General features: G+C 69.7%; 56 protein-coding genes, 1 tRNA gene and 2 pseudogenes (1 of these 59 only partly in view). 35 read left to right on the forward strand and 24 right to left on the reverse strand.

Translation table 11 applies throughout. From position 1 onward, the window contains the following. The 4 genes from ACO057_RS04375 to ACO057_RS04390 all read left to right on the forward strand — a co-directional run. On the forward strand, positions 1-373 hold a 373-nt coding region (locus tag ACO057_RS04375), incomplete at its 5' end, for a Crp/Fnr family transcriptional regulator (RefSeq protein ID WP_421989136.1). 624 nt (positions 374-997) lie between these two features. Continuing rightward, a complete protein-coding gene (locus ACO057_RS04380) occupies positions 998-1,150 on the forward strand; it encodes a hypothetical protein (protein WP_421989137.1) in 153 nt (50 codons plus the stop codon). A 15-nt stretch (positions 1,151-1,165) separates the two neighbouring features. After that, positions 1,166-1,240, forward strand: a tRNA-Gly gene (locus tag ACO057_RS04385). Positions 1,241-1,306: 66 nt separating this feature from the next. Further along, entirely contained in the window at positions 1,307-2,089 is a 783-nt protein-coding gene (locus ACO057_RS04390) for a YoaK family protein (protein ID WP_421989138.1), read from the forward strand. Between the two features lie 43 nt (positions 2,090-2,132). Here the strand turns inward: ACO057_RS04390 and ACO057_RS04395 are convergent, their stop codons facing one another. From ACO057_RS04395 to ACO057_RS04405, 3 genes are all read right to left on the reverse strand, one after another. After that, on the reverse strand, positions 2,133-3,101 hold the full coding sequence (locus ACO057_RS04395) for a Bug family tripartite tricarboxylate transporter substrate binding protein (RefSeq protein ID WP_421989139.1): 969 nt from the start codon (positions 3,099-3,101) through the stop codon (positions 2,133-2,135). 83 nt (positions 3,102-3,184) lie between these two features. Further along, positions 3,185-3,538 carry a Rieske (2Fe-2S) protein gene (locus tag ACO057_RS04400; protein WP_421989140.1) on the reverse strand — a complete coding sequence of 118 codons (354 nt, stop codon included), beginning with the start codon at positions 3,536-3,538 and terminating at the stop codon, positions 3,185-3,187. Continuing rightward, positions 3,535-3,963: an EVE domain-containing protein gene (locus ACO057_RS04405; RefSeq protein ID WP_421989141.1), complete on the reverse strand. Its 429-nt coding sequence runs from the start codon at positions 3,961-3,963 to the stop codon at positions 3,535-3,537. Before ACO057_RS04405 ends, ACO057_RS04400 begins: the two co-directional genes overlap by 4 nt. Positions 3,964-4,059: 96 nt before the next feature. Between ACO057_RS04405 and ACO057_RS04410 the strand changes: the two genes are divergently transcribed. The 7 genes from ACO057_RS04410 to ccmI all read left to right on the forward strand — a co-directional run bounded on the left by ACO057_RS04410 (position 4,060) and on the right by ccmI (position 9,389). Next, positions 4,060-4,854 carry a heme ABC transporter permease gene (locus ACO057_RS04410; protein WP_421989142.1) on the forward strand — a complete coding sequence of 265 codons (795 nt, stop codon included), beginning with the start codon at positions 4,060-4,062 and terminating at the stop codon, positions 4,852-4,854. Between the two features lie 121 nt (positions 4,855-4,975). Further along, a complete protein-coding gene (gene ccmD / locus ACO057_RS04415) occupies positions 4,976-5,110 on the forward strand; it encodes a heme exporter protein CcmD (RefSeq protein WP_421989143.1) in 135 nt (44 codons plus the stop codon). Continuing rightward, positions 5,107-5,601, forward strand: coding sequence for a cytochrome c maturation protein CcmE (gene ccmE / locus ACO057_RS04420; protein ID WP_421989144.1), 495 nt, complete (start codon positions 5,107-5,109; stop codon positions 5,599-5,601). The genes ccmD and ccmE overlap by 4 nt, the downstream gene beginning before the upstream one ends. Continuing rightward, positions 5,598-7,565 carry a heme lyase CcmF/NrfE family subunit gene (locus tag ACO057_RS04425; RefSeq protein WP_421989145.1) on the forward strand — a complete coding sequence of 656 codons (1,968 nt, stop codon included), beginning with the start codon at positions 5,598-5,600 and terminating at the stop codon, positions 7,563-7,565. The genes ccmE and ACO057_RS04425 overlap by 4 nt, the downstream gene beginning before the upstream one ends. Beyond that, the gene (locus tag ACO057_RS04430; protein WP_421989146.1) at positions 7,562-8,137 is read left to right on the forward strand and encodes a DsbE family thiol:disulfide interchange protein; all 576 of its coding nucleotides are present in this window, start codon (positions 7,562-7,564) and stop codon (positions 8,135-8,137) included. Before ACO057_RS04425 ends, ACO057_RS04430 begins: the two co-directional genes overlap by 4 nt. Further along, entirely contained in the window at positions 8,137-8,601 is a 465-nt protein-coding gene (locus ACO057_RS04435; RefSeq protein WP_421989147.1) for a cytochrome c-type biogenesis protein, read from the forward strand. Before ACO057_RS04430 ends, ACO057_RS04435 begins: the two co-directional genes overlap by 1 nt. Then, entirely contained in the window at positions 8,598-9,389 is a 792-nt protein-coding gene (gene ccmI, locus ACO057_RS04440) for a c-type cytochrome biogenesis protein CcmI (RefSeq protein WP_421989148.1), read from the forward strand. The genes ACO057_RS04435 and ccmI overlap by 4 nt, the downstream gene beginning before the upstream one ends. 9 nt (positions 9,390-9,398) lie before the next feature. On the opposite strand, the gene ACO057_RS04445 is transcribed toward ccmI, so the two are convergent. Genes ACO057_RS04445 through ACO057_RS04455 form a run of 3 tightly spaced genes read right to left on the reverse strand, consistent with a single transcriptional unit; the run spans position 9,399 to position 10,673 of the window. Next, the gene (locus ACO057_RS04445; protein ID WP_421989149.1) at positions 9,399-9,590 is read right to left on the reverse strand and encodes a hypothetical protein; all 192 of its coding nucleotides are present in this window, start codon (positions 9,588-9,590) and stop codon (positions 9,399-9,401) included. A 37-nt stretch (positions 9,591-9,627) separates the two neighbouring features. Continuing rightward, on the reverse strand, positions 9,628-10,215 hold the full coding sequence (mobA, locus tag ACO057_RS04450) for a molybdenum cofactor guanylyltransferase MobA (RefSeq protein ID WP_421989150.1): 588 nt from the start codon (positions 10,213-10,215) through the stop codon (positions 9,628-9,630). Beyond that, on the reverse strand, positions 10,212-10,673 hold the full coding sequence (locus ACO057_RS04455; protein WP_421989151.1) for a hypothetical protein: 462 nt from the start codon (positions 10,671-10,673) through the stop codon (positions 10,212-10,214). Before ACO057_RS04455 ends, mobA begins: the two co-directional genes overlap by 4 nt. Before the next feature lie 109 nt (positions 10,674-10,782). Between ACO057_RS04455 and ACO057_RS04460 the strand changes: the two genes are divergently transcribed. The 4 genes and pseudogenes from ACO057_RS04460 (at position 10,783) to ACO057_RS04475 (ending at position 14,415) form a co-directional block, all read left to right on the forward strand. After that, positions 10,783-12,324 (forward strand): acetolactate synthase large subunit, encoded by a 1,542-nt coding sequence (locus ACO057_RS04460; RefSeq protein WP_421989152.1) that lies wholly within the window; start codon positions 10,783-10,785, stop codon positions 12,322-12,324. Beyond that, positions 12,321-12,884 carry a DUF2585 domain-containing protein gene (locus ACO057_RS04465; RefSeq protein ID WP_421989210.1) on the forward strand — a complete coding sequence of 188 codons (564 nt, stop codon included), beginning with the start codon at positions 12,321-12,323 and terminating at the stop codon, positions 12,882-12,884. Before ACO057_RS04460 ends, ACO057_RS04465 begins: the two co-directional genes overlap by 4 nt. A 93-nt stretch (positions 12,885-12,977) precedes the next feature. Continuing rightward, positions 12,978-13,664 (forward strand): annotated as a pseudogene (locus ACO057_RS04470) (amidase); the annotation flags it as partial. Beyond that, a complete protein-coding gene (locus ACO057_RS04475; RefSeq protein ID WP_421989153.1) occupies positions 13,654-14,415 on the forward strand; it encodes an amidase family protein in 762 nt (253 codons plus the stop codon). The pseudogene ACO057_RS04470 and the gene ACO057_RS04475, both read left to right, overlap by 11 nt. On the opposite strand, the gene ACO057_RS04480 is transcribed toward ACO057_RS04475, so the two are convergent. After that, positions 14,402-15,289 (reverse strand): alpha/beta fold hydrolase, encoded by an 888-nt coding sequence (locus ACO057_RS04480; RefSeq protein ID WP_421989154.1) that lies wholly within the window; start codon positions 15,287-15,289, stop codon positions 14,402-14,404. The two genes, ACO057_RS04475 and ACO057_RS04480, sit on opposite strands and share 14 nt — an antisense overlap. Positions 15,290-15,408: 119 nt before the next feature. On the opposite strand from ACO057_RS04480, the gene ACO057_RS04485 reads away from it, so the two are divergent. Together ACO057_RS04485 and ACO057_RS04490 are read left to right on the forward strand one after the other, a co-directional pair. Further along, positions 15,409-15,861 carry a carboxymuconolactone decarboxylase family protein gene (locus tag ACO057_RS04485; RefSeq protein WP_421989155.1) on the forward strand — a complete coding sequence of 151 codons (453 nt, stop codon included), beginning with the start codon at positions 15,409-15,411 and terminating at the stop codon, positions 15,859-15,861. Positions 15,862-15,865: 4 nt separating this feature from the next. Further along, positions 15,866-16,759 carry an NAD(P)-dependent oxidoreductase gene (locus ACO057_RS04490; RefSeq protein ID WP_421989156.1) on the forward strand — a complete coding sequence of 298 codons (894 nt, stop codon included), beginning with the start codon at positions 15,866-15,868 and terminating at the stop codon, positions 16,757-16,759. A gap of 50 nt (positions 16,760-16,809) precedes the next feature. Here the strand turns inward: ACO057_RS04490 and ACO057_RS04495 are convergent, their stop codons facing one another. The 4 genes and pseudogenes from ACO057_RS04495 to ACO057_RS04510 form a co-directional block, all read right to left on the reverse strand. Further along, positions 16,810-18,114 (reverse strand): eCIS core domain-containing protein, encoded by a 1,305-nt coding sequence (locus ACO057_RS04495; RefSeq protein ID WP_421989157.1) that lies wholly within the window; start codon positions 18,112-18,114, stop codon positions 16,810-16,812. Between the two features lie 87 nt (positions 18,115-18,201). Further along, positions 18,202-19,053, reverse strand: coding sequence for a lysophospholipid acyltransferase family protein (locus tag ACO057_RS04500; RefSeq protein ID WP_421989158.1), 852 nt, complete (start codon positions 19,051-19,053; stop codon positions 18,202-18,204). Then, the gene (locus ACO057_RS04505) at positions 19,050-20,402 is read right to left on the reverse strand and encodes a cytochrome P450 (RefSeq protein ID WP_421989159.1); all 1,353 of its coding nucleotides are present in this window, start codon (positions 20,400-20,402) and stop codon (positions 19,050-19,052) included. The genes ACO057_RS04500 and ACO057_RS04505 overlap by 4 nt, the downstream gene beginning before the upstream one ends. Next, positions 20,402-21,146: pseudogene (locus tag ACO057_RS04510) on the reverse strand (SDR family NAD(P)-dependent oxidoreductase). The gene ACO057_RS04505 and the pseudogene ACO057_RS04510 overlap by 1 nt, the downstream one beginning before the upstream one ends. 230 nt (positions 21,147-21,376) lie before the next feature. On the opposite strand from ACO057_RS04510, the gene ACO057_RS04515 reads away from it, so the two are divergent. The 5 genes from ACO057_RS04515 to ACO057_RS04535 are packed head-to-tail and all read left to right on the forward strand — an operon-like array spanning position 21,377 to position 28,932. Further along, positions 21,377-22,498 (forward strand): efflux RND transporter periplasmic adaptor subunit, encoded by a 1,122-nt coding sequence (locus tag ACO057_RS04515; RefSeq protein WP_421989160.1) that lies wholly within the window; start codon positions 21,377-21,379, stop codon positions 22,496-22,498. 5 nt (positions 22,499-22,503) lie between these two features. Beyond that, the gene (locus tag ACO057_RS04520) at positions 22,504-25,623 is read left to right on the forward strand and encodes an efflux RND transporter permease subunit (RefSeq protein ID WP_421989161.1); all 3,120 of its coding nucleotides are present in this window, start codon (positions 22,504-22,506) and stop codon (positions 25,621-25,623) included. Positions 25,624-25,628: 5 nt separating this feature from the next. Then, a complete protein-coding gene (locus ACO057_RS04525) occupies positions 25,629-26,852 on the forward strand; it encodes a TolC family protein (protein ID WP_421989162.1) in 1,224 nt (407 codons plus the stop codon). Positions 26,853-26,902: 50 nt separating this feature from the next. Continuing rightward, positions 26,903-27,652, forward strand: coding sequence for a response regulator (locus ACO057_RS04530; protein ID WP_421989163.1), 750 nt, complete (start codon positions 26,903-26,905; stop codon positions 27,650-27,652). Beyond that, the gene (locus ACO057_RS04535) at positions 27,649-28,932 is read left to right on the forward strand and encodes an ATP-binding protein (protein WP_421989164.1); all 1,284 of its coding nucleotides are present in this window, start codon (positions 27,649-27,651) and stop codon (positions 28,930-28,932) included. Before ACO057_RS04530 ends, ACO057_RS04535 begins: the two co-directional genes overlap by 4 nt. A 6-nt stretch (positions 28,933-28,938) precedes the next feature. On the opposite strand, the gene ACO057_RS04540 is transcribed toward ACO057_RS04535, so the two are convergent. The 3 genes from ACO057_RS04540 to typA all read right to left on the reverse strand — a co-directional run bounded on the left by ACO057_RS04540 (position 28,939) and on the right by typA (position 32,132). Then, a complete protein-coding gene (locus tag ACO057_RS04540) occupies positions 28,939-29,535 on the reverse strand; it encodes a hypothetical protein (RefSeq protein WP_421989165.1) in 597 nt (198 codons plus the stop codon). 65 nt (positions 29,536-29,600) lie between these two features. Beyond that, on the reverse strand, positions 29,601-29,924 hold the full coding sequence (locus ACO057_RS04545) for a hypothetical protein (protein WP_421989166.1): 324 nt from the start codon (positions 29,922-29,924) through the stop codon (positions 29,601-29,603). A 363-nt stretch (positions 29,925-30,287) separates the two neighbouring features. Next, a complete protein-coding gene (gene typA, locus ACO057_RS04550) occupies positions 30,288-32,132 on the reverse strand; it encodes a translational GTPase TypA (protein ID WP_421989167.1) in 1,845 nt (614 codons plus the stop codon). A 234-nt stretch (positions 32,133-32,366) separates the two neighbouring features. On the opposite strand from typA, the gene ACO057_RS04555 reads away from it, so the two are divergent. Beyond that, entirely contained in the window at positions 32,367-32,744 is a 378-nt protein-coding gene (locus tag ACO057_RS04555; protein ID WP_421989168.1) for a hypothetical protein, read from the forward strand. 110 nt (positions 32,745-32,854) lie between these two features. Here the strand turns inward: ACO057_RS04555 and ACO057_RS04560 are convergent, their stop codons facing one another. From ACO057_RS04560 to ACO057_RS04570, 3 genes are read right to left on the reverse strand one after another with little or no spacing between them, the layout of a single operon-like run. Continuing rightward, positions 32,855-33,319, reverse strand: coding sequence for a YybH family protein (locus ACO057_RS04560; RefSeq protein ID WP_421989169.1), 465 nt, complete (start codon positions 33,317-33,319; stop codon positions 32,855-32,857). A gap of 7 nt (positions 33,320-33,326) precedes the next feature. Next, on the reverse strand, positions 33,327-33,797 hold the full coding sequence (locus ACO057_RS04565) for a hypothetical protein (protein ID WP_421989170.1): 471 nt from the start codon (positions 33,795-33,797) through the stop codon (positions 33,327-33,329). Beyond that, a complete protein-coding gene (locus ACO057_RS04570) occupies positions 33,794-34,771 on the reverse strand; it encodes an adenosine kinase (protein WP_421989171.1) in 978 nt (325 codons plus the stop codon). The genes ACO057_RS04565 and ACO057_RS04570 overlap by 4 nt, the downstream gene beginning before the upstream one ends. A 166-nt stretch (positions 34,772-34,937) precedes the next feature. Between ACO057_RS04570 and ACO057_RS04575 the strand changes: the two genes are divergently transcribed. From ACO057_RS04575 to ACO057_RS04605, 7 genes are all read left to right on the forward strand, one after another. Further along, complete coding sequence (locus ACO057_RS04575) at positions 34,938-35,501, forward strand: bactofilin family protein (RefSeq protein WP_421989172.1); 564 nt, start codon at positions 34,938-34,940, stop codon at positions 35,499-35,501. A 65-nt stretch (positions 35,502-35,566) separates the two neighbouring features. Next, positions 35,567-36,085, forward strand: a complete 519-nt coding sequence (locus ACO057_RS04580) for a hypothetical protein (RefSeq protein ID WP_421989173.1) — start codon at positions 35,567-35,569, stop codon at positions 36,083-36,085. Positions 36,086-36,147: 62 nt separating this feature from the next. Next, positions 36,148-37,068 carry an AEC family transporter gene (locus ACO057_RS04585; protein ID WP_421989174.1) on the forward strand — a complete coding sequence of 307 codons (921 nt, stop codon included), beginning with the start codon at positions 36,148-36,150 and terminating at the stop codon, positions 37,066-37,068. Between the two features lie 76 nt (positions 37,069-37,144). Next, entirely contained in the window at positions 37,145-38,212 is a 1,068-nt protein-coding gene (locus tag ACO057_RS04590; RefSeq protein WP_421989175.1) for a GGDEF domain-containing protein, read from the forward strand. Between the two features lie 69 nt (positions 38,213-38,281). Further along, positions 38,282-39,253: a Bug family tripartite tricarboxylate transporter substrate binding protein gene (locus ACO057_RS04595; RefSeq protein ID WP_421989176.1), complete on the forward strand. Its 972-nt coding sequence runs from the start codon at positions 38,282-38,284 to the stop codon at positions 39,251-39,253. Between the two features lie 2 nt (positions 39,254-39,255). After that, positions 39,256-40,593: a hydrolase gene (locus ACO057_RS04600; protein WP_421989177.1), complete on the forward strand. Its 1,338-nt coding sequence runs from the start codon at positions 39,256-39,258 to the stop codon at positions 40,591-40,593. After that, positions 40,590-41,207: an HAD family hydrolase gene (locus ACO057_RS04605; protein ID WP_421989178.1), complete on the forward strand. Its 618-nt coding sequence runs from the start codon at positions 40,590-40,592 to the stop codon at positions 41,205-41,207. Before ACO057_RS04600 ends, ACO057_RS04605 begins: the two co-directional genes overlap by 4 nt. Here the strand turns inward: ACO057_RS04605 and ACO057_RS04610 are convergent. Together ACO057_RS04610 and ACO057_RS04615 are read right to left on the reverse strand one after the other, a co-directional pair. Next, positions 41,192-41,893 (reverse strand): response regulator transcription factor, encoded by a 702-nt coding sequence (locus tag ACO057_RS04610; protein ID WP_421989179.1) that lies wholly within the window; start codon positions 41,891-41,893, stop codon positions 41,192-41,194. The two genes, ACO057_RS04605 and ACO057_RS04610, sit on opposite strands and share 16 nt — an antisense overlap. Before the next feature lie 71 nt (positions 41,894-41,964). Next, positions 41,965-42,807: an AraC family transcriptional regulator gene (locus ACO057_RS04615; protein ID WP_421989180.1), complete on the reverse strand. Its 843-nt coding sequence runs from the start codon at positions 42,805-42,807 to the stop codon at positions 41,965-41,967. A gap of 224 nt (positions 42,808-43,031) precedes the next feature. Here ACO057_RS04615 and ACO057_RS04620 point away from each other — a divergent pair, with 224 nt between their 5' ends. The 3 genes from ACO057_RS04620 (at position 43,032) to ACO057_RS04630 (ending at position 45,970) form a co-directional block, all read left to right on the forward strand. Continuing rightward, positions 43,032-43,754, forward strand: a complete 723-nt coding sequence (locus tag ACO057_RS04620; RefSeq protein WP_421989181.1) for a HugZ family protein — start codon at positions 43,032-43,034, stop codon at positions 43,752-43,754. A 162-nt stretch (positions 43,755-43,916) separates the two neighbouring features. Further along, positions 43,917-45,506, forward strand: a complete 1,590-nt coding sequence (pckA, locus tag ACO057_RS04625) for a phosphoenolpyruvate carboxykinase (ATP) (RefSeq protein WP_421989182.1) — start codon at positions 43,917-43,919, stop codon at positions 45,504-45,506. Between the two features lie 59 nt (positions 45,507-45,565). Beyond that, a complete protein-coding gene (locus tag ACO057_RS04630) occupies positions 45,566-45,970 on the forward strand; it encodes a DUF2237 family protein (protein WP_421989183.1) in 405 nt (134 codons plus the stop codon). 19 nt (positions 45,971-45,989) lie between these two features. On the opposite strand, the gene bcsD is transcribed toward ACO057_RS04630, so the two are convergent. Next, on the reverse strand, positions 45,990-46,460 hold the full coding sequence (bcsD, locus tag ACO057_RS04635; RefSeq protein ID WP_421989184.1) for a cellulose biosynthesis protein BcsD: 471 nt from the start codon (positions 46,458-46,460) through the stop codon (positions 45,990-45,992). A 281-nt stretch (positions 46,461-46,741) separates the two neighbouring features. Between bcsD and ACO057_RS04640 the strand changes: the two genes are divergently transcribed. Beyond that, entirely contained in the window at positions 46,742-48,160 is a 1,419-nt protein-coding gene (locus ACO057_RS04640; RefSeq protein WP_421989185.1) for an MBOAT family O-acyltransferase, read from the forward strand. A 13-nt stretch (positions 48,161-48,173) separates the two neighbouring features. Then, on the forward strand, positions 48,174-49,277 hold the full coding sequence (locus ACO057_RS04645; RefSeq protein WP_421989186.1) for an alginate O-acetyltransferase AlgX-related protein: 1,104 nt from the start codon (positions 48,174-48,176) through the stop codon (positions 49,275-49,277). Between the two features lie 7 nt (positions 49,278-49,284). Here the strand turns inward: ACO057_RS04645 and ACO057_RS04650 are convergent, their stop codons facing one another. The 4 genes from ACO057_RS04650 to ACO057_RS04665 form a co-directional block, all read right to left on the reverse strand. Continuing rightward, positions 49,285-50,019: a GDSL-type esterase/lipase family protein gene (locus tag ACO057_RS04650; RefSeq protein ID WP_421989187.1), complete on the reverse strand. Its 735-nt coding sequence runs from the start codon at positions 50,017-50,019 to the stop codon at positions 49,285-49,287. Between the two features lie 7 nt (positions 50,020-50,026). Then, positions 50,027-53,938: a cellulose synthase subunit BcsC-related outer membrane protein gene (locus tag ACO057_RS04655; protein WP_421989188.1), complete on the reverse strand. Its 3,912-nt coding sequence runs from the start codon at positions 53,936-53,938 to the stop codon at positions 50,027-50,029. A 240-nt stretch (positions 53,939-54,178) separates the two neighbouring features. After that, complete coding sequence (locus ACO057_RS04660; protein WP_421989189.1) at positions 54,179-54,865, reverse strand: ABC transporter permease; 687 nt, start codon at positions 54,863-54,865, stop codon at positions 54,179-54,181. Further along, positions 54,865-55,182: the end of an alginate O-acetyltransferase AlgX-related protein gene (locus ACO057_RS04665; RefSeq protein ID WP_421989190.1), read on the reverse strand. The gene runs 657 nt beyond the window's last position; 318 of the gene's 975 nt are visible here — the last part of the coding sequence; its start codon lies off the right edge, out of view; it ends in the stop codon at positions 54,865-54,867. The genes ACO057_RS04660 and ACO057_RS04665 overlap by 1 nt, the downstream gene beginning before the upstream one ends.

A 55,182-nucleotide genomic window follows, 5' to 3' on the forward strand; every position in this document is an offset into this window, starting at 1 on the left:
TCGCGGGGTGGCCCGCGCCATGTATACGGCCCAGCTTGTAGATGCGGGCACGATGCGGGCCTGGATTACAAGTATGGGGCGGCGAACCAGCGCCGAGCGCGTCGCACATCTGATGTGCGATCTCTATCTCAGAGCCAATAATATATGTCAGACGAATAATTCGGAGATTTCACTTCCACTGTCGCAGATATTGCTGGCAGATGCGTTAGGAATGACACCGGTTCATCTTAATCGAATTCTAAAAGAATTTCGCCAACAGGAGATAATGAGGCTGGAGCGTGGGCAACTCATTATCATGGACCCGATAAATTTAGCGAAAATAGCTGGATTTGATGAGAATTATTTACATCGAAGAATGCGTCGCCCACATTAATTTTCGAGCGCACCCACTGTCGCGCATTATACGGGGCTCGATGCCTCTCCCGACGTAGGTTCCATTTCGTAGGTCATGAACGCCGCCTCGGGGGTAAGGCGCTCGCCGGGCCTGAGATCGTCGGTTCTAATCTCATAAACGAGGGGCCGCAGCCGATCAGCAGACCGTTCGGCTGCGCCGAGAAACGCCAGGCGCTTCTTTGCCCAGGCCCTCGCCTCGATTAGCTCCCCGCTCCAATGAACGTCAGGGATGCTAAGATCTCCGGGCACCCGAAGAAAAAAAGAGAGAATGTAAATTTTATCCCGAATCATCGGGGCCTCCCGAGAAAACCGAATTTTATCAATTCATTATAGGAACAGAACGACGTTATCCGGCTGGGAAGCAGTATCACGATCTGTGCCGGCGTATTTTGCTCTACATCAAGATCGAAGCACAAAATTCTATTTTTACATGAATAATCTTAATGCAGATTAAAGATTTATTGTAAAATATTGCGAAGTTAAGAAATTTATAAAAATTGGCATATGCGCCGCGATTTCGCTGGAACCTGACGGAAACGCGACGCCGCATGTAGGACCGCCGAAGCCACCAAGGTCATCAGGGATCGCTATCTCGGCACGATCGATGCAGATCCGCGAGCAGCTGATCGTCGAGAATTGGGACCCGGACCGGACGGTGCGCCTCTATACGGAGGGGGCGGATCAGGAGAAGATGGCGAGAGCAGCGATTGACCGGGCGGAAAAAGTCCTGTCAAAAGCTGGCAAAACCCACCGATAAGTGGCGGGAAACCGCGCGGGCGTAGTTCAGAGGTAGAACGTCAGCTTCCCAAGCTGAATGTCGGGGGTTCGATTCCCCCCGCCCGCTCCATCCCCCAGCCCAGGCGAAGAATCCCGTGGCGGCATATCCTCCAGCAGGCCCGGGCCGCGGCCTCTGATGCCCACCGCGCAGCACCGCCTCCTCGCCAGGGCCGTCACCCCGCTGCACGAGGCCGTCGCCCCTCAGCGGAGCGAGGGCACGGACCGCCAACTCGCCCTGGTGCTCAGCTTCGTCGCCGGGGCCGTGAATGCCGGCGCGCTCGTCGCCGTCGGGCAATACACCTCACACATGTCCGGGATCGTGTCGGCCCTGGCCGATCATCTCGCCATCGGCGCCTGGCTGCTGATCGCGGGCGGAATCGCGGCGCTGGTCGCCTTCACCGCGGGGGCGGCGGCCTCGGCCTGGCTGATCAACTGGGCCCGCCGCCACCATGGAGGCGCGCAATACGCGCTGCCCCTGCTGCTGGAATCCGCCCTGCTGGCCGGGTTCGGCCTGGCCGGCCTCGCCTTCCAGGGCGCCCACGGCTTCGCTTTGGCCGCCGTGCCGCTGCTCTGCTTCATCATGGGCCTGCAGAACGCGACCATCACCAAGGTCTCCGGCGCGCGGATGCGCACCACCCATGTGACCGGCATCGTGACCGATATCGGCATCGAGCTCGGCAAGTTCGCCTATTGGAACCGGAGCGAGCTTCCGCCCGTCCTGGCCGACCGGAGGAAGCTCCGATTGCTGACGTCCCTGCTCGCGGCCTTCTTCCTCGGCGGGGTGACCGGCGCGCTGGGCTTCGCGCGCCTCGGCTTCGCGGCGACGCTGCCGCTCGCCTTGATCCTCGCGCTCTATGGGAGCGCCCCGGCGGCCTCGGCCGCGCTGGGCCGGGCCGCCGTCCGACGACCCTCGCCCTGACGCCTTGGCGCCCTGAACCTTGGCGCCGTGACGCCGTGACGCCCTACTGGATATAGGCGCCCGTCGCGCGCACCACCTCGCCCCAGGCCGCCCGCTCGCGCGCCTGCATCGCGGCCAGCTCCTCCGGCGTGGAGGGCTCGGGCACTGCGCCCTGGGTGCGCAGCACCTCGATGAAGTTGGGCTGGCGCATCGCCTCGCGCACCGCCTGGTTGAGCCGCACGATGATCGGCGCCGGCGTGCGGGCCGGCGCGTAGATCGCCTTCCACAGCCCGCTGTCCAACGTGCCGCCCAGTTCCAGGATCGTCGGCGTGTCGGGGAAGAGCGCGATGCGCTGCTTGGCCGCCACGGCCACTGCCCGCGTGCCGGCGTCGCGCGTCATCGTCTCCGCGCCGCCGGCGGGCAGCGACATGCAGTCCACCTGGCTCGCCATGATGGCCTGCATGCCCGGCGCCTGGCCGGTGAAGGGCACGTGCAGCATCTCGACATTCTGCTCGCGGATCACGCGCTCCATCGCCAGATGCGCGGTGGAGGCGACGCCCCAGCTCGCGAAGGTGACCGCGCCGGGCTGCGCCTTGGCGGCGTCCATCAGGCCCCGGAAGTCGCGGATGCCCGGCCTGGACGGGCCGACGACAAAGGCGAAGGGCACGTTCGCCACGAAGCTGATGGGCGCGAAATCGCGCTCGGCGTCGTATTGCAGGTTGCGATAGGCGGTCATGTTGATCGCCTGGGTGTCGACGATACCCATCCACAGCGTGTGGCCGTCCGGCGCGGCGCGGGCCGCGGCCGTGGCGCCCACGCCGCCGCCCGCGCCTGCGCGGTTCTCGACGACCACGGAGACGCCCAGGATCGGCGTCAGCGCCTGAGCCATCGCCCGCGAGACGATGTCGTTGAGGCCGCCGGGCGGAAAGCCGGAGATGATGCGCAAGGTGCGGTCGGGATAGGCCAGCGCCGGCGACGCCAAGACGGCAGCCGCGCTCGCGCCGAGCAAGGCCCGGCGGGTGATCGAATTCATTGGAACGTCCCTATTTTATGGGACTGGACCTCTCCTCCGCGCAATTATCAAGCCGGTCGATCAGGAAATCGTCAACCGCCCCGCTACTGCCCGGCCTTGGCCGGCACGCGGACCTCGCCCTCGACGATCTCCACCGGCACGGCCTCCAGCAGGTCGCCGATGCAGGGGCCGGAGACGCAAAGCCCGTCGCCGATGCGGAAGCGCGCGCCATGGGCCGCGCAGACGATCATCTCGCGCTTGCGGTCGAGGAAGCGGTGCGGAACCAGCTCCAGCGGTACGCCGACATGCGGGCAGGAATTGACATAGACCAGCACCTCCGCCCCGCGGCGGATGGCGAAGAGGCCGGTGAAGCCGCCCGGAGCCGCGTCGAAACCGCGGGATTCGCCCTCGGGCAGTTCGTCCAGCCGGCAGAGGCTGCGCCAGGCTTGCTCGCTCACCCCCGCGCCATCTCCAGGAGGATGGCGGCATGCCCGGGCGCGATGGGCATCACCGAAAGGCGCGACTGGCGGATGAGCGAGATTCCCTCCAGCCGGGGCTCGGCCTTGATGGCGGCCAGGGTCACCGCGTGCTTCACCGGCTCGATCGCCTTCATGTCCACGCAGATCCAGCGACCGGTCTCGTCCGTCGGGTCGGGATAGGCCTCGCGCGCGACCTCGACGATGCCGACGATCTCCTTGCCGATATTGGAGTGGTAGAAGAAGACCCGGTCGCCCTTCTTCATGGCCTTCAGGAAGGCCTGGGCCTGATGGTTGCGCACGCCGCTCCAGGGCTCGACGCCATTGGCCACCTGCTGGTCCCAGCTGAAGGCATCGGGCTCGGATTTCACGAGCCAGGCGGGGGTCTTCTTGGGTCGGGCGGCCATCACGGGAATCCTGCAGCGGGGCCAGCGAACCTAGCCGCACTCCCTTGCATGCCGCCAGCGACCCGGGCCGGCTTTGATCGGGCGGCGTGAAGCCTTATGTTGGGCCGCGTGAATACCGCCTCATCCTCGCCCGGCCTGCCCCGCCAGGGTGGCTCGCTGCACCGCTTCGCCAATCCCGGCCGCTTCCTGCGGCTGACGGAGAGCTGGCTGCCCGTCCTGTCGATCGCGGCCGTGCTGGTGCTCGGCTGGGGCGCGGCCTGGGGCCTCGCCTATGCGCCGCCGGACTGGCAGCAGGGCGAGACGGTGCGGATCATGTTCGTGCATGTCCCGATGGCCTGGCTCTCCATGGGCAGCTATGCCGGCCTCGCTTTGCTCTCGGTGATGTCGCTGATCTGGCGCCATCCTCTGGCGGACCTGACGGCGCGCGAGCTCTCGCCCATCGGTGCCGCCGTGACCGCGCTGTGCCTGATCACCGGCAGCCTCTGGGGCCGGCCGATGTGGGGCACCTGGTGGGTCTGGGATGCGCGGCTGACCTCGGTGCTGGTGCTGTTCTTCCTCTGGCTGGGCCATGCCGCTTTGGTCCGCGCCTTCGACGATCCCGAGCGCGGGGCGCGCATGGGCGCGATCCTCGCCCTGGTGGGCGTGGTGAACCTTCCCATCGTGAAATTCTCGGTCGACTGGTGGAACACGCTGCACCAGCCGGCGAGCTTGACCCGGATCAATGCGCCGGGGATGCACGTCGATATCCTCTACCCCCTGCTGGTCTGCGCGGCCGGCTTCTCGCTGGCCTTCGCCGCCCTGGTGCTGGCGGCGACGCGGGCGGCCGTGATGGAGCGGCGGGTGCGCGCGCTCCAGATGGCGGCGGCGCGACGGGCGGAGGTCGTTGGATGATGCGCATGAACTCGAAGACACCGGCCGCACGGCGGCCGGCGCCGCCCCAGCGACAGCCCAGCCGGGGTGCCCGTGGCGCGGCGAAGCCAAGCGAGCGCCCGGCGTCTGAGGGCGCAAAACGATGACCACTCATTGGCTCTACGTGACGATCTCCTGGGGCATCGCGGCCGCCGTCTTCGGCACGCTGGCGCTGATGACCGTCTCGCGCACCCGGACCGCCAGGCGCCAGCTCGCCCGGCTGGAGCCGCGGCGATGACGCGCAAGAAGCGGCGCCTCTATATCCTGCTGCTCTGCGCGATCGGGGTCGGCTCGGCGACGGCGCTGACGCTCACCGCCTTCCAGGACAACCTCGTCTTCTTCCGCTCGCCCAGCGACATCGCGCGCGAGGCCCCGCCCCCCGGCCGCGCCTTCCGTCTCGGCGGCCTGGTCGAGGCCGGCAGCGTCGAGCGCGGCGGCACCACCATCCGCTTCCGCGTGACGGACGGCCCCAGCACCATCGCCGTGACCTTCACCGGCGTCCTCCCCGACCTGTTCCGCGAGGGTCAGGGCGTCGTGGCGCAGGGCGTCATGCTGGCCGACGGCACTTTTTCCGCCCGCGAAGTTCTCGCGCGACATGACGAGACCTATATGCCGCCCGAGGTCGCCGATGCGCTGAAGCGCTCGGGCCATTGGAACCCCGCCCAAGGGGCCGCGCCGCCGGCCGCGACCTGGAACACCCTCACCCCGGAACGGCGCAGCGGTTCATGATCCCAGAGCTCGGTCACTTCGCGCTGATCCTGGCGACGCTGCTCGCCCTCGCGCAATCGGTGCTGCCGCTGGTCGGCGCACAGCGCGGCGATGCCCGGCTGATGGGCGCGGCCGCGCCGCTGGCCTTCGCCGGATTTCTCGCCATCGCCATCGGCTTCGGCGCCCTGATCTGGAGCTATGCGACCAACGACACCACCGTCGCGAACGTCGTCGCCAACAGTCATTCCGCCAAGCCGATGATCTACAAGATCAGCGGCACCTGGGGGAATCACGAGGGCTCGATGGTGCTCTGGGTCCTGGTGCTGGCCATCTGCGCCGCCGCCGTCGCGGTCTTCGGCCGCGGGCTGCCCTCGGCCCTGCAGGCGCGGGTGATCGCGGTGCTGGGGACCATCTCGCTCGGCTTCCTCGCCTTCATCCTCTTCACCTCGAACCCCTTCGAGCGCGTCTGGCCGCCGGCGCTGGACGGCAACGGGCTCAACCCGTTGCTGCAGGATTTCGGCCTCGCCGTGCATCCGCCGCTGCTCTATGCGGGCTATGTCGGCTTCGCCGTGACCTTCGCCTTCGCCGTCGCCGCGCTCATCGAGGGGCGTGTGGATGCGGCCTGGGGACGCTGGGTGCGGCCCTGGGCGCTGGCCGCCTGGAGCTTCCTGACCTGCGGCATCGCGCTGGGCTCCTGGTGGGCCTATTACGAGCTCGGCTGGGGCGGCTACTGGTTCTGGGATCCGGTGGAGAACGCCTCGCTGCTGCCCTGGCTCGCGGGCACGGCGCTGGTGCATTCGGCGATCGTGGTCGAGAAGCGCGAGGCGCTGAAGATCTGGACCGTGCTGCTGGCGCTGCTGGCCTTCGCCCTCTCGCTGCTGGGCACCTTCCTCGTGCGCTCGGGCATCCTGAACAGCGTGCACTCCTTCGCCTCCGATCCCTCGCGCGGCGTGTTCATCCTGGCCCTGCTCGCGATCTACATCGCCGGCGCCTTCCTGCTCTTCGCCTGGCGCGCGCCGGCCATGACGCCGACCGGCGTCTTCGCCCCCGTCTCGCGCGAGGGCTCGCTGGTGCTGAACAACCTGCTGCTCTGCTCGATCTGCGCGGTGGTGCTGGTGGGCACGCTCTACCCGCTCTTCCTGGATCTGCTGGCGGGCCAGATGATCTCGGTCGGCCCGCCCTTCTTCAACTCGGCCGTCGGGCCGCTGGCCGTGCCGCTCATGGCCGCGATGGCCATCGGGCCGATGATGCCCTGGAAGCGCGCGGCTCTCTGGCCCGTACTCCAGCGGCTGTGGTGGGTCGCCTGCCTCGGCCTCGCGGGCTTCGTGCTGACGCTGGCCATCGCCGGATGGCACGTGCTGCCCGCCTTCGGCTTCGCCTGCGCCTTCTGGCTGATCGGCGGCGCGGTGGCCGATATCGCCGATCGCTCCGGCCTCGGCCGCACGCGCCTCGCCAATATGCTCAACCGGGCGCGCGGATTGCCGCGCTCTGCCTGGGGCGCGGCCGTCGCGCATGCGGGGGTGGGCGTCATGCTGCTGGGCATTTCGGGCATGGGCCTGGCCTCCGAGCACATCGCGGCCCTGCCGCCCGGCGGCTCGACGACCTTCGCCGGCTATGAATGGCGGCTGGAGGGCGTGCGCGACGTGACCGGCCCCAATTTCACCGCGCGCCGCGCCAGCGTCAGCGTGATGCGCGACGGGCATGTCCAGCGCGTCATGGAGCCCTCGCGCCGCTTCTTCCCGCAGGGCCGCACCACCACCACCGAGGCCGCCATCCACACCAACCTCGCCCGCGACCTCTATGTCGTGCTCGGCGAGGAGCATGACGGCCAGGCCGTGATCCGCCTGCACAACAATCCCCTGGCGCCCTGGATCTGGCTCGGCTCCTTCATCATGGCGCTGGGCGGCGCGCTCTCGCTGAGCGACCGGCGTCTGCGCGTCGCGGCCCCCGCGCCGAAGCGGCGGGACGCGGAGGCCGTAGCATGAGCCAGGCCACGTCGCGCCGGAAACTGATGGTCTATGCCCCGCTCGCCGTCGCGGGCGCGGCGGGCGTCGGCTTCTGGGCCATGCTGCGCGGCCTGGGCGACGGCAGCTTCAATCCGCGCGGCGTGCCCTCCGCACTGCTCGGGAAGAATCCGCCGGAATTCTCCCTGCCCGGCCTCGACGGCCTCGACCTGCCGCCGCTCTCCTCGCCGGACCTGCGGTTGTTCCGCAAGCCGGTCGTCGTGAACTTCTGGGCGAGCTGGTGCGTGCCCTGCATCGTCGAGCATCCGCAGCTGATGGCGATGCAGCGCCGGGGCGTGCCCATCCTCGGCATCAACTACAAGGACCGCGAGGCCGATGCGCGCACCTTCCTCACGCGGCACGGCAATCCCTTCGCGCGGCTCGGCGTGGACGCGCCCGGGCGCATCGCCATCGACTGGGGCGTCTATGGCGTGCCCGAGAGCTATGTGCTCGACCGCCACGGCGTGATCCGCTGGCGCTGGGCCGGCCCCATCACCCCCGAGGTGATGAGCGAGAGCGTGATGCCGCTGCTGCGCTCGCTCGAGAACGCGTGATGGTCCGGCCGCTTCTGCTGGCCGCGCTGCTGCTGGCGGTTCCGCTGCCCCTGATGGCGGAGACTGTCACCATCGGCGACCGCCTGGCCGACCCCGTTGCCGAAGCCCGCGCGCGCGAGATCGGCCGCGAGCTGCGCTGCCTCGTCTGCCAGAACCAGTCCATCGAGGACAGCGAGGCCGAGCTCGCGCGCGACCTGCGCCGCATCGTGCGCGAGCAGGTCGTGCGCGGCGCCTCGCATGACGAGGTGATCCGCTTCGTGCACGACCGCTACGGCGATTTCGTGCTGCTGCGCCCGCCGCTGCGCCTCGCGACGCTGCTGCTTTGGGCCACGCCGGCCCTGGCACTGCTCGGCGGGCTCTTCGCCATCTGGCGGCTGCGACGGCGCCAGCCGGGCGCGGTCACGGAACTCACCGCGGAGGAGCGCGCGCGATTGTCCAAACTTCAAGGCGAACCGCGCGCGTGACCTGGCTGGCCTTGGCCCTCGTGGCCGCCCTCATTCTCTCGCCGCTCGCCTGGGCCGCGCTGCGCCCACCCCACGCGCGCGGACGCGGCGAGGCCGATCTCGCGCTCTTCCGCGGCCAGATCGCGGAGCTCGACGCGCAACGCGCGGAAGGGCGGCTCGACGAGGCCGCGCACCGGGCCGCGACGCTGGAAGTGCAGCGCCGCCTGCTCGCCGCGCCCAGCCCCGACGCGCCGGTGTCGGCCGGCAAGCCCTCGCTGCTGTTGCTGGGCGCGCTGATCCTGGTGCCGGTCCTGGGCGTGATCTTCTATGTCGAGCGCGGCTTTCCCGAGATGCCCTCGGCCACGCTGAGCGAGCGCCGCGCGGCCGGGGCGGCCGAGGACGCCATCATTGCCCAGCTCCGCGAGCGCCTGCGCAACGCCGATGCCACGACCGAGTCCGGGCGGCAGGGCTTCATCCTGCTGGGCAATGCCGAGCGTGGACGCGGCCGGCCGGCCGAGGCCGCCGCCGCCTATCGGCGCGCCCTGGATGCGCGGTTCGACCTCGGCCTCGCGATTCGCTTCGTGGAGGTGGAGATCGAGCGGGGAGAGGCGGACAGCGCGCTCGCCTGGATCGACCGCACCCTCATGACCCAGCCTGATCCCCGGCTGCGCTTCCTGAAGGGCCTGGCTCTCGTGCGCGCGGGGCGGCCGGAGGAGGCCAGGGCCATCTGGCAGGCGCTGCTCGCCGATGCGCCGGCGGATGCGCCGTGGCGGGCAGCGGTCCAGCAGAGCCTCGACGGCCTCCCGTAGCCCGGTGCCTCAGGGCCTTCGGATGCGCGAGAAGCCGAAGGTGATGATGCCGCACATGGCGAGCAGCGCGCTCACCACCCCGGCCGCGAAGGGAACCGCCTCGTCGAGGCGCCGGGTCCCGTCGGGCGTGGACATGCCCCACCAGGCGAAGCCCCCGAGTGCCGCGGCGAGGAAAAGGCAGATCATCGCAGCGCGCCGCATGGGCCATCCTCGTTCCGGTCAGTGAGGAGCCAACGCCTCAGGACCGATCGGGATGCGCCAGCAGCCGCTCCGCCGCGGCAAGTTCCTCGGGTGTGTTCACGTTGAGGAAGGGATCGCCCTCCCATTCGACGGTCGCCACGTCATGCGCCGCGGCCCAGACGCCGACCCTGCGCTCGCCCGCCTCGATCGCCGCGCGCAGCTCGCCGGCCAGGCGCCGCGGCCAGAGCGCCACCGGCGGATGCACCCGTCCCGCCGAGGCCGCGCAGGCCAGGCCGGCGCGCGCCCCGTGCAGGCGCTCCACGAGGTCCGCCGGGAGGAAGGGCGTGTCGCCCGTCACCGTCACGACCCAGGGCAGCGGCGAGGATTCCAGCGCCGCGAGGATCCCCGCCAGAGGCCCGGGATTGCCGGGAACGGTGTCCGCCCAGACCGGCAGGCCGAAGGCGGCGAAGCGCGCGGGATCGCCATTCGCATTGATCGCGAGGCCCGCACATTGGGGCGCCAGCCGCTCGAGGACATGCGCCAGCATCGGCCTTCCACCGAGGTCGCGGAGTGGTTTGTCGCCGCCGCCCATCCGCCGCGAGAGCCCCCCGGCGAGGACGACGCCGAAGGTATCGCCGCGACTCATCCCCGGACCTGGAAGGGTCGCAGGAAGAAGACCGTCCCGAAGCCCAGCGCCCCATCGACCAGGATGGTCCGTGCCAGGAGCTGCGTACCGGGATTCAGGTTGGGTCCGCGCCCCATCAGCGCCGGTATCGCCAGCAGGTCGAAGGCGGCGATGACCACCGCGCCGAAGAGGAAGCCGAAGAGCAGGTCCGGCAGCGAGGTCGCGCGCAGCAGCGCGGCGATCACGATGCCCCAGAGCCCGCCCTGGATCAGCAGGAAGGCCAGCCAGGGCATACCGAAGGGCCCGGTGGCCGAGAGGAGATAGGCGCGCGGAAAGGGTCCGAAGAAGGCGGCGACGCTGGGGATCTTCGCGGCGTTGAAGTGCATCATGTGGATCGTTCCCTGGTGGAACGCGGCCATGCCGAGCATCCCGGCAACAAAACCATAAAGCAGGATCTTGCGCCGCAGCGACTGCGCCATGAACGCCCCCCCGTATTGCCGATTCGGCATCTTCGGCCCAGGCTACGGGCAACGTCCATAGGGACAATCGCGACGGGGCTCGAGCCCCGAGCAATGAGGAGTGCTATGCGTGAACGGTGCTGAAAGTCTGGTGCACAGCCTGCTGAAGAGCGGTGTGGACGTCTGTTTCGCGAACCCCGGCACCAGCGAGATGCACTTCGTCGCCGCGCTCGACCGGGTGCCCGGCATGCGCTGCGTGCTCGGCCTGCAGGAGAACGTCGTCACCGGTGCGGCGGACGGCTATTGGCGCATCAAGGGCAAGCCCGCCGTCACGCTGCTGCATTGCGGCCCCGGCCTCGCCAATGGCCTCGCCGGTTTGCACGACGCGCGCCGCGCGCATTCGGGCGTGGTCAACTGCGTGGGCGACCAGGCGACGTATCACCGCGTCTATGACGCCCCGCTGACGGCCGATACCGAAGGCTTCGCGCGCGGCGTCTCCTCCTGGGTGCGCACGAGCAGCAAGGCCAGCGAAGTGGGCTCCGACGTCGCCTGCGCCGTGCAGGCCGCCAAGACCTCGCCCGGCCAGGTGGCGACGCTGATCCTCCCCTCCGACACCTGCTGGGACGACACCGGTGTGATCGCCGAGGCCCTGCCCATTCCGGCCGTGCCCCAGGCCGATGGCCATGCCATCCAGAGCGCCGCCACCGTGCTGCGCAACAAGAAGAACGTGCTGATCCTGCTCGGCGGCCCGACGGCGCTGACCGAGGCCGGACAGGTCGCGGCCCAGCGCATCGTCGCGCACACCGGCGCGCATATCCTGGCCGAGACCTCCAACGCCAAGATCGCGCGCGGCCAGGGCCGCATGCAGCTCGACCGCGTGCCCTATCCGCCGGATCAGGCCGTCGCGCGGCTGAAGAGCTACGAGCAGATCATCCTGGTCGGCTCTAAGGCGCCGACCGGCTTCTTCGGCTATCCGAACCACCCCTCGCTCCACTACCCGCCGAACGCCATCCTCACGGTGCTCACGCGCCAGGAGCAGGACGCGGTGTCCGCGCTGACGGCGCTGGCCGAGGAGCTCGGCGCGCCGAAGGTGGCGATGCCCGATAACGGCCCGAAGCCCGAGCTGCCGCGCGGCGCGCCCTCGCCCGAGGGCCTCGCCCGCGTCATCGCGGCGCTGATGCCCGAGAACGCGATCATCGTCGATGAATCCGTGACCTATGGTCGCGGCCTCTCGCCGCTGACGCATTGCGCGCCGAAGCACGACTGGCTGCAGAATCGCGGCGGCGCGATCGGCTACGGCTTCCCCGTCGCGACGGGTGCGGCGGTGGCCGGCGGCGACCGGCGCGTGATCTCGCTCCAGGCCGACGGCTCGGGCATGTACACGGTGCAGGCGCTCTGGACGCAGGCCCGCGAGAAGCTGCCGATCACCACGATCGTGCTGTCCAACCGCAAGTACCAGATCCTGATCGGCGAGTATCAGAACGTGGGCGCCAATCCCGGCCCGACGGCGATGCAGATGCTGGACCTCGGCAATCCCGACCTCGACTGGGTGAAGCTGGCGAACGGCATGGGCGTGGGCGCGGCGAAGGCCTCCACGCTGGAGGAGCTGGCCGACCTCGTCGCCCAGAGCCTCTCGCAGGATGCGCCCTTCCTGATCGAGTTCCTGATCTGAGACTTTCGCGCCCCGCCTGGGTCGCGATTCTAATTGGGATGGTCGCCGTCACGGCGGCCATCCTGCTCTGGATGGGCCGCGTGCCCATCTGCGCCTGCGGCAGCGTGAAGCTGTGGCACGGGGCGGTGAACAGCTCCGAGAATTCGCAGCACATCACCGACTGGTACACGCCCTCGCACATCATCCACGGCGTGCTGTTCTACGGCGCGCTGCATCTGGTCGCGCGGCGGCTCGGCCTGCTGCCGAGGCTCGCCATCGCCACGCTGGTCGAGGCCGCGTGGGAGATCACCGAAAACACCAATGCGGTCATCAACCGCTACCGCGAAGCGACCATCGCCCTCGATTATTTCGGCGACAGCGTCCTCAATTCCGTCAGCGATATCCTGGCGATGTGGCTCGGCTTCTTCCTCGCCTCGCGGCTGCCGGTCTGGACCTCCGTCGTGCTGGTGCTGGTCTTCGAGATCGGCGTGGGCTGGATGATCCGCGATAACCTCACGCTCAACGTGCTCATGCTCCTCTGGCCGCTCGACAGCGTGAAGACCTGGCAGGGCGGCGCCTGAGCCGGCCTCTGGCCATGCTGGCGCCGACAGGGCAATGGCATCTCAAAGCCCCTGGCACGGCCCGGAGGCGCCCTGACGCAAAGGCGGATTGAGATGAGCTACGACCGTTCCCTGATCGACCTGACGGCCCGCGAGGCGGTCGCCCTGCTGCGCGCGAAAAAGGTCTCGCCGCTGGAGCTGGTGGAGGCCGCCGCCGGCCGCATCGCCGAGGTCGAGCCCGCGGTGAACGCGCTGCCCATCCTGTGCCTGGATCGCGCGCGGGACCAGGCGCGCGCCGTCGCCGGCACCGCCGCGCGGGCGGGCGATCCGAACTGGCTGGCCGGCCTGCCCCTCACCGTCAAGGATCTCGACGAGGTCGCGGGGGTGCGCCACACGGCCGGCGGCTCGGTGCTCTACGAGAACTACGTCTCCGAGAAATCGAGCCCCTCCGTCGAACTGCTGGAAGGCAATGACGGCGTCACCCTCGGCAAGTCCAACTCGCCGGAATTCGGCTTCAACGCGAGCACGATCAACGCGCTCTTCGGGCCGACGCGCAATCCCTTCGACACGCGTCTGACGGTGGGCGGCTCCTCCGGCGGCGCGGCGGCGGCCGTGGCCACGGGCGAGGGCTGGTTGGCCCTGGGCTCGGACCTCGGCTCCTCCATCCGCCTGCCGGCGGCCTTCTGCTCGGTGGTGGGGCTGCGGCCCTCGCCCGGACGCGTGCCGCGCGCACGGCGTGGCATGAGCTTCTCGATGCTGCCCGTGGTCGGGCCGATCACCCGCACGGTGGGTGACTGCGGCCTCATGCTCGACGCCATGGCCGGCGAGGTCTGGACTGATCCGCTCAGCCTGCCCAGCGCCGCGCCCCGGCACCTTCGGCGAGGCCGCCATCACGCCGCGCAAGCCCGGCCGCGTCGGCTTCTCCATGGATCTCGGCGTGACGCCGGTCGATCCCGAGGTGGCGAAGGTGGTCGAGGCCGCCATCGCCAGGCTCGCCGATGCCGGAGCGGGGATCGAGGCCTCCGCGCCCGATCTCTCGCAGGGGCGCGACGTCTTCCACGCCATTCGCGGCGTGAACCATCTGGCCGCCTTCGCGCCGCTCATCGCGCAGCATGGCGAGCGCGTGATTCCGGAAATCCATGCGAGCACGGAACGCGCGGCCGCCCTGCCCATCGCCGATTACGCGAAGGGCGAGAACGGCCGCGTGGCGATGTTCCAGCGCCTGATGGACTTCCTCGTGACCCACGACTTCCTGATCTGCCCGACGGCGATCATGACGCCCTTCCCGGCCGAATGGCGCCGCGTGGACAAGCTCGGCAATCACGATTTCGATTCCTATATCGACTGGATCGCGATCACCTTCACCTTGTCGCTCACCGGCTGCCCGGTCATCTCCGTGCCCTGCGGCTTCACCGCCTCAGGCATGCCCGTCGGGCTGCAGATCCTCGGCCGCCCGCGCGGCGAGGCGGCGCTGCTGCGCATGGCCGCCTGGTGCGAGGAGGTGCTGGGCGCCTATGGCAAGACGCCCAGGGATCCCGTCATCCGGCACTGAGGAAGGCATTGAGCGCCGCGAGCACTTCCTCCGGCGCTTCCTCGGCCAGATAGTGGCCGCTGTTCACCGCATGACCGCTGACGGGGCCGGAGGCATATTGGCCCCAGACCTCCAGCGGCTTGTACCACTGCCCGATCTTGCCCTTCGCCCCCCAGAGCGCGAGCAGCGGGCAGGTGATCCTCTCGCCCGCCACGCGGCTCGCGCGGTCGTGCTCCAGGTCGATGCTGGTGGCGGCGCGATAATCCTCGCAGATCGCGCGCACGGTGCCGGGCAGCTTCAGCGCGGCGAGGTAGTCGGCGCGCGCCTCGGGGTGGAAGAAGCTCTTGTCCTTGGGCTCGCGCGAGGTGTGAATGTCGAACCAGACCTCGGTGTCCTGCTCGATGATCGTCTCCGGTCCCGGATGCGGCTGGGCCAGCCAGAACCAATGATAGTAGCCGAGCCCGAAGGCCATATCGACGTGCTCGAAGTGATGCAGCGTCGGCACGATATCCATGGTGCAGAGGCGCTCGACGCTCGCCGCGTGGTCCAGCGTCAGGCGATGCGCCAGCCGCGCCCCGCGATCGTGGCTGACCACCTGGAAGCGCGGAAAGCCGAGCTCATGCATCAGCCCGACCACGTCCTTCGCCATCTCGCGCTTGGAATAGGGGCTGTGGTCGGCGGTGGCCGGCGGCTTCTCGGAGAAGCCGTAGCCGCGGATGTCGGCCGCCACCACGGTGAAGCGCTTCGCCAGTTCGGGCGCGACCCTGTGCCACATCGCATGGGTCTGCGGATTGCCATGCAGCAGCAGCAGCGGCGGCCCGCTGCCGCCCTTGCGGAACCGGACCGCGTGGCCCCCGATCTGCCGCGTCTCCAGCGTGAATCCCTCGAAGAACATGCGCCCCTCCCGTCGAAATTTCACGCGAGGCTAGCCCCCTTCGCAGGCCCTGCCCATTGACCGGCCGCAGGCCCTGCGCGAGCGTGCGCGCATCCGTTTGGCGATCCAGGAGAGATACGATGCCCGCAGACGACGAAGCCCTGTTCAAGAAGGGCATGCCCATCCGCCGTGCCGTGCTCGGCGCCGAATATGTCGATGCCAGCATGGCCAAGGCCGACGACTTCATGATGTCGTTCCAGCGCGCCACGACGACCTGGGCCTGGGGCTGGGCCTGGGGCGACGACACGCTGCCGCGCAAGACCCGCAGCCTGCTGAACCTCGCGATGCTGACGGCCCTCGGCCGCACGCCCGAGATCAAGCTGCACGTGAAGGGCGCGCTGAACAACGGCATCAGCGTCGAAGAGATCAAGGCCACGCTGCTGCACGCCACGGCCTATTGCGGCATCCCCGCCGGGCTCGACGCCTTCAAGGCCGCGCATGAGGTCCTGCTGGCCGAAGGCGCGATCAAGCCCAAGGAAGCCGCCGCCGAAAAGGCCCCCAAGGCGCCGAAGAAGCCCAAGGCGAAGAAGTAAGCCCATGGCACGCGTCGCCTTCGCCGGTATCGGCAATATGGGCTGGCCGATGGCCGCCAACCTGGTCAAGGCCGGCTTCGACGTCGTGGTCACGGACATCTCGGCCGAGCGCACGGCGAAGTTCGCCAGCGAGGTCGGCGGCCACGCCGCCGCTTCGCCGGCGGAGGCCGTGAAGGGCTGCGACGCCTTCATCTGCATCCTGCCCACCAGCAAGGAAGTCGCGATCGTCGCCGAGGCGGTGGCCGCGGCGCTGCCCGAAGGCGCGCTCTTCATCGACATGACCTCGGGCAATCCCACGCGCACGCGTGAGATCGCCGAGAAGCTGTCGGGCAAGAAGATCCGCATGGTGGACTGCCCGGTCTCGGGCGGCGTGCCGCGCGCGAAATCGGGCGAGCTGGCCATCATGGCCGGCGGCTCGGAGGCCGATCTCGACGCGGCGGAGCCCTATCTGAAGGCCGTGGGCACCTCCATCCATCGCTGCGGGCCGATCGGCGCGGGGCAGGCGATGAAGGCGCTCAACAACCTGGTCAGCGCGGGCGGTTTCCTGATGGGGATCGAGGCGCTGCTCGTCGGCCAGAAGTTCGGCCTCGAGCCGGGGCTGATGGTGGATGTGCTGAACGCTTCGACGGGGATGACCAATTCCTCGCAGAAGAAGTTCAAGCAGTTCGTGCTCTCGCGCCGCTTCGATTCCGGCTTCGGGCTCGACCTGATGGTGAAGGACCTCTCCATCGCGCTGGAGGTCGCCAAGGAGACGGGGGTGCCGACGCCCTTCTCCGCGCTGTGCCGCGAGATGTGGGCCAGCGCGGCCTCCATGCTCGGCAAGGGCGAGGATCACACGGCCGTCGCCAAGCTCTCCGAGCATCTGGCGCAGCAGACTCTCACCGGCGGCAACCGGTAGGCTCGATATCCGGATCATGATCCACGCGCGGGATCGTGATCCGGAGACCGTCAGTCCGGCGCCCATTGGCGCGCGAGAAGAAGCCCGCGATCCACGTGATACCGGCTGGCCGCGACCGGCTTAGGCTTGTCGAAGAAGTCCTTGAAAAAGACCTTGTCCTGCACTTCGGGACGGTAGTTGTTCATCGCCACACCCAGCACGGTCGACGCCGAGTGACGGATCTGCGCGATCTGGTTGTTGGGATTCGCGCCCCGGGCCACCACCGCGCCCAGCGCGCCCGCTGTCGCCTCCGGCGCGGCCCGGCGTGGGATCTGGGGGAAGCGTCGGATCAGCACACTATAGAGGCGCGCGATATACTCGCGGTATTCCGTCGCGCGTGCGGGAGTGAGGGCATCGGGATGATGCTGATGGGCGATCCGCGACACCTCGTCCCCAGCGAGCTCGACGAATTTCGTCTCCGGACCGTGGCCCAGGAAGGGCGGATACATGCGCCCGGTGTCATGGTCCCGATGGGCATAGCTGTCGCCGAGCGGATGCAGGGAAAAGCCGAACTCGAAAAATCCACCCGACAGATCGGCCGCGAGGCTGATCTTCTCGCGGCGTGCCGTCTCCACGTTCCAGTTGGCGCCGGTCAGGCAATGCAGGCCCCGCTGAACGTCGAGATTGGCGTCGAGATTCTTGCTCGGTTCGCGATTGGGGATGCGGTTCATGCGGCCGTAGCCGGAAAAGGGCGAGCCTTCGCCGAAGGCACGGCTCATGATCCAATTATTCGCTTCAATATAGGCATTGTTGAAGGCATTGGGGATGGCCTCGAATCCTGCCACCACCTTGTCCGCCAGATCGCCCACGGCCGAGCCAGGCGCGTCAAACCCGGCCCGGACGGCGTCGAGTTCCGAGACCTCATCGGGGAACTGGGCCCAGAAGGCGATCCGCATCGCATCGTCATCGGCCAGGCCGCAGGCCAGGGCCGTGTAATAGATCGTGTAGTAATGGCCCGCCTCCTCCCAGCAGAGCGGCTGGGATCCGTCGGCGGCAACCGTGATCCGGCAGGGCAGCCCGGCCAAGGCGCGTGGACCGAGGTGCCGCGCCTCGCGCTCCGCCTCGGCGATCGGCGCGGCGCCGCGCAGGCGAGCCTGCAGAAGATGCACGACCTCATGCGCCAGCACCTCCGCCGGTGCCTCGCCATCCAGGAGGATCGCGCCGTCCACGGCGCAGGCGCGCGTGCCGAGAGCCTCGGTGATGCGCCGCGCGGAGGCGCAGCGATGCACGCGCACGCCGGAGAGGTCCGCGCCGAAGCTGCGTTCCAGCCGCAGGCGCAGGGCATCCGGCAAAGAGTGTCCGCCGCGGACAGGCATGAGCCCCTCCCGTTCCTCAAATATATCGCCGCATGAAATCACGAATTCCGACGCCTCGCGAGGGCGGGATTTGTCGCGTCGCGCGCGTCAGCCTTCCGGCTTCCAGTCCGGCAGCATCAGCCATTGCGGCAGGTTGGCGAGGACGATCGGCTCGATCCGCGCGTCCAGCGCCGCCGTTCCCGCGCGTACATCCGCCTCGCGATCGTCCGTGCGCGGCACCTCCATCGGCGCGAGATACTCCACGCGGAAGCGCGTGCCGGGCAGGCGCCGGCAATACCCCACCACGATGGCGGCGCCCGTCGCCCGCGCCAGCCGGACGGCATATTCGATATTTCCGCCCTGACGCGGCCCACGGCCCAGGCTCGGCGCGGCCACCCGGCCATGCTGATGCTCGTCGGGAAAGACCAGCAGCACGTCGCGATCGCGCAGCAGCGCGTTCATCGCCGGGCGCGCCGCATCGCGCCCCAGCGGCAGAAGTCGCCCTCCGCCCTTGATCCGCTCGGCGACCACGGTGCGCGTGCGCAGGTCGCTGCTCGGCGGCTGGTAGAAGGCGACGGGCGGTGCGCCGGCGCGCACCATGGCGAGGCCGACCATCTCCCAATTGCCCAGATGCAGCGCGGCCACGATCAGCGGGCGATCGGCGAGGTGCCCGGCGCCCTGCACCTCCACCCTGCCCTCGTCGAAGAGCCGGATCGCGCGCGGCACCTCCAGGAAGCTGCGGGCCGTGTTGTCCCACATCTGCGTCAGCGCCGCCTCGGCATCGAGATCGGGCCGCAGCCGCGCGATGTTCGCGCGCGCGCGCTGCGTCGCCGCCGTGTAGAGCTTCGGCGCGACCCGGCGCGCCACGAAGCCCGCATAGGCCTCGGCGAGCGGCCAGGGCGCGTGGCGCATCCACGCGATCGAAAGACGGTCGAAGACGTCGAGCAGCCGCTTCTTCAACCACGCCGCTCCATCACCATCGGCAGCGTATCGCCCGGCCTGAGCGTCAGGCGGCAGACCGGATTGGCACGATGTCCGGGCACGCCGCGCAACCGGAAGCGCTGCCCCAGCGTGGCCAGGCAGAGCATCGCCTCGTAGAGCCCGAAATGCTGGCCCGTGCAGACCCGCGGCCCCAGGCTGAAGGGCAGATAGGTGTATTTCGCCGGCGGCGGCGCGTCGGGCAGGAAGCGTTCCGGGCGGAACTCGTCGGGCGCGTCCCAATGCCGCTCGTGGCGGTGCACGAGCCAGGGCGAGGCGCCGACCACCGCGCCCTTGGGCACCTCGATGTCGCCGACCATCACCGTCTCGGAAGCGCGGCGCACCAGCATGGGCACGGGCGGGTAGAGGCGCAGCGTCTCCTCCACCACGGCGCGCGTATAGGGCAGCTTGCCCAGATCCTCGAAGACCGGCGCGCGGCCACCGAGCACCGTGTCGATCTCCTCGTGGAAGCGCGCCTCCGCCCATCCCGCCTCGGAGAGCAGGAACCAGGCCCAGGCGAGGGTGTTCGCCGTCGTCTCGTGCCCCGCCATGAAGAGCGTGATGGCCTCGTTGCGGAAGGCGCGCGCATCCATGCCCGAGCCCTGCGCCATGCTGGCGATGAGCGAGCTCTGCCCGGCACGCCCGTTCAGGATGTCGCCGATCAGCTTGTCGACCACGGCGTGGATCGCCTTCACGTCGCTGCCGACGCGGAAGAACGGCAGGCGCGGGATGAAGTCCGGCAGGCCGAAGAGCGAGACGAGATCCATATTGCCGATCTTCGCCTGGTAATTCGCGAAGGAGCTCACGACCTGGCGCGCGCCGTCCCGCCCGAGGGCACTGCCGAAGAGCGTGCGGCAGATCACCTCGGCGGTGAAATGCCCCATCTCGGCCAGCAGATCGAACTGCGCGCCGTCCGGGCGCGCCTCCCAGGCCGCGCGCCATTCCTGCGCGACCTCGCACATCACGGGCGTCAGATCGGACATGCGCGAGGGATGCGTCACGGGCTGCACCACCCGCCGCCGCTCCTTCCAGACCAGCCCGTCCGAGATGAAGAGCCCGTCGCCCAGCAGCGCCTCCAGCGCGTGCTTCATCTGCGGCGACTTGCGCTCGAACGCTGTGCCGGAGCTGACGAAGACCTGTTGGATCGCCTCGGGCATGTTGAAGAGGATCAACCGCTGCGTGAGGATCTTCGTGTTGATGACCTCGGTGCGATAGGAGCTCTCGCTCCAGATCTCCAGCAGGCTGCGGCGCGCGCGCGCCAGCAGCTCGGTGATCGGCAGGCGTCCGGCGAATCGCTGCGGATGCGGCGGCGTATACGGCGCGTGGTCCATCATTCCTTGTGCACGCGCAGCGGACCGAAGGACTGGCAGACGGGCATCATCTGCAGCGTGTTGATGTTTACGCGCGGCGGCAGCGTCGCGACCCAGTGGACCGCCTCGGCGATGTCGTCGGGCAGCAGCGGATCGGCGCCGGCATAGACGCCCGCGGCCTTCGCATCGTCGCCGAAGCGGATGTTGCTGAACTCCGTGCCGCCGACGAGACCCGGCTCGATATCCGTCACGCGCACCTTGGTGCCGAAGAGGTCGGCGCGCAGGTTCAGGCTGAACTGGCGCACGAAGGCCTTGGTCGCGCCGTAGACGTTGCCGCCCGGATAGGGGAATTCGCCGGCCGTCGAGCCGATGTTGATCACATGGCCGTGGTTGCGCGCGACCATGCCCGGCAGCACGGCATGCGTCACATACATCAGGCCCTTGATGTTGGTGTCGACCATGCGGTCCCAGTCGTCGAGGCTCGCGCCCTGCGCGCCGGCCAGGCCGAGGGCGAGGCCCGCATTGTTCACGCAGACATCGATCTCCGCCCAATCCGCCGGCAGGGACGCGATCGCCCGGGGCCACCGCCGCGCGGTCGCACACGTCCAGCGTCATCGGCAGAACCGCGTCACCGAGTTCGGCGCGCAGCTCGGCCAGCCGTTCCTCGCGCCGTCCGGCGGCGATGATCCTCGCGCCATCGGCGGCGAAGCGTCTCGCGATCATGCGGCCGAAACCGGCGGTGGCGCCGGTGACGAGGATAATCATGCGGAGGACCCCATTCAGTTTGACGCAAGGTAACATTCAGCGCCCGTAAAGCCTCCCCCGCCTAAAGACATTCACAGCCGGTCCCCTTGAAGCCCGGTCAATTGTGAACCAATTGTAATGTTCTAGGGAATAGATCGCGCTCACGCGACAGGCTCCGGATCGCCGTCCAAGGGATTGCCGAACAGGGTGGGCCGGATGTCCGGGCGCCCTCGACAATTGAAGGAATCGTGATGCCGTTGGCCATCGCGCGGCGCTTCTGCGCGCCGCTGCTGTTCTCTGTCCTCGCCACCTCCGCGCTGGCGCAGCCAGGAACGCCGGACATCATCATTCGCCTCGACGAACGCCAGCTCCGCAGCGGCGCCTTCGAGCTCGGCAATCCCGAACCGGAAAGCGGCCCCGCCGAAATCGCCCTGCCCGGCGTCGTCGTGGTTCCGCCCATGCAGCTGCGCGTCGTCGCGGCCCCCGCGGCCGGGCTGCTGGAGACGCTCACCGTCTCGCCCGACGAGGTCGTGCGCCGGGGTCAGGTCATCGCCCAGCTTCGCAGCACGGAGCTGGTGGAGGCGCAGCGCCTCTTCCTCCAGGCCGTGACGACGAAGGAGCTCGCCACCGACCATCTGCGCCGCGACGAACAGCTCCATCGCGAGCGCGTGATCGCCGAGCGCCGCCTCATCACCACCCGTGCCGAGGCCACCGCCGCCAACGCCGCGCTGGACGAGCGCGTGCAGCTCCTCAACCTCTTCGGACTCAGCGACGAGGAGGTGGCCGAGCTGCGCCGCACCCGCCGCATCCAGCCCTCGCTTCCGGTGAAGAGCCCGGTGGACGGCGTGGTGCTCACGCGCGCCGCGACCGCCGGCGAACGCGTGGCCCAGGCCGCGCCGCTCATCACCATCGGCGATCTCAGCGTGCTCTGGGTCAATGCGCAGGTGCCCATCTCGCGGGTGCCGGCGCTGGCGCAGGGGTCGCGCGTTCTCGTCCCCGCCCAGGGCGCCGAGGGCACGGTGCTGCGCATCGGCCGCTCGGTCGATGCCAGCACGCAGAGCGTGACGGCGGTGGCCGAGATGACGAGCGGGACCGACGCGCTGCGTCCCGGCCAGGCCGTCACCGTCGCCATGGCGCTGCGGGGCAATGGGGGCGGGCAGTTCCGCGTGCCCGCCGGCAGCGTGGTGCGCCATCGCGAGCGCAGCTGGGTCTTCCTGCGCACGCCCGAGGGCTTCCGCGCGCGCCCCGTGACCGTTCTGAACGAGACCGCGCAGTTCACCTCCATCCGCGGCGAGCTCGCCGCCACCGACCAGGTCGCGACGCGAGGCATCCTGGCCTTGCTCGGCGAGCTTTCCGACGGCGACGAGAGCTAACGAACATGCTTGCACGTCTCGTCGACACGGCGCTGCGCCAGCGGCTGCTTGTGCTGATCCTCGCCGCCGGCCTCGCGGTCTGGGGCTTCCGCTCCTACCAGGCGCTCCCCATCGACGCCTTCCCCGACGTCTCGCCGACGCAGGTGCTTGTTTCGCTGCGCGCGCCCGGCCTCGCGCCGGAGGAGCTGGAGCAGCGCGTCACCAATCCCATCGAACAGATGATGCGGGGCATTCCCGACCTCGTCTTCATGCGCTCCACCACGCGCTTCTCGGTCACGCTGATGACCTTCGAATTCGCGCCGGGGACCGACATCTTCTGGGCGCGGGCGCAGGTGAACGAACGCCTTCAGCAGGCCATGGACGACCTGCCCGACGGCGTCTCGGGCGGCCTGGCGCCGATCGTCACGCCGCTGGCCGAAATGCTCATGTTCACCATCGAGGGCGAGAACATCACGCCCACCGACGCGCGAACGCTGATGGACTGGATCGTGCGCCCGATCCTGCGCTCCGTGCCCGGCGTCGCCGACGTGAACGTGCTGGGCGGCTTCGTGCGCACCTATGAAGTCATCCCAAGCCCATCCGCCATGGCGTCGCGCGGCATCACCACCGCCATGCTGCGCGAGGCGCTGGAGCGCAACAACCGCAATGACGGCGCCGGCCGGATCCGCGACGGCGAGGAGGCCCTGCTGGTCCGCGCCGAGGGCCGCATCCGCAGTCTGGAGGACGTGCGTTCCATCGTGCTCGCGGCCCGCCCCACGGGCGTGGTGCGCGTGGCCGATGTGGCCGACGTGCGCTTCGGCGCCCTGCCCCGCAACGGCGTGGTGACGCGCGACGGCGAAGGCGAGGCCGTCTGGGGCATCCTGCTGGGTCTGCGCGGCGTGAATGCGCGCGATGTGGTGGAGGGCGCCCGCGCGCGCATTCCCGAGATCGAGCGCCAGATGCCCGAGGGCGTGCGCCTCGTGACCTTCTACGACCGCGCGGACCTCATCGGCAAAGCCGTCTGGACCGTGCAGAAGGTGCTGCTGGAGGCCATCGCCCTCGTCGTCATCCTGCTGCTGCTCTTCCTGGGCAACTGGCGCGCGGCGCTGGTGGTCTCGCTGAGCCTGCCGCTCGCGGTGCTCGTCACCTTCGGCGTCATGTCGGTCTACGGGCTCTCGGCAAACATCATGTCCCTGGGCGGCCTGGCCATCGCCATCGGCCTGCTGGTGGATTGCGCCGTCGTCGTCGTGGAGAACACGGCGCACCGCATGAGCGAGCATCATGGCCAGCCGACCCTGAAGCAGCGCCTCGTCCTAGTGGCGGAATCGACGCGCGAGGTGATGATCCCGCTGGTCTCGGGCGTCATCATCATCGTGGCGGTCTTCGTGCCGCTGCTGTCCCTGCAAGGGCTGGAGGGACGGCTCTTCGGGCCGGTGGCGCTGACCATCACCTTCGCGCTGCTGGCGGCGCTGACGCTCGCTCTCACGGTCGTGCCGGTGCTCTGCGCCTTGCTGCTGCGCGGCGGCCATGCCGGCGAGCCCTGGCTCGTGCGCAAGATGCACGCCGTCTACGACCCCTTCCTGGAATGGGCGATGAAGCGGCCCCTCGCCATCGGCGGCTCCGCCGTGACGGGCCTCGTTCTGGCGGTGCTCGCCTTCTCGCAGGTGGGCAGCATCTTCATCCCCGTGATGGACGAGGGCACGCCGGTCATCACCCTGCGCAAGCACCCGACGATCGGCATCGAGGCGGCGGCCGACATGGACCTGCGCCTGCAGCGCCAGATCATGGCCGCGGTCCCCGAGGTGAAGCGCATCATGGGGCGCGCGGGCGCCGACGAGCTGGGCATCGACCCGGTCGGCCTCAATGAATCCGACATGTTCCTCACCTTCGCGCCGGTCGAGGAGTGGCGGCCGGAAATGCGCGCGGGCGGCACCGCCGCCTTGATGGATGCCATCCGCGTCGTGATGGAAAGCGTCCCCGGCATCACCTTCTCCTTCAACCAGCCCATCGACATGCGCGTGCAGGAGATGATCATCGGCTCGCGCGGCGACGTGGTGATCAAGGTCATCGGCCCGGACCTGGAGGAGCTGAACCGCATCGGCCGCGATATCGCGGCGGTGGTGCGCCAGGTTTCCGGCAATTCCGACGTTTTCGCCTTGCGCAACGGCGGCATGGCCTATCTCACCGTCGAGGTGGATCGACTGGCGGCCGGGCGCCTCGGCCTCAATTCCAGCGATGTGCAGGATGCGCTGCGCGTCTGGGTCGATGGCCGCAATGTCGGTTCGGTGCTCGAGGGTGACCGCCGCATTCCCGTGCTGCTGCGCGGGGAGGAAGGGCTGCGCGGATCGGCCGTCGGGCTCTCGCGCGTGCAGATCGCACTGCCGGGCGGCGGCACGGTGCTGCTGAGCCAGGTGGCCGATATCCGCGAGGAGGAAGGCCCCGTGCAGGTGATCCGCGAGCAGGCGGAACGCTTCGCGACGGTCATCACCAATGTGCGCGGCCGCGACATCGGCGGCTTTGTCGCCGAGGCGCAGGCCGCCGTGCAGCGGGACGTGCCGCTGCCGCCGGGCTACCGCCTCATCTGGGGCGGGCAGTTCGAGAACCAGCAGCGCGCGATGGCCACGCTCTCCGTCGTGGTGCCGATCGCGCTGGCGGCGATCTTCCTGCTGCTGTTCATGACCTTCGGCTCGGTGCGGCAGGCGACGCTGGTCTTCTGCAACGTTCCCTTCGCGCTGATCGGCGGGATGATCGCGCTCTGGGCTTCGGGCGAGTTCGTCTCGGTGCCGGCCTCGGTGGGCTTCCTCACGCTCATCGGCATCGCGGTGCTGAACGGCGTGGTGCTCATCAGCTACATCAACCGTCTCGTCGCGGAAGCGGGGCTGAGTCTTCAGGAGGCCGTGCGCGAGGGCGCGCGCCGGCGCATGACGCCGGTGACGCTCACGGCCGCCATCGCGGCGCTGGCGCTGGTGCCCTTCCTCTTCGCGACGGGCCCGGGCAGCGAGATCCAGAAGCCGCTGGCCATCGTCGTCATCGGCGGGCTGGTGACGGCGACCGTGCTGACGCTGGTGCTGCTGCCGATCCTCTACGAGCGCTTCGCCTTGCCCAAGGCCAAGACGCCCGAAATCCAGCACGCCCCGGCGGAGTGACCCAGATGAAGATCCTGATGCTCGGCGCGGCGCTGCTGCTGCCCCTCAGCGCCCATGCCCAGAATGCCTCGCCGCGGAATCGCGCCCGCGCGCCCGCGGCCGCCGTGCAGAGCGGCACACTCTCCCAGCACCTGGAGGCCGCGCTTGCCCTCGACGCCAGCATGCGGGCCCTGGAGGGCCAGCGGACGGCGGCGGGGGCGCGCGGCGTCACCGCGCAATCCATCATCGCCGGCCCACCCTCCATCAGCGGCTCCTTCCGTTCGGACACGCGCGGGCCGCGCGATCAGCGCGAGATGGAGATGGATTTCTCCGCGCCGATGTGGCTGCCCGGCCAGCGCGGCGCGCTGCGCGGCACGGTGACGAGCGCCGTCGCCGAATTCGAGCAGCGTATCCTCCTGCGCCGCCTGGAGGTCGCGGGCCTGCTGCGCGAAGCCTGGTGGGATGCGGCCGAGGCGCGGCGCGCCCAGCAGCTCGCACGGGAGCGCCTCGGCACCGCGCGCGAGATCGCGCGCGACGTCACGCGGCGCGCCGATCTCGGCGATATCCCGCCCACCGAGGCGCTGCTCGCGCGCAACGAGACCCTCGGCGCGGAGCTCAGCCTGGCCCAGGCGGAATCCAACGCGGAGCTGGCCGTCGCGGCCTACCGCGTGATGACCGGCGGGCTGGAGCCGAACCTGCCGGTCGAGACGATCCGCGCGCGCGGATCGCATCCCGCGCTGCGTGCCGCCGAAGCCGCCGTCGCCCATGCGGAATCGCGCGAGCGCCTGGTGGCCGCGACGCCGCGCGACAATCCCGAACTCGGCACCTTCCTGCGGCAGGAGAACGGGCTCGGCACCAATGATTCCACCAGCATCGGCCTGCGCTTCCGCCTGCCGCTCTCGACCGAGGCGCGCAACGCGCCGCGCCGTGCCGAGGCGCAGAGCGAGGTGACGCGGGCCGTCGCGCTGCTCGCGCAATCGCGGCGGCTGGTGGATGCGGAGGTCCGGCGCGCGGCTCAGCAGCAGTCGGCGGCCGAGCAGGCGCAGCGCCTCGCGCGCCAGCGCCTCACGGTCGCCAATGAGCAGGAGGGGATCGCGCTGCGCGCCTTCCGCAGCGGCGAGACCGGGACCTTCGATCTCTATCGCGTGCGCCAGCTGCGGCTGGAGGCGGCGAATGACGAAGGCCGCGCCGGGATCGAGGCGAACCGCGCGCGGTCGCGCATGAATCAGGCGATGGGCGTGCTACCCTGAGCCGGCATCGGCCCTCGCGCCAGCAAAGCGGCGGCCATGGGGAGTGGCAGGTGGATCAGCGGGAGGAACGGCTCCTCGCTCCGGATGCGAGAATCCTGGTGGTGGAAGATGACGGCGAGATGCGCCATCTCGTCGCCCGGCTGCTGCGGGAGGCGGGGTTTCGCGTCATGCCCGCGCGCGACGGCCGCGAGATGTGGGATCTGCTGGCCAATGCCGCCGCGCCACCCGACCTCGTCGTGCTGGATGTGATGCTGCCCGGCGCCTCGGGGCTCGACCTCTGCCGCCGGCTGCGCGCGCAGAGCCAAGTGCCCATCATCATGCTCACCGCGCGCGGCGACGAGACGGACCGCGTGCTCGGCCTCGAGATGGGCGCGGACGATTATGTCGCCAAGCCCTTCGGTCCGCGCGAGTTCGTGGCCCGCGTGCGCGCCGTCCTGCGTCGCTCCATGGGCGATCCGGCCGAGCCCACGCGCACGGATCACCGCCTGCATTTCGCCGGCTGGATGCTGGACCTCAAGGGGCGCGAGCTCTTCTCGCCCGCCGGCGCGGCGGTGGATCTCTCGGGCGCGGAATTCGACATGCTGCTCGCCTTCCTGGAACACCCCCAGCGCGTGCTGAGCCGCGAACAGCTGATGGAGGTCGCGAAGCGGCGCATCGGCGTCGAGAGCTCCGAGCGCGTGGTGGACGTGCAGGTCGGCCGCCTGCGCCGCAAGATCGAACCGGACGAGCACAGCCCGACCATCATCAAGACGGTGCGCGGCAGCGGCTATGTCCTCGTGCCGAGCGTCCGGCGCGGATGAAGCTCTGGCACCTCGTCCGGCCGGACAGCCTCGCGGGGCGGACCCTGCTGGTCCTCGTCGGCGGGCTCACCGTGCTCGATGCAGGCAGCATGCTGATGCACGACCGCGCTTTGCATCGGGCCGAGCTCTCGGCCTTCGAGACGCGCATGGCCGACCGCATTCTCGCCGCCAGCGCCGTCGCGGCCGGACAGGCGGAGGCGGCGCGCGACCGGGTGGTGCGCGAATGGTCGCTGCCGGGCCTCGAATTGCGCTGGCAGGCCACGCCACCCCCCGGGCTTGCCGCGGCCCCCGGGCGCTTCGTCGAGCTCTTCGACCAGCTCGGCGAATCCGGCCCCGTGGTGCGCGGCGCTTCGGCGAGCGGCGCCGTCGCGGCGCCGGGCGGCGGCTGGATCCACTTCACCGCCCATCCGCCCCGCTACGCCGGATTTCCCGTGCGGGCGGACCATTGGCTGCCCGTCTCGGCCATGGCGCTCGGCATCCTGCTGCTCGCCTTCCCCATCGTCGGCTGGATGACCAAGCCGCTGCGCCGCCTCGCCGAGGCCGCCGACCGGATGGGCCGCGATCCGCGCCCGGCGAAGCTGCCGACGGACGGCCCGATCGAGGTGCGCCATGCGGCCCAGGCCTTCAACGCGATGCAGGCGCGCATCGTGCGTCTGATCGAGGACCGTACCGAGGCCCTGGCCGCGCTCAGCCATGATTTCCGCACGCCGCTCGCGCGACTACGGCTTCGCGCCGGCTTCCTGCCGCCTGGCGAGGAACGCGCGCAGATCGAGGCCGAGGTGGCGGATATGGAGGCGATGGTCGCCGGCACTCTGGCCTATTTCCGCGAGGGCCGCGACGGCGAGCCCGCGGTCGATGCGGACCTCGCCGCGATCCTGCAGACCCTGGCGAGCGAGGCCGCGGATATGGGCCATGACGTGGCCTATGAAGGCCCGGCGCATTGCGTGTTTCCGCTGCGGCGCATCGCGGCCAAGCGGGCGCTGCGCAACCTCGTGACCAATGCCGTGCAATACGGCGCACCGCCCGTGCGGATCGCGCTGCGCCGCGAAGGGCCGCTCGCCCTGATCGAGCTGTCCGATCGCGGCCCTGGCATTCCGGCGGACCGGCGCGACCAGGCGCTGTCGCCCTTCGTGCGGCTGGATCCCTCGCGCGGCGGCGGCGGGGTCGGGCTCGGCCTGGCCACCGCGCTGCGCTTCGCCACGGCCGAGGGCGGCAGCCTGGAGCTGCGTGAAGCGGAGCCGAACGGGCTGAGCGTGCGGATCACCCTGCCCGTTCGGTGAGGCGCGTCAGCGCGCGGCGGAGGCCTGCTGGCGCGCGACGTCGGTCGCGACCCAGTTCACCAGCGTCGGCGCCTGGACCGGATTGAGATGTTCGACCCGCGCCTGGATCGGGGCATTCGTCGCACGGTCGAACCAGACGGTCTGGGTGTAGCTGAAGGTGACGCCGACCACCTGGAAGGCGCGCATCACCTTCACCGTGTCGAAGGTGCCCGCGGGCGTCGTCACGGCGCCACCAGGCGCGGCGCTCCAGGTCTCCTGGTAGTGGCTGCTGATGGCGTAGCGGTTCGGGCCGAAATACTCGAAGCTCACCGGCGCCGCGCGCCCGAGGTCCACGCCCTGCGCGAAGGCGGCGGCGAGCCTCGCGCCACCGGCTTCCTGGAAGCCCTCGCGCATCGACCAGTAGCCGAGCAGCCGCTGCTGGCCGCCGACATTGCAGATGCCCGGCGTGCCGGCCGCGCGGTAGCGCAGCGCGGCGCCGGTCGATTGCTCGACGGTGGTGCCGGCGGTGGGGCAGCGGAACTGCCAGGTGTCGCCGCCGCCTTGCGCGAAGGCGGCGCCGCCGGTCGTCGCGAGAACGGCAGCCATCAGTCCGGTACGGATCATCTTGGTCTCTCCCATTGTTGTGGACACGAAAAAGGGCGCGCGGCTGTCGCCGCGCGCCCCAGGGGTCAGTTCGAGTAGCGGAGCTCGGGGCGACCGTTCTCGTTGCTGACGATGGTGGGCGATCGCTCGGAGCCGAAGGTCCCGCGCCCGGGGCCCGAATAGGTGATCGTGCGGTCGATACCCGTCGTGGCCTGGCGTGCCACCCCGTTGCTCACGGCCTCCGAAGCGGGGATCTCGGGGCGATGGATGACGGGCTGGCCGCCGCCATCCGTACCGTCGATATGGGTCGGCGCCTGGCCGAGCACGCCACCCGGGGCGGTACGGGAATCGGGCATGGCGAGGGCACTGCCCGAAATCAGCAGGCCGGCGATGAGAAGCGGGCGGAACATATAGGGCTATCCTTTGCGATCGACCTGATGGCCGTGCGCTTCAGATGCCGTGTCCGGCGCGTTGCTATGTGTCAGGCATATGACAAAGGATGTCCGCAACGCCAGGTCGGGCGCGGCGGGCGGAAATCAGGCGCATGTCGCCCGCGAAGACGCGGCGACAGCTACGAAGGATGGGGGGAGGAATTTTTCCGGCGATGGTCTTGCCGGTATCGAGGCTCTCGGCCTGGAGGCGCGCTCTGGCAGCGGGCCGGCGGAGGAGCTTCCAACCGTGGAAGCCCCTCGCGCGGGTCTGGCAAGTGATGGTCGGCCAGGGCCACCGGCCCTGGCTGGAAGGCACGAGGGGCGAGCCCCTCGCGCGTCGTCTCAGGCCGCCTCGCCCTTGACCGGCAGGCCCTCGGCCTTGCGGCTCGCGCGCTTGCGCTGGTTCGGGTCCAGGTGGCGCTTGCGCAGGCGGATGGCCGAGGGAGTCACTTCCACGAGCTCGTCGTCCTCGATGTAGGCAATCGCCTGCTCGAGGCTCATCCGGCGCGGCGGGATCAGCAGCAGCGCCTCATCCTTGCCGGCGGCACGGATGTTGGTGAGCTTCTTCTCCTTGACCGGATTCACTTCCATGTCGTCGCCGCGCGAGCTCTCGCCGATGATCAGGCCCTCATAGACCTTCGCACCCGGATCGACGAAGAGCGCGCCGCGCTCCTGCAGCGCGAAGAGCGCGTACTGCGTCGTCTCGCCGTCCACGTTGGAGATCAGCGAGCCGTTGCGGCGGCCCTCGATCACGCCCGCATAGGGCGCATAGCCGTGGAACAGGCGGTTCATGATGCCGGTGCCGCGCGTGTCCGTGAGGAACTCCGAGTGGTAACCGATCAGGCCGCGCGACGGCATGATGAAGGTGATGCGCGTCTTGCCGCCGCCCGAAGGCCGCATGTCCTGCATCTGCGCCTTGCGGATGGACATCTTCTCCACGACGACGCCGGTGAAGGCCTCGTCCACGTCGACCAGCACCTCCTCGAAGGGCTCCTCGCGGACGCGGGTCTCGGGATTCTCGCGCATCAGCACGCGCGGGCGGCCGATGGTGAGCTCGAAGCCCTCGCGGCGCATCGTCTCGATGAGCACGCCCAGCTGAAGCTCGCCGCGGCCGGCCACTTCGAAGGCGTCGCTCTCCTCGCTCTCGCGGATGCGGATGGCGACATTGCCCTCGGCCTCGCGGTGCAGGCGGTCGCGGATCTGGCGCGACGTGACCTTCTTGCCTTCGCGGCCGCCCAGCGGGCCGTCATTCACGCGGAACGTCATGGCCAGCGTCGGCGGGTCGACCGGCACGGCAGGCAGCGGAACCTGCTGCTCGGGCGCGCAGATCGTGTCGGGAATGGTCGTGTCGGACAGGCCGGCGATGGCGATGATGTCGCCCGCGTGGACTTCCTCAACCGGCACCCGCTCCAGGCCGTGGAAGGTCAGCAGCTTGGTGAGGCGGCCGGTTTCGACGACCGTGCCGTCCGAGCGCAGCACCTTCACGGGCATGTTGAGGCGGGCGGTGCCCTGCTCGATGCGGCCCGTGAGGATACGGCCCAGGAAGTTGTCGTATTCCAGGATCGAGGCGTTCATCGCGAAGGGCGCGTCGCGGTCCACGGTCGGCTCGGGCACGTGGCTGACGATGAGGTTGAACATCGCGTCCAGGTTCTGGCGCGGACCTTCCATCGACGTATCGGCCCAGCCCTGGCGGCCCGAGGCGAAGAGCATGGGAAAGTCGAGCTGCGCGTCGTTCGCGTCAAGGGCGGCGAAGAGGTCGAACACCTCGTCATGCACCTCATGGGCGCGCGCGTCCTGGCGATCGACCTTGTTCACGACCACGATGGGGCGGATGCCGCGGGCCAGCGCCTTGCCGAGCACGAACTTGGTCTGCGGCAGCACGCCCTCGGCGGCGTCGACGAGCAGGATCGCGCCGTCCACCATCGAGAGGATGCGCTCCACCTCGCCGCCGAAATCGGCGTGGCCGGGGGTGTCGACGATGTTCAGCTTGACGCCGTTCCAGTCCACCGCGGTGCACTTGGCGAGAATGGTGATGCCGCGCTCACGCTCCAGGTCGTTGCGGTCCATGGCCCGCTCAGCGACCTGCTGGTTCTCGCGGAACATGCCGGACTGCTTGAGGAGCTGGTCGACGAGGGTGGTCTTGCCGTGATCGACGTGCGCGATGATTGCGAGGTTACGCATGGACATGTTTGGGCTTCCGGGCATGGTTGTGGCCCGCGCTCAAAACGTGCCCGGGCGGCGTTGGATCGGCAAAATGACGTTGCTGCGGCGCACACATAGGGGGGCCGCGATGAAATTGCCAGCGAAGATGCAACGGCGCGACATGCATGGGTCTTATGCGCGCGTTCCGCGATCCTATGCCAGTTCAGGAAAAACGCGAAAGACCGCCAGAAATTGCCTCTCGCCGCTGGGTCGCGATCCGTGAATCGCCCAACCGATTCAGAGCCGATCAAGGCGCTGAACCTTGTCCTCACGGCAATGATGCTGCTGGGCCTGGCTTCCACCACGGCCCAGGCGCAGCGGGCCTGCCTCGGCGCGGACCGGCTTGCCGTCCAATATGCCCAGACCCGCCCGGGATCGGGCGGAACCTGGAATTACGTGGCGCGGATCGCGAATTCGTCGCTGCAGCCGATCCGCTTCGAGGTGCGGTTCCAGATGGTCAACGCCCAGCCGAACCGGGACATCCACCCCACCCAGACCCTCCCGGGCCGGACTTTCCGGGAATACGTGCTGGCCAATGGGACCAGCATCCTCGATGGTCACCGCATCACCGAGAGCACCCGGCTGATCTGCCGCTAGAGTCTTCTTCGTTCGCAAGGGCTCACTTCGAAGTCTCTAGCTTTTTGTTTTTACGAGCATCTTTACCCGACCAGACGATTCCGTGTGATCGGGTGATGCTCTAAGCGCCCTCAGCGCGCCTTGACCGGCCGGTTCGCGTGGCTGTCCGCGGGCACGCCGCGCGCGAGCGACATATGGCTGTGCACGCTGATCCAGCCTTCGGCGCCGCCGGGCATCAGGACCAGCGTCGCGCGGCCTGGCCGGTCGAAGGGCGTGCCGTCGGGCGCATAGCCGGTCGAGGTGAAGGGCGCGATCGCCACGGCCATCTGCCCGTCGGGGCTGGCCAGAATGCGCGTCACATCGAGGACGAAGCGAAAATCGGTGGTCCTGGGCCAGACATTTTCCCATTGCTGGTCGCGCCAGGGCTCCAGCCCCTCGACCAGCGCCTTCACCGTGCCGAAGGCGATGATGCGCGGATGCCAGAAGGGATAGGCGCTCTTGTAGTCCACCTCGCGCACCGTGGCGGAGAAGCGGTCGAGCCATCCCAGGATCGCGTCACGGATCGCGGGTGGGGCTTGGGGAAGGTCAGGGGTCATCGGATTCTCAGCGAGGGCGGCGGGTGGGGCGGTTCAGCTCGCCCAGAGCGGCTTCGATCTCGCTCTGGGCCGTGCCTCGGTCGTTGCGCAGAAGCGCGGCGCGGGCGGCGGAAATGCGCCCGACCGGCCCGCCGGTCACCGCCTCGCCGGCCCGGGCGGGCGCGGTGTCGCGGGTGAGCAGGCGGGACTGAGCGCGCTCGAGGAATTCATTGGCCGGGCCGGGACGCCCGGCGCGCAAGGAGGTCAAGGCGGCCCGCAGTTGTCCGGCCGCGTCGTCGACGCTGGCCGCATCCACCTCGGCCGCGTCGCGCCGCTGGGCGGCCACGCCCGGCGGCTGGTCGGGATTGGCCTGGAGGCGCTGCAGCTCGCGGATCGAATCCGCCTGAGCGACCTGGCGGCTCGCCTCGGCGCGCGCACCGGGGCTGGCGAAGGCCAGGCCCGGCAGGAGGGCGGCCGAGAGGACGAGCAGTCGGATCACGCAACGAGTTCCTTCAGGTCCACCTGCGGCCTCGCGCCATAATGGCTGATGACCTCGGCGGCCGCGATGCTGCCCCAGCGCCCGGCCTCGGGCAAGGCGAGGCCCTTGCACCAGGCGGCCAGGAAGCCGGCCGCATAGGCGTCGCCGGCGCCGGTCGTGTCGATCACCTTGGTGGGCTCCGCCGCGATCACATGGCGCTCGCCCTTGGCGAAGATGATCGAGCCGTGCTCGCTGCGCGTCAGGGCCGCGATCTCGACCTCCTGGGCGGCCTGGGCGGCGGCGGCCTCGAAGTCGTCCGTCTGGTAGAGCGCCAGAAGCTCGGACTCATTGGCGAAGAGGATGTCGGCCTCCTCCTTCACGAAGGCACGGAAGGCCTCCCGATGGCGGCCGACGCAGAAGGCGTCCGACAGCGTGATGGCGACCTTGCGGCCGGCGGCATGGGCGGCGCGGGCGGCGGCCTTGAAGGCGGCCTGGGCCTCCGGCGGATCGAAGAGGTAGCCCTCCAGATAGACGACCTTGGCGCGAGCCACCTCGGCGGCGTCCACATCCTTCTCGCCGAAGGTCACGCAGGCGCCCAGGAAGGTGTTCATGGTCCGCTGCCCATCGGGCGTGACCAGGATCAGGCAGCGCGCCGTGGGAACACCGCCGGCCAGCGGCGGGGTGGGAAAATGCACCCCCACGGCCTTGATATCATGGGCAAAGACCTCGCCGAGCTGATCGGCGGCAACCTTGCCCAGGAAGCCCACCTTGGCGCCGAGCCCCGCGGCGACCGCGCAGGTGTTGCCCGCCGAGCCGCCCGAGCTCTCGACTCCGGCCGGCATGGCGGCATAGAGCGCCTCCGCCTCGGCCGCGTCGATCAGCCGCATGCCGCCCTTGGGCAATCCACGATTGGCGACGAAGGCTTCATCCGTGGGCGCAAGAACGTCCACGATGGCATTGCCGATGCCGAGAATATCGAGCGTGGGGAGGGTCATGCGGGGCCAAATCCTATTGCGTCTCAGCCCGAGGCGTAGCCGCCAAACCCGCGCTTTGCAAAGGCCGGGCGCCTCTTCCGGTCGATAATTCGCAACCTGCCGTTGCCCCGGGGAGGCCGGGCGTTATAAACTTGTTCCAACGCCTAGAACTTGAAGGATTGCCAGCATGTCGATCTTCGGCCGTAAGAAGGATGACGGATCGGACGCCCAGGCGCCGCAGGAGTCGGTCAGCGTCCCGACCTCGCGCGATGCCGAGCTGACGATGCCGACCTATCGCGCTCCCTCCGCGAACAGCGCCCCCGTGGGCATGCCGCCCAAGCCCGGCACCACCCCGCCCCGCCCCGGCATGCCGGCCGCGCCCGTCGGCGCCGCCCGCACGCCCCGCGTCGAGGGCCAGACCGAGCGCCGCACGCTCATCGTCGGCCGTGGCATCAGCCTCCAGGGCACGGTGGCCGACGCCGAGCGCCTCGTGGTCGAGGGCACGGTCGAGAGCCAGATGATCCAGGCCGCTGAGCTGTCGGTGACGCAGACCGGCGTCTTCCGCGGCGAAGTCCAGGTCGAGGACGCCGAGATCGGCGGACTCTTCGACGGCACGCTGACGGCGCGCGGCAACCTCATCATCCGCTCCACCGGCAAGGTGAAGGGCATGGCGCGGTACAAGAAGCTTTCCGTCGAGGAAGGTGGCCAGATCGTCGGCAGCATGGAAATGCTGCAGGGCGAAGGCACCTGACTTTCGGCTGAGCCTGAGCCCGCGATCTTCGCGCGGGCTTAACCTTTCTTCGGGATATTTGCGCGATGACGCGCTGGGTCCTTCTCCTGCCTCTTGTTCTCCCGGCCTGCATCGGGGGGCCGGATCTCGAAGTCGAGGCGGCGCAGGCCGCGCTCGCCTCGCATCGCGCGAGCCTGCAGGCGCTCGGGACCCCGTCGCCCACCGCCCGGCCTTCCCCGCCTCCGCACCGCGTTCCGGGCCGGGTGACCGGTCCCGCCGCCAGCGCGCCCCGGCCCGTCCCGGCGCCGCGGGAGGCCTCCACCCTGCTCGGCGCGTCGCCGGACACGGTGCGTTCCGCCTTGGGCGAGCCCCTGCTCCGGCGCGAGGAAGGCCCCGCGGAGGTCTGGCTCTATACCGGCGGCGGCTGCCAGCTCGACATCGTGATGTACCCCTCCGAAGCCGGCCCTCGCGTGGCGCATGTGCAGGCGCGCGCCGGCGGCCTGGCCCAGCGCACCGAGGCCTCCTGCCTGCGCGACCTCGCCGCGCAGGGATCCTCCCACCAGCCCCCTCCGAACGAGACGGTCCCGATCGAACTCGGCGCGTGAGCCCGCCCCTCGCGTGTTCCGGGCCGTCAGGCGCCGAAGCCTGACCTGAAAGCGCCCTGACCGTGCTGCCTTACATCGACGCCTTCGTGCCGTGCTTCGGAATGCTGGCCCTCGGCGCATTCCTGAAGCGCCGACTGCTGCGCGACGACGCGATCTGGGCGGGCATCGAACGGCTGATCTTCTGGGTGCTGCTGCCCTCGCTCCTCGTCTCGGCGATCGGCTCGGTGCGGCTCGGCGAGGTGCCCATCTTCGGCATGATGGTCGCCATCTGGGTGGCGCTGGGCTTCGGCACGGTGCTGTCGGTGATGATCTCGCGCCACTTCCGGCAGAACCACGCGGCGATGACAAGCGTCGTCATGGGCGGCATCCGCTTCAACAACCTCATCGGCTTCGCCGTGGCGGGCGCGCTTTTCGGCCTGCCGGGCGTCGCGCTGGGCGCCGTCTCCTCGGGGCTGATCGTCCCCTTCGTGCAATTCGTGAGCAATGCCGCCTTCGCCTCGGAGAAGGGGCTGCGGCCCTGGCCGATCCTGCGGCAGATCCTGCGCAACCCGCTGATGATCGCCTGCGTCGTGGGCTTCCTCGTGGCCTGGATGGGCGGCCTGCCGCCGGGGGTGCGGCCGCTGCTGGATTCGCTCGGCCGCGCCTCGGTGGCGCTCGGGCTGCTGGCGGTGGGCGCCGCGCTCTCGGTGGGCGCGCTGTCGGACCGCGTGCCGCTCCAGCTCGCGACCGCCTGCCTCAAGCTGATCCTCGTGCCGGGAATGACGCTGGCGGTCTGCCTCTGGCTGGACCTCGCGCCGCTCGCGACGACGATCGCCGTGCTCTTCATGGCGCTGCCGACGGCGGCGACCTCCTATGTCATGGCGCGCGCGATGGGCGGCGACGCGCCGCTGATGGCCGCGATCACCTCGTCGGAGCATTTTCTCTGCGTGGTCACGTTGCCCCTGTGGATGCTGGTGGTGAAGGCGATCACCGGCTTCGGCTGAAACCCACGCGGCGGAAACCTCCTGTTCACCTTCTCGCGCTCATCCTCGGGGCGGAACGAACGGGACCGAACCGAGCATGTCCTCCCAGACCACCACCGCGGAGCCGCCGGCGCCGGCCCGCAAGGACCCGAGCCTCGTCCTCGCCCATGCGGCCATGGCCTCGATGCTGCGGCAGGGGCTCTCGCCCACGCCGGCCAACTACCTCGTCTGGTTCAGCTATCACGGCGAGACCGAGCCAGGCCTTCGCCACGCCCTGGACGCGAGCCTGGACGAGGGCGAGCGGATCGCCCAGCCGCGCATGGACGAGCTGCACACCCAGTTCTTCGATCCGGGTCACGACGGGATCTCGCTGCACGAAATGTCGCGCCGGCTCGAAAGCGCGGTCACCGAGGCGGTCGGGCTCGTGAACGGCGCGCGCGACGCGGCATCGCGCTATGGCGGCACGCTGCGCGAGGCGTCGGATGGGCTGACCGACGAACCCGAAGCGCTGGGGGCCGTGCTGCGGCGGCTGGTCACCGAGACGCGCGAGGTCACGCGCCGCAGCGACGCCGCCGGCCGCCGCCTCGCCGAGACCGCCCAGAAGACGCAGGCGCTCCAGGCCGAACTGGTCGAGGCGCGCCGCCAGGCCACGACCGACCCTCTCACCGGCCTCGCCAATCGCCGCTGCTTCGACGAGGCGCTGAGCGCCGCGCTGGGGGAGGTGGCGAGCGTGCCGCTGGCCCTGGTCATCATCGACGTGGACCACTTCAAATCGGTGAACGACACCCACGGCCATCACCTCGGCGACGACGTGCTGCGGCTGCTGGCCGCGACGCTGCCGCAGGCGATCGGCACGGACGCCCTGGCCGCGCGCTTCGGCGGGGAGGAGTTCTGCGTGATCCTGCGCGGCACCGGCCTGCCGGAGGCGGCGCGAACGGCCGAGGATATCCGCCTGCGGATCGCCGCCGCATCGCTCGCCCTGCGGCAGACCGGGCAGCGCCTGAGCGTCACCGCCTCGCTGGGCCTGGCCGTGGCGAGCGCGGGCGAGACGGCGGGGCAGCTGATCGAGCGCGCCGATGCCGCGCTCTACGAGGCCAAGCGCGGCGGCCGCAACCGCCTCTGCACCGACCCGCCCCTACCCAAGGCCGGCGCTGTCTGGGGCTGAGGTCACGACCATCTTGGAAGCGGCGCGCCGCCCCTCCATGATGGCCGCGCCCTCCCGGAGAGACCGACCATGCTGGCCCGCCGCAACCTGCTCCAGACCAGCGCCGCCCTCGGCGCCGCTTTGCCGCTCACGGCGCGGGCCCAGGCCTTCCCCGACCGGCCCATCCGCTGGATCGTCGGCTATCCGCCGGGCGGCGCCTCGGACACCTTCGCGCGGATCATCGGCGCGGCCCTGGCGACGCGACTCGGCCAGAACGTGGTGGTCGAGAACCGGCCCGGCGGCGGCGCCGTCCTGGCCAGCGAGACCGTCGCGCGCGCGCCGGCCGATGGCCACACCTGGCTGCATGTCGACAACGGCATCCTGACCTACAACCCGGCCCTTTACGCGCGGCTGCCCTATAATCCGGACAGCGACCTCACGGGCGTGGGCTTCATCGGCCGCTTTCCGCTCTACATCGTCGTGCGGCCCGAGGGCGCGCCCACCGACTTCGCCGGCCTGCTGGCCGCCTCGCGCCAGCGCTCCGTCACCTATGGCACGCCGGCCGTCGCCTCGCCGCATCACCTCGCCATGGAGCTCGTGAAGCGGCGGACCAACATCGACGTGACGCATGTGCCCTATCGCGGCGGGCCCGCGGCCATGCAGGACCTGCTCGGCGGCCAGGTGGATTGCGTGGTGATCGACACCGCGACCGGCCTGCCCTTCATCCGCGACCGCCGCGTGCGCGTGCTCGCCGCGCTCACCGAGGCGCGCACGCCCGACGTGCCGGACGCGCCGACCATGGCCGAGCTCGGCTATCCCGACACGATCGCCTATGGCTGGCAGGGGATGAGCCTGGCCAAGGCGACGCCCGCGCCCATCGTCACGCGGATCTCGGCGGAGATGATCGCCGCGATCCAGTCGCCGGAGATCGTCGCGCGCATGCGCGGCCTCGGGATCGACTATCAGCCCTGGACCCCCGCCCAGTTCGACGCCTTCGTCGCGGCCGAGAACGCGCTCTGGCGGCCGCTGATCCGCGAGCTCGGCATCAGGCTGGACAGCTGAACATGTCGCTCTCCCGCCGCGCGTTGCTCGGTTCCGCGCTCGCCTTGCCCTTTCTCCGTGTGGCCGGCGCGCAGGAGGCGGCAACGCCCATCCTCTTCGTGCACGGCAATGGAGACCATGCGGCGCTCTGGATGACGACGCTCTGGCGCTTCGAATCCAACAACTGGCCGCGCGAGCGGATGGCGGCGATCAGCCTGCCCGACCCGCTCGCCCGCGCGGACGACGCCGTGGCCCAGCCCGGCCGCAGCTCCAGTGCCGAGCAGACCGAGCGCCTCGCCGCGGCCGTCGCCGAATTGCGCGCGAAGACCGGCGCGGCGCGCGTGGCGCTCGTCGGCAATTCGCGCGGCGGCTATCCCATCCGCGACTTCGTCTCGCAGCCGGCCGGCGCGGCCCAGGTGAGCCATGTGATCACCTGCGGCACGCCCAATCGCGGCGTCTATGACTGGGAGTTCAATCCGGGCAACGAGTTCAACGCGCGCGCGCCCTTCCTGCGCCGGCTGAATGGCGGCACGACCGATGTGGTGGCGAGCACGAGCTTCCTCACCATCCGCTCCGACAACGACCTCTATGCCCAGCCCGACGGTCGTTATATCGGCCGGCCCGGCACACCCACCGGCATCACCCAGGACGGACCGGCGCTGCGGGGCGCGACCAACGTCCTCCTGACCGGTCTCGACCATCGCGAGACGGCCTATCACTGGCGCTCCTTCCGCGAGCAGTTCAGGCACATCGCCGGGCGCGAGCCGCACACGATGGGCGTGATTCCGGAGGAGCGGCCGCGGATCGGCGGCATCGTGACCGGCCTGTCCGACGGCGCGCCGACCAACCGCCCCGTCGCCGGCGCCAGGGTCGAGGTCTGGACGCTGGACTGGCAGGGCCAGCGCGAAAGCGAGGCCCTGCTCGACGTCACGACCGGCGGGGACGGCGCCTGGGGCGGCGCCATCCTGCCGGCCTGGCGGTATGTGCCGGTCGAGATCGTGCTGAGCGTGCCGGGGCACCCCATCGCGCATTTCTTCCGCTCGCATTTCCCGCGTTCCTCGGCGGTGGTGAACCTCCGCCCGCCCGCGGCGCCGACCGAGACGGAGCGCGCGGCCGGCTGCCTCGTGCGGCTGACCCGCCCGCGCGGCTATTTCTCCTGGCCGCGCGACGTGGTGCTGATCGACGACCAGGAGGTCGCCGAGAAGCGCGAGGGCATCGCCAGCATCGCCGCGGCGCGCCGCAACCTGCCGGCCGCGCGCGCGGGCAGTCCGGTCTATGCGCTGTACAACGAGGAGAAGCTCGTCGGCCGCGCGGTGCCGCTGGCAGAGAATCGCATCGCCGTGATGGAGCTCAGCTGGTGATCGCCTGGGTCGTCTTCGATGTCGGCGGCGTACTGGTGGACGAGGCGCGCCTCATCCGCGGCTGGGCCGATGTGCTGAAGCTGGGCGAGGAGGAATTCACGCAGAAGCTGCGCGAGGGCATCGCGGCTGAGAAGGGCATCGGCGGCACCATCCGCGCGCTCGCGCCGGAGGTGGACATCAAGGCGCATCGCGCGCGGCTGAACGGGCTGGAGATTCCGGGCGAGGGCGACCTCTATCCCGATGTTCGCGCGGGGCTGGCCTCGCTGCGAAAGGCGGGGCTGCGCATCGGCATCGCGGGCAATCAGCCGGCCGGCGTGGCCGAGGCGCTGACGGCGCTGGGCCTCGATGCCGACTTCATCGCCACCTCGCACCAATGGGGCGTGTCCAAGCCCGATGCGAGGTTCTTCGACGAGGTGCTGAAGGCCACGGGCGCCGAGCCCGCGCAGATCGCCTATGTGGGCGACCGCATCGACAACGACGTGGAGCCGGCCCGCGCGGCGGGGATGCGCCCCGTCTTCATCCCACGCGGCATCTGGGGCGAGGTGCATGACGCGCGCGAGCGGGGCGGCTGCCTCCGCGTCACGGCGCTCACCGAGATCTACTGCTCCTTGTAGCGGTAGCCGATGCCGTAGAGCGTCTCGATCTGGGCGAAGTCGTCGTCCTGCGAGCGGAACTTCTTGCGCACCCGCTTCACGTGGCTGTCGATGGTGCGGTCGTCGACATAGATGTTCTCGCCATAAGCGGCGTCGATCAGCTGGTCGCGGTTCTTCACGAGGCCGGGGCGCAGGGCCAGCGCCTTCACCAGCAGGAATTCGGTCACCGTCAGCTGGATCGGCTTTCCCTTCCAGATGCAGGTGTGCTTGGTCTCGTCGAGGGTGAGGTCCCCGCGCACCAGCAGCCCGCCGGCGACGACGCCGCTGCTCTCCTGCTTCATCGCCTCGTTCCGGCGCAGCAGCGCGCGGATGCGCTCCAGCAGCAGGCGCTGGCTGAAGGGCTTGGTGATGTAGTCGTCCGCGCCGAGGCGCAGGCCCATCAGCTCGTCCACCTCCTCGTCCTTGGAGGTAAGGAAGATGACCGGCATGGCGCTGCGGGCGCGCAGGCGCTGCAGCAGCTCCATCCCGTCCATGCGCGGCATCTTGATGTCGAGCACGGCGAGGTCGGCCGGCTTGCCCATGAGGCCCTGCAGCGCGCTCTCGCCGTCCGTATAGGTGCGGACCAAGTAGCCCTCCTGCTCCAGGGTCATGGAGACCGAGGTCAGGATGTTGCGGTCGTCGTCCACGAGAGCGATGGTTTGCGGCATGGGTGCCTCCTTGTCGCCCTTCATAGGCAGCGATTCAGGCACAAAACAGACGCATCCGGCCAGATTTGCAACTATCTCCGCTTCAGCGGCAGAAGAATGTCGGTCAGCCACTCGGCCGGCGGCAGGGTCCGGCAATCGTTGAGGTAATGCTCCAGCACAGGATGCTCGGCCGGCTCCTCGCCGCTGGCGGGGAGCCATTGGCCATAGAGCCGGTCATAGGCGCCCTCGAGCTCGCTATAGGGGCCCTGGAAGCGCAGCCGGGCGCAGCGCAGCGGCGGCAGGGAAAGCGCCTCCACCTCTGGGGCAAGCGGCGTTCCCTCGGGGACGGTCATGGCCGCACGGGAGCGGAGCTGGTCGGCCGGAACGGTATGCGGGTCGTCCCAGTAAAGCCCGTAGAACTGGGTCTGCGGCCCGGCGAGCCCGCTGCCGCCGGCCCAGGTGGCGAGCCGCTCGAAGGTACCGCCGATCTCGGTATAGGCGCCCCGGTGGCGCAGCGTGGCGAGGTGCATGGCGGGCAGGTCGGTGAAGGTCACTTCGGTCATGTCATGCTCCAGGATGGCGCCGATGCCGGCGCGGTGGCGGTAGACGCCGGGCGGGAGGCCATGGGCCTCGCGGAAGGCGCGGGTGAAGGCGGCGACCGAGCCGTAGCCCGCCTCGCGGGCGATGCGAGCCATGGGCTGCTCGGTCCGGATCAGCGCGGCGGCGGCGCGGGAGAGACGCAGGCGGGTGAGTGTCTCGGTCGGTGTCTCGCCCATCATCGCGCGGTAGACGCGATGGAAATGATAGGGCGAGAAGGCCGCGACATCGGCCAGTTCCTCCAGGCTCGGCGTGCACTCCAGCCGTCCGGAGAGATGATGGACGGCCCGACTTATGCGCGCGGCGTGGTCGGTGAGGGTGTTGGTCTTGATCGGCATGGGGAGTGTATGCCGCAGGTCGGATTGATCGCGCTTGCGAAGTTGTCGCACGGCCACAGACCCGCATCATCGGCGGCCGCCCGTTCCCGCAATAGGTGATGTTATTTGGTGTAAAGCATTCTTTACACGCAAAAATCTCTCTTCACCTGCTCCTTCTTCTGAGGAGAGCCTGAAGAGCTCGGGCCGGGTGGACGCCCCGCCCCTCCGCGCCCCAGGCTGGGCCCATGACCGACGACCCAGCCTTCCAGGCCCGCAAGATCATCCGCGGCGCGCGTTCCGCGACCCTCGCCACGCAGCTGGACGGGCAGCCCTTCGCCGGCCTCGTCACGCCGGCCTGCGCGCCGGACCTCGCGCCGCTGCTCTGGCTCTCCACCCTGGCCGAGCACACCCGGCAGCTGATGCGCGAGCCGCGCTGCGCCCTGCTCTTCGCCGGCGCCGCGGCCGAGGCCAATCCGCAGACCGCGCCGCGCGTCACCCTCACCGGAATCGCCGAGCGGATCGAGGATCCGGAACTGAAGGCGCGCTGGCTCGCACGGCATCCCTATGCCGCCCTCTATGCCGATTTCGGCGATTTCGCACTTTGGCGAGTGAAGCCCGCCGGCGCGCAGATGGTCGGCGGCTTCGCCCGGGCCGCGCGCCTGCGAGTGGAGGATCTGCGGCCCGATCCGGCGGCCGTGAAGGCCATCGCCGCGGCCGAGGCGGAGATCATCGCCCATGTGAACAAGGACCATCCCGATGCGCTGGCCGCCATCGCGCAAGGCCTGCTCGGTGGCGGTTCCGGCACCTGGCGGCTGGCGGCGGTGGATGTGGACGGGCTGGATCTCGTGCTGGAGGAGACGGTGCTCCGACTGCACTTCGCTGTCCCGGCCGCCGACCCGCAGGCCGTTCGCGGGGAACTCATCCGCGCCGCGAAAGAGGGCCGCCGGAACAATACCTTATCGCAATAATAGCACCGTCTCGTATATTTTGGGACGTTCCGTGACCGCCCCGACCACAATCACATTGCCACAGCAGCTTAGCTGCCCTAATTCAATCACAACTTTCCGCGAAACAGCGAGTGCCGGGTGCTGCGATCAATCCCGGTTGTCTGCTCCACTGGGAATACACCAATGACCGAACCCCTCGCCGGCACCGGCGTCTCCAACGCCAGCGTCCACGCCAATCTGACGGCGGCCTCGCTGGTTCAGCAGGCCATGCTCCGGGGCGAGGGTCGCCTCTCCGCCGAGGGCGCCTTCATCGGCATCACCGGCCAGCACACCGGCCGCTCGGTCGCCGACAAGTTCGTGGTGGATGAGCCCGAGACGACCGCTCAGATCTGGTGGGGCAAGGTCAACCAGAAGCTCGAGGCGGCGAAGTACGAGGTCTTCCTCAAGCGCGTCCGCGGCTACCTCGGCAGCCAGAAGGAGCTCTTCACGCAGGATCTCTATGCCGGCGCCGACCCGAAGTTCCGCATCAAGGTGCGCCTGGTCACGACCAATGCCTGGCACGCACTCTTCGCGCGCAACATGTTCATCCGCCCGGCCGAGTCCGAGCTCGCGGGCTTCACGCCCGACTACACCATCCTGCATGCGCCCGAGCTGGAATCGGTCCCGGCCGAGGATGGCGGCCGCGCCACCTCGACCACGCTGATCGGCCTGTCCTTCGCCCAGAAGATCATCGCGATTGCCGGCACCAGCTATGCCGGCGAGATCAAGAAGAGCATCTTCACCGTCATGAACTGGCTGCTGCCGGCACAGGGCGTGCTGCCGATGCATTGCTCCGCCAATGTGGGCAAGGACGGCGACACGGCATTGTTCTTCGGCCTCTCCGGCACGGGCAAGACCACGCTTTCCTCCGATCCCGAGCGCGCGCTGATCGGCGATGACGAGCATGGCTGGTCCGACAAGGGCGTCTTCAACTTCGAGGGCGGCTGCTACGCCAAGGTCATCAAGCTGAGCCAGGAGGCCGAGCCGCAGATCTGGAACGCCTCGCACCGCTTCGGCACCGTGCTGGAGAACGTCGTCGCCGATGCGCGCGGCCGCCTGGACCTCGAGGACGGCTCGCTGACCGAGAACACGCGCTCCTGCTACCCGATCGAGTTCATCCCGAACACGCAGCCGGGCGGCATGGGCGGCCTGCCGAAGAACGTGGTGATGCTGACGGCCGACGCCTTCGGCGTGCTGCCCCCCATCAGCAAGCTGACCCCGGCGCAGGCCATGTACCACTTCATGTCGGGCTACACGGCGAAGGTGGCCGGCACCGAGAAGGGCCTGGGCAAGGAGCCGCAGGCGACCTTCTCCAGCTGCTTCGGCGCGCCCTTCCTGCCCCGCCACCCCGAGGTCTACGGCAAGATGCTGGCCGAGCTGATCGCCCGCGACGGCGCCCAGGTCTGGCTGGTGAACACCGGCTGGACCGGCGGCTCCTACGGCACGGGCAGCCGCATGAGCATCCAGCACACGCGCGCCTTGCTGCGCGCCGCGCTGGATGGCTCGCTGGCCCAGGTCGAGTTCGTGCAGGAGCCCTTCTTCGGTCTCGCCATCCCCAAGGCGGTCTCGGGCATTCCGGCCAATGTGCTCAACCCGCGCGACTCCTGGGCCGACAAGGCCGCCTATGACGCGACGGCGAAGAAGCTGGTCGGGCTGTTCGAGAAGAACTTCGAGACCTTCGCCGGCGCGGTCAGCGACGATGTGAAGGCCGCGGCCATCAAGGCCGCGGCGTAAGCCTGAACTCCCCGGACGGCGGCCATCGGTCTCCGTCCGGCCATCGACGGGAATGGCGCATGCCTGACGGTTCCATCCCCCGCCGCGAGGAGCGGCCCGTCGCGCGCAACGTGCTCGGCGGCGTGCTGCTGCCCTGCAGCATGGCGCCGCTCACCGGTTACTTCCGGGACGGCTGCTGCAACACCGACGCACATGACATCGGCCTGCACACGGTATGCGCGGAGATGACCGAGGAGTTCCTCGCCTTCTCCAAAGCCACCGGGAACGACCTGTCCACGCCACGTCCGGAATACGGCTTCGCGGGGCTCCGCCCAGGCGATCGCTGGTGTCTCTGCGCGCCACGCTGGGAGGAGGCGCGCCAGGCCGGCTCAGCGCCGAAGGTCGTGCTGGCGGCGACGCATGAGGCGACGCTGCTGGTGGCGGAGTTGGCGCATCTGCGGGCGCATGCCGCAGCGGGCGGGTAGCGCATTCCCGGCTCCGGCTTTAAGCCGCGATCTTCGCGTAGTGCAGAAGCAGCGACGCGCCGTCCGCCGACCCCTTGCGCACCGGCACCGTCGGTTCCGCACCGGGCTGGCTGCCGAGCCAGCTGGCATAGAGCCCCTCCAGCACCGAGCCGATCCAGGCTCCGGCGAGATCCGCATGCGTCCCCACCTGCGGCGCCGCGACGTGGCGCAGCACCATGGTGCGATTGTTCATGTCGAGGCTCATCTGCACATAGCCCCAGTCGATGGCGGCCAGCGTGTCGTTGATGCGCGCCTCGAGCTCGGCGAGGGTGGCGCAGGCGGGCAGCGGCATCAGCGCGGCCATGCGCGCGCCGACCAGGCGCAACATCCCCTCGCGACCGGGCGTGTCGAGATGGCCCTCCAGGGTCTCCATCATGGCGCGCATGAAGGTGCGCCACTGCGTGGCCACGCCGCGCCGGGCGAAATAGGTGATCGCGTTCTGGTCGTTCATCTGATCCGGCACGTGCGATCCCCAAGAATCCTGGATGGCCTTAGACCATAATTCAGAAAGCCACAGGGTGAAAATCCACGTCGCGCACACGCGGTGCATGCGTACAACACCGTCGGAAAACACGCGATGCGGGCATTGCAAACCCTCAATTTCCGATGCAAAGGGGAGTCGCGTCCCCCCGCGAATTTGAGGAAAGTCATGGCCTGCGCAATTGATTGCGTCGCCGCCTTTCGCGGTACGGTTCTGATCCGGACGATGCCCCGCAAGGAGGCCCGCGGCCGATGATCTTCGCCTCCTTCGAATTCCTCTTTCTGTTCCTGCCGCTGTTCTTCACGCTCTACTTCCTGACGCCGGCGCGGCATCGCAATTGGACGATCCTGTTTCTGTCCTGGGGCTTCTATGCCTGGTGGCGCGTGGATTTCCTCGGCCTGCTCATCGCGGTCACGGTCTTCACCTTCACCATGGCGCGGTTGATCGATCGTGCGCCGACGGGCCCGAGGAAGAACCGGCTGCTGGCCTTCGGGCTCGTCGTGGTCCTCAGCGTGCTCGCCTATTTCAAATACGCGAATTTCGGCGTGCAGACCTTCAACGACGCGGTTACCGCGCTGGGCCTGACGCCGTCCGCCTGGTCGGAGATCATCCTGCCGATCGGCCTGTCCTTCTACGTGCTGCAATCGGTCAGTTATCTCGTCGACGTCTGGCGCGGCACCGTTCCGGTCAGCCGCAACTTCATCGCCTATGCGGCCTATAAGGCCATCTTCAGCCAGCTCATCGCGGGCCCGATCGTGCGCTACGCCGAGATCGAGGACGACCTCAAGAACCGTGTGCACACGCTGGAGAAGTTCGGCCTCGGCGCGCGGCGCTTCATGATCGGCTTCTGCATGAAGGTGCTGATCGCCGACACCATCTCGCCCATGGTGGACGTGGTCTACGCCCTGCCCGACCCCAGCATGGCCGACGCCTGGGCCGGCGCCCTCGGCTATACGCTGCAGCTCTTCTTCGACTTCGCGGGCTACTCGGCGATGGCCATCGGCCTCGCGCAGATGTGCGCCTTCCGCTTCCCGGAGAACTTCAACAACCCCTATCTGTCCGGGAACATCCAGGAATTCTGGCAGCGCTGGCACATGACGCTGAGCCGCTTCCTGCGCGACTACCTCTACATCTCGCTGGGCGGCAACCGCAAAGGCCCGGTGCGCACCTATGTGAACCTGTTGATGACCATGGTGATCGGCGGCTTCTGGCACGGCGCCAACTGGACCTTCATCTTCTGGGGCTTCTGGCACGGAAGCCTGCTCGCCCTTCATCGCGCCTGGCGCGGCGCGGGCCATGGGCCGATGCCCTATGTCCTCGGCAATATCCTGCTGATGCTCGCCGTCGTGATCGGCTGGGTCGCCTTCCGCGCGCATGACGTGACCAGCGCCCTGGCGATGTACGGCGCCATGTTCACCCCGGGCAGCCTGCGCATCTCCGACGCCCTGGCCTGGCAGGTCACGCCCGACCAGTGGTGGTGCATGCTGATCGCGGCGGTGCTGATCTACCTGCCGCTGCTCGGCGACCGGCTGCCCTTCCTGCGCCCGGTCGATCGGATGGGCGCGGTCTGGCGCTACGGCTGGGCCGCCGCCCCCCTGGCGGGCTTCGTGCTGGGGATGACGCTGCTCTACAGCCGCGCCGCCGTCCCCTTCCTCTACTTCCAGTTCTGAGGGAGCCGCGACCATGCAGAACTGGCTTCGGCGCATCGCGATCTGGCAGGCGATGCTGGTCATCGCGGTCCTGGCCTGGGGCTTCACCGAGGGCCTGCGCGCCATCGCGCTGCCCGCCGCGCAGCAGCGCCTCCAGCCCACGCTGAACGGCGCCTCCTTCCTCGCCGGACGCACGGCCGGGGCGATCAACCACATCATGGCGCACAACCTGCCCATCGATCCCTGGGCGCGCGCCGCCGGCGGGCTGTTCCGCTGGGGGCTCTTCCGCTCGGGCGGGCCGCAGGTGCGCGTGGGCTGCGACGGCTGGCTCTTCCTCACCGAGGAGCTGCGCCCCTGGCCCGAGGCCGAGGCCGTGATGGCCGAGCGCGTGGACGCCCTGGCCCGCATCCGCGACCGCCTGGCCGCGCAGAACATCTCCCTCGTCGTGGCCATCGTGCCCGACAAGGCGCGGGTGCATGGCGATCGGCTCTGCGGCGCGCCGCTCTCGGCGCAATCGGCCGCGCGGTATGAGCGGCTGGTGGGCGCGCTACGGACGAAGAACCTCGCCCCCGTCTCACTGCTGGAGCCGCTCACGGCGCTGGCAGCTCGGCAGGACGCCTATTGGCGGACCGACACCCACTGGAACCAGGACGGCGCGGCGGCGGCGGCGCAGGCCATCGCGGCGCGCGCGCAGGGCGTCGGCATCGACCGTCCGGGCGGCTTCGCGACGACGCGCGACGACGCGCTGACCCCCGGCCCCGGCGATCTGCTGCGACTGATGGGCCTCGACATCCTGCCCGACGGGCTGCGCCCGCCCATCGACCGCCAGCATCTGGCCCATACCAGCGAGCCCGAGGCGGCCGGCGGATTGCTGGACGAGGCCGGCGCGCCGCAGGTGGCGCTGATTGGCTCGTCCTATTCGGTGAACGCCAATTTCCACGGCGCGCTGCAGGAGGCGCTGGGCGCCAAGGTGACGAACCTGGCGCGGGCCGGCGGCGGCTTCTCCGGCGCCGCGGCGGACTACTTCGCGGGCGCGACCTTACGCGAGGCGCCGCCGCGCCTGATCGTCTGGGAGATTCCGGAGCGGGTGATCGGCCAGCCCATCACCGCCGAGGAGCGGGCCTTCTTCGCGCGGTAGCGCGAGCTCACGGCAGGAGCTGGCGCACCGCCGGCTCGATGGCCGCCGACAGGATCGCATAGCCCACCATGGTCAGGTGCAGGCCGTCGAAGGACACGTAGTCCGCCAGGTTCCCCGCCCCGTCGAGCAGCATCGGCCCCGGATTGGCGAAGACCACCCGCCGCCCGTCGGCGCAGGGCGCGATGAGCCGGTTGGTCTGTTCCACCAGCCCGCGCAGCGGATCGGCCGCCGTCGCGCCGCGCGGCAGGAGCCCCAGCAGCAGGATGCGCGAGTTCGGCGAGAGCTGCTGGAGCTTCGCGACGACGGCCCCGATCGCGATCGCCGTGTTCTCCGCCGTGGCGTCGTAGCCGATATTGTTCGTGCCGATCATCAGAACGATCAGCTGCGGCCGCAGCCCGGCCGGCCAATGCCCGTTCCCCAGCCGCCAGAGCATCCCCTGCGTCGCATCGCCGCCGATGCCGAGGTTGATGGCCGTGCGATGGCCGTAGAACTGCTGGAAGATCTGCGCCTGCCATCCTTCGGTGATGGAGTCGCCGAGGAAGACCATGCGGGCGGGCGAGACGTTGCTCCGCTGCAGCCGGTCGGTCATGGAAGCGACGCCCGCGCGCCACGGCGGCCAGACCTGCTGGCTGGACACCGCCTCGGCGGGCAGCGGCTGGCCGCGCGGCGGAACCGGGCAGGCCGCCAGCGCTGCCCCGGACAGGCCGAACGTCAGCGCAACCGTCAGAAGGATCTGGCGCATCATCCGTCTACCAGGTTGGTCTAGCGGCGCCTGAGGGCAGTTGGACCCATTCGGGTCTTCCCTGTCCGAAGGAGGACTGGATGGGGTCGTTGGTGTTGAGGGTGGGGTAGGCGGCGCCGTCGTAGAAGGGCTGCAGGTCGCGCCTGGGCTGGTCGAGGCGCCATCTGAGATAGAAGAACCCCACGCCGTCCTCGTAATTGCCCACCCGCTCGTAGCGCCCTGCCGCGCCCAGGCGCAAGTTGGGCGTGAGCGCGTATTCCAGGTTGGCGAAGATCGACCCCGTCGGCCCGTCGCTGCGCTGGCCCGGCACCCGCGTCGCGAGCGTGTTGTCCAGCTGCGCGGCCGCCTCCAGCTGCGCCTGCATCGCCCCGTTCGTCGGGAAGATCGCGTTCGCGGAGGTGCGGTAGTTCTGGTAGCCCACCGCGCCCACGCCGCGGAACGACCAGTCGCCCCAGCGCGCGATATACTCGGCCTGCACCTGGCCCAGGATGCTCTGCTGCGGGCTGAAATAGCCGCCATGGCCGAAGGTGAAGCCGCCCAGATTGTGGTCGTAGCTCGTGTAGAGGGCGCCCGCCGCCAGGGTCAGGCTCTGATGGGGCTGGCGCAGCACGCTGTAATAGGCGCCCACCGAGGCCTCGATGCGCTTGTTCGACTGGACGTTCTGCCCCTCGACCGCATAGGCCCCCGCGCCCGCATAGGCCCCCCAGCGCCCCGTGGGGGCGTATTCCAGCTGCACCCGCCCGCCCGTGCGCACCACCCCGCCCCAATTGGCGACGAAGTTGCGCTCCCGCTGGCCGGCATAGGAGAGGATGCTGTCGGTCACCGCCCGGCGCTCGAAGGTCAGGCGCACGCGCAGCTGCTCGTTGATCCGCGGCACCACCTCCGCCCCGCCCACCACGGTGGGGTTGGCAAAGCCCATGGGCGTGGAGCCGATATCGGCGCGGAAGTTGTTGCGCATATAGGCCAGCCGCAGCGCATAGCCGTCCACCGCCGCATTGGGCCGGCGCCACTCGCCCTGCGGCAGCAGCGCGTTGTTGCCGAACTGCCGCCCCGCCGCCGTCGTATTGGCGATCCGCCCGGCATTCATCGAGATGGCGTCGAGCCCCACCACGACCCGTCCGCCGATCCCCGGCACGGGGGTGGAGACCTCGACCGGCGCGACCACGGTCAGCGTGCGCGACAGCCCCGGCTCGCCCGTGCGGTTCTGGATCTGGATGCCGGCCTGCAGCCAGGTCGCGGCCTCGTCGCGCGCGCGCACCAGCTCGCTCGCGATCTGCACCGAGGTCGGGTCGGTCAGGCGCGAGGTGGTGGCGCGGCGGGTGGGGCTGAAGGCCTGGGCGGTCTGCTCGGCCTCCACGATCTGGCCGCTCTGGCGCAGATGCTCCAGCCGCCGCGCGGCAACGCGCTCCAGCACCTGCAGCGTGCGCACGCGGTCGCCGCGCGCGCGCGCCAGCCGGCTCTCGGCCATCAGCAGCTGGGTGTCGCCGGGGTAGAAGAAGGCGGTCTCGGTCAGCAGCGCCTCGGCCTCGCGGTAATGGCCCTGGGCGGCGGCGACGTCGATCATGGTGATGCGCGCCATCAGGTTGCGCGGCTCGCGCTCCAGCACGGCCTGGGCCAGCTGGCGCGCCTCGTCGAAGCGGTTGGCGCTGAGGTAAAGGCGCACCAGCGCCATGTTGAGCGGCACGCTGGCCGGCTGCGCGGCGAGGCTGGGGCGCAGGGCCTGATAGGCCTCCTCGGGCGCCTGGCGGTAGTTCAGCGCGTCGGTCTGCTGCACCGCGCCCTGCTCCATCACGCGGGCCAGCTCGCGGCGCGTCTCCACCGGCAGGCGGGCATCGGCGGCGAGCGGGTTGAGCAGCGCGGCCGCATCCTCCATCCGGTTGGCGTCGAGCAGCGCGCTGGCGAGGTCGATGCGGTTCTGCGCCGTGGTCTGCGGATTGGCGGCGAGCGCGGCGCGCGCGGCGAGGCCCGCGCCGCGGCTGTCGCCCAGCCGCGTGAAGGCCCGCACCACGGCGGGGCCGCTCAGGAAGGCGGGGTCGCGCCGGCCGGCCTGGGCCAGCAGCGCCTCGGCCGCGCCGGGGCGGCCCTCGCGGATGTGGTGTTCGAGCTGGCGGACCTCGTATTCGCGCCGGGCGCTGGCCAGCAGGCGCGTGGTGTCGGCGTTGCGCAGGCGGACCGGCACGCGGTCCAGCAGCGCGACGACGGCGCCGAAGCGCTCGTCCTCGATGGCCAGCAGGGCCGCAGCCATGGAGGCGTCGGCGGAGCTGTCCTGCTCCATCGTCGCCTGGAGCGCGCGGGCCTCGTCCAGGCGCTCCAGGGCCTTGAGCTGGCGCACGACGTCCAGCCGCACCCAGGCATTGCCCGGATCCAGCGCGAGGGCGCGCTGCAGTTCGGCGAGGCGCTGCTGGGGGTCGTCCAGCAGGGCGGCGCGGTCGCGCCGCGCGATGGCCTGTGAGGCGCCGGCGCCGGCCAGCGAGAGCCCCGCCTCGCGCTGCAGCGCATCCGCCTCGGCGATGCGGTTCTGGCCGGAGAGGGCGAAGTACAGCCCGGTCTGGGCGTCGCGCAGGCTGGGGCGCAGCGACAGCGCGTTGCGGAAGCGCGCCTCGGCGGTCACGAAGTCGCGCCGCTGCAGCGCCACCTGGCCGAGGATCATCTCCCCATCCAGCCGCTCCTGCCCGCGACCCGACAAAGCGCGACGCGCGAAGCGGTCCGCCCCGTCCAGGTCCCCGCGCGACAAGGCGCGCCAACCCTGGACCGAAGGGCCCACGACCCAGCCCGCCCCACGGCCACCACCGCCATAATGGCGCGCGGTCAGGTCGCCGAGCTGCGCCGTCAGCTCCGCCTCGCGATCGGGGGCGGCGGCGATCGCGCGGGCAAGGAGCTGCCGGGCCTCGGCCAGGCGGTTCTGGCCCTTGCGGAGGATCGCGATGCCCATGAGCGCCTCGGGATCCTCGGCGTTCAGCGCCAGAGCCTCGTTGAAGCGCCGTTCGGATTCGGCGAGATTTCGCTCGCTCATCGCCTGCCAGCCCAGGACGCGCGCGGTCGTCTCGGGCGTGACGCCCCCCGTCTGGGCCAGCTGCATCTTGGTCTGCAGCTCGCGATCGCCGGGGAAGAGGGCGAGGTACTGCCCGATGCGGGCCGCGGAATCCGGATCGTCCGAGAGCCAGAGCAGCGCCTGGCGCCAGGCCAGCCGCGCCGGTTCGCGCACGGCGCGCTGGCTCGCGAGCCGGGCCAGGCGGTCCACGCCGTCGGTCCGCGTGTCCTCGCGATAGGTCATGATCTGCGCATAGGTCAGCGCCAGGCGATGATCGTTTGGCGCGGCGGCCACGCGCTGGCCGAGCTGCTGCACCGCCTCGCGGTAGCCGGCTTCCGAGGAGGCGGCGAGCGTCTGGAAATATTCGGACGCCAGCACCGAGGGCACCGCGCCGTCCCGGAACAGCTGGCGGTAGCGCGCCACCGCCTCGGCATTGCGGCCCGAGCTCGCGAGGCTCCGCGCGGCGGTCAGCGTTTCCGAATCCTCGCTGAGAAGACGCACCAGATCGGTCAGGCGGGAGAGGCGGGGATCCTGAGGCGCAATCCGCCGGAATTGCTGCAGATACCGCTGCGCCGTCGCGGCCTGGTTGGTGACCGCCGCGGCCTCCGCCGCCCCCGCCAGCGCCTCGACATTGTTGGGCTCGACCGTCAGAAGCCGTTCATAGGCCTGCAGCGCGCGTTCGTTCTGTCCCTGCTGCTGCCAGAACTGGGCCTGCTCGATCAGGTTGGTGGTCGCCGCCCCGCCACTCACCCGGGCATCGGACTGTGAGAAGGCGCTCGACGACACGGAGGCCAGCAGCAACGCGGAGACGCCCATCACCGCGATCACTGAAGGAAAGGCCTTGCCTTCCAGCAGCCCTGAAGGCCGCAATGGCCCGGATAGCTTCACCGACGTTCTCCCGTGCCCCTAAGGGCGATATCGCGTGGTGATGTCTCGCAAATTCCAGGCGATGGCCTTTGGTCTTTGCCGCCGGCACCCTTCATTTTTCAGGTATTCAGGCAAGGCGAAGCGAGGCTGCATATTGCCTGCGCCAATAACGGTCACGTCACCGTCATTCGCATTGAAAAGGCCTCGAGCAGGATGCGGGTCGCCTCGGCTGCCGGGGCCAGGCCGATGCCACCCCGCGCGTCATCGCTGATACCGAGCGGTCGTATCGCGCGTGAGGAAGCCCGCGACGTTGCTGCCGGAACCCATGAGCCAGATGCTGTACATGCCTCCCGCCTCCAGCCCCTGCAGCGCGATCGGCGCGGCGGCTCGGGCGTCGCAGCTGGCGCGCACCTGCGCCGTGACGGGATTGACGCTGCGCGCCCGGGTGCCGAGCGCGGGCACGCCCTCGAAGATCGCCGGGCCGGAGGGCAGCAGCGCGAGCGTCGCCGCCGGGCAGTCCGAAAGGACGTTGTAGAAGGCGATGCGCGAGCGGGTCTGATTGAAGTCCGCCGTGTCCACCACGGCCGTGGCGCCAATGCCACCCGCCGTCGGATGCAGCAGCACCGTGTTGAAGCTGCCGGGCTCGACACGGATCGTCACCGAGCCGCGGGCCTGGCCCTCCTGGAACTCCAGGCGGAGCTGGCGCCCGGCCACGTTCTCCACCGCGGTATAGGCCATGATGCGCTGCGCCGGCGCCGTGCCGAGGCGCTGCGCCGGCAGGAAGTCCGGCCGTGCCTGAACCTCGCCCGTCAGCCCGTTCACGATGCGCAGATAGGCCGAGCCTCGCGGCGGCACCGGATCATAGACCTGGCTCTGCGCCTGGCCCTGGGTCGCGACGAAAGGCGCGCCGAGGAGGACGGCGGCCAGCGCCGCGCAGAGCCGGCGCATCACGCCCCCACCAGCCGGCGGATCTCGGAGATGAAGGTCGCGGGCGGCATGGCGACCTGCCCCCAGGCGGAACTGCTGGTCGAGGTCACCATATCGGGCTCCAGGAGATTCCAGACGAGGGCGCGCGGACGGTTGCGCCGGAAATCCTCGCTCTTCAGATATTCGAGCAGGGCGAAATACGGCCCGAGATTGTTCGGCTTCCAGAAGAGGCCGACAGGCCGCAGGATCTGATTGGACAGCACCGGCTGGAAACCGAAGCGCGGCTGCACGTTGCTCGTGCCCACGACGGTGACATCCGTCGTGTCGTCGTCCAGCAG

The organism is Roseococcus sp. (assembly GCF_965227005.1).
Classification (GTDB): Bacteria; Pseudomonadota; Alphaproteobacteria; order Acetobacterales; family Acetobacteraceae; genus Roseococcus.

Coding starts and splice junctions, on each gene's coding strand:
- ACO057_RS04645 (WP_421989186.1), top strand. CDS start 48,174: ATGCAGAACTGGCTTCGGCGCATCGCGATCTGGCAGGCGATGCTGGTC.
- ACO057_RS04445 (WP_421989149.1), bottom strand. CDS start 9,590: ATGCGGCGCGCTGCGATGATCTGCCTTTTCCTCGCCGCGGCACTCGGG.
- ACO057_RS04575 (WP_421989172.1), top strand. CDS start 34,938: ATGTCGATCTTCGGCCGTAAGAAGGATGACGGATCGGACGCCCAGGCG.
- ACO057_RS04535 (WP_421989164.1), top strand. CDS start 27,649: ATGAAGCTCTGGCACCTCGTCCGGCCGGACAGCCTCGCGGGGCGGACC.
- ACO057_RS04610 (WP_421989179.1), bottom strand. CDS start 41,893: ATGCCGCAAACCATCGCTCTCGTGGACGACGACCGCAACATCCTGACC.
- bcsD (WP_421989184.1), bottom strand. CDS start 46,460: ATGAACGACCAGAACGCGATCACCTATTTCGCCCGGCGCGGCGTGGCC.
- ACO057_RS04485 (WP_421989155.1), top strand. CDS start 15,409: ATGCCCGCAGACGACGAAGCCCTGTTCAAGAAGGGCATGCCCATCCGC.
- ACO057_RS04495 (WP_421989157.1), bottom strand. CDS start 18,114: ATGCCTGTCCGCGGCGGACACTCTTTGCCGGATGCCCTGCGCCTGCGG.
- ACO057_RS04520 (WP_421989161.1), top strand. CDS start 22,504: ATGCTTGCACGTCTCGTCGACACGGCGCTGCGCCAGCGGCTGCTTGTG.
- pckA (WP_421989182.1), top strand. CDS start 43,917: ATGACCGAACCCCTCGCCGGCACCGGCGTCTCCAACGCCAGCGTCCAC.
- ccmE (WP_421989144.1), top strand. CDS start 5,107: ATGACGCGCAAGAAGCGGCGCCTCTATATCCTGCTGCTCTGCGCGATC.
- ACO057_RS04640 (WP_421989185.1), top strand. CDS start 46,742: ATGATCTTCGCCTCCTTCGAATTCCTCTTTCTGTTCCTGCCGCTGTTC.
- ACO057_RS04580 (WP_421989173.1), top strand. CDS start 35,567: ATGACGCGCTGGGTCCTTCTCCTGCCTCTTGTTCTCCCGGCCTGCATC.
- ACO057_RS04405 (WP_421989141.1), bottom strand. CDS start 3,963: ATGGCCGCCCGACCCAAGAAGACCCCCGCCTGGCTCGTGAAATCCGAG.
- ACO057_RS04395 (WP_421989139.1), bottom strand. CDS start 3,101: ATGAATTCGATCACCCGCCGGGCCTTGCTCGGCGCGAGCGCGGCTGCC.
- ACO057_RS04590 (WP_421989175.1), top strand. CDS start 37,145: ATGTCCTCCCAGACCACCACCGCGGAGCCGCCGGCGCCGGCCCGCAAG.
- ACO057_RS04630 (WP_421989183.1), top strand. CDS start 45,566: ATGCCTGACGGTTCCATCCCCCGCCGCGAGGAGCGGCCCGTCGCGCGC.
- ACO057_RS04410 (WP_421989142.1), top strand. CDS start 4,060: ATGTTGGGCCGCGTGAATACCGCCTCATCCTCGCCCGGCCTGCCCCGC.
- ACO057_RS04490 (WP_421989156.1), top strand. CDS start 15,866: ATGGCACGCGTCGCCTTCGCCGGTATCGGCAATATGGGCTGGCCGATG.
- ACO057_RS04600 (WP_421989177.1), top strand. CDS start 39,256: ATGTCGCTCTCCCGCCGCGCGTTGCTCGGTTCCGCGCTCGCCTTGCCC.
- ACO057_RS04430 (WP_421989146.1), top strand. CDS start 7,562: ATGAGCCAGGCCACGTCGCGCCGGAAACTGATGGTCTATGCCCCGCTC.
- ACO057_RS04515 (WP_421989160.1), top strand. CDS start 21,377: ATGCCGTTGGCCATCGCGCGGCGCTTCTGCGCGCCGCTGCTGTTCTCT.
- ACO057_RS04390 (WP_421989138.1), top strand. CDS start 1,307: ATGCCCACCGCGCAGCACCGCCTCCTCGCCAGGGCCGTCACCCCGCTG.
- ACO057_RS04525 (WP_421989162.1), top strand. CDS start 25,629: ATGAAGATCCTGATGCTCGGCGCGGCGCTGCTGCTGCCCCTCAGCGCC.
- ACO057_RS04615 (WP_421989180.1), bottom strand. CDS start 42,807: ATGCCGATCAAGACCAACACCCTCACCGACCACGCCGCGCGCATAAGT.
- ACO057_RS04480 (WP_421989154.1), bottom strand. CDS start 15,289: ATGTTCTTCGAGGGATTCACGCTGGAGACGCGGCAGATCGGGGGCCAC.
- ACO057_RS04435 (WP_421989147.1), top strand. CDS start 8,137: ATGGTCCGGCCGCTTCTGCTGGCCGCGCTGCTGCTGGCGGTTCCGCTG.
- ACO057_RS04660 (WP_421989189.1), bottom strand. CDS start 54,865: ATGCGCCGGCTCTGCGCGGCGCTGGCCGCCGTCCTCCTCGGCGCGCCT.
- ACO057_RS04505 (WP_421989159.1), bottom strand. CDS start 20,402: ATGGACCACGCGCCGTATACGCCGCCGCATCCGCAGCGATTCGCCGGA.
- ACO057_RS04540 (WP_421989165.1), bottom strand. CDS start 29,535: ATGATCCGTACCGGACTGATGGCTGCCGTTCTCGCGACGACCGGCGGC.
- ccmD (WP_421989143.1), top strand. CDS start 4,976: ATGACCACTCATTGGCTCTACGTGACGATCTCCTGGGGCATCGCGGCC.
- ACO057_RS04570 (WP_421989171.1), bottom strand. CDS start 34,771: ATGACCCTCCCCACGCTCGATATTCTCGGCATCGGCAATGCCATCGTG.
- typA (WP_421989167.1), bottom strand. CDS start 32,132: ATGTCCATGCGTAACCTCGCAATCATCGCGCACGTCGATCACGGCAAG.
- ACO057_RS04545 (WP_421989166.1), bottom strand. CDS start 29,924: ATGTTCCGCCCGCTTCTCATCGCCGGCCTGCTGATTTCGGGCAGTGCC.
- ACO057_RS04425 (WP_421989145.1), top strand. CDS start 5,598: ATGATCCCAGAGCTCGGTCACTTCGCGCTGATCCTGGCGACGCTGCTC.
- ACO057_RS04620 (WP_421989181.1), top strand. CDS start 43,032: ATGACCGACGACCCAGCCTTCCAGGCCCGCAAGATCATCCGCGGCGCG.
- ACO057_RS04380 (WP_421989137.1), top strand. CDS start 998: ATGCAGATCCGCGAGCAGCTGATCGTCGAGAATTGGGACCCGGACCGG.
- ACO057_RS04455 (WP_421989151.1), bottom strand. CDS start 10,673: ATGGCGCAGTCGCTGCGGCGCAAGATCCTGCTTTATGGTTTTGTTGCC.
- mobA (WP_421989150.1), bottom strand. CDS start 10,215: ATGAGTCGCGGCGATACCTTCGGCGTCGTCCTCGCCGGGGGGCTCTCG.
- ACO057_RS04560 (WP_421989169.1), bottom strand. CDS start 33,319: ATGACCCCTGACCTTCCCCAAGCCCCACCCGCGATCCGTGACGCGATC.
- ACO057_RS04595 (WP_421989176.1), top strand. CDS start 38,282: ATGCTGGCCCGCCGCAACCTGCTCCAGACCAGCGCCGCCCTCGGCGCC.
- ACO057_RS04650 (WP_421989187.1), bottom strand. CDS start 50,019: ATGCGCCAGATCCTTCTGACGGTTGCGCTGACGTTCGGCCTGTCCGGG.